The organism is Mesorhizobium sp. M1142, assembly GCF_040318565.1.
In the GTDB taxonomy this organism is placed as follows: Bacteria; Pseudomonadota; Alphaproteobacteria; order Rhizobiales; family Rhizobiaceae; genus Mesorhizobium.
Window position 1 is genome coordinate 223439 of sequence record NZ_JAMYMK010000003.1, and the last position, 53315, is coordinate 276753.

The 53315-nt window shown below is 62.1% G+C and carries 62 protein-coding genes, 1 tRNA gene and 2 pseudogenes (1 of these 65 cut by a window edge); 37 read left to right on the forward strand and 28 right to left on the reverse strand.

The genetic code is table 11. From position 1 onward, the window contains the following. The first annotated feature begins 14 nt into the window (after window positions 1–14). Window positions 15–422, forward strand: a complete 408-nt coding sequence (locus NKH42_RS07430) for a hypothetical protein (protein ID WP_352505003.1) — start codon at window positions 15–17, stop codon at window positions 420–422. Between the two features lie 18 nt (window positions 423–440). Then, a complete protein-coding gene (locus NKH42_RS07435; RefSeq protein WP_023678491.1) occupies window positions 441–1160 on the forward strand; it encodes a helix-turn-helix transcriptional regulator in 720 nt (239 codons plus the stop codon). 58 nt (window positions 1161–1218) lie between these two features. Here NKH42_RS07435 and NKH42_RS07440 read toward each other — a convergent pair whose 3' ends face one another. The 4 genes from NKH42_RS07440 to NKH42_RS07455 all read right to left on the reverse strand — a co-directional run bounded on the left by NKH42_RS07440 (window position 1219) and on the right by NKH42_RS07455 (window position 3551). Continuing rightward, window positions 1219–1914: a DUF1013 domain-containing protein gene (locus NKH42_RS07440; RefSeq protein WP_023678492.1), complete on the reverse strand. Its 696-nt coding sequence runs from the start codon at window positions 1912–1914 to the stop codon at window positions 1219–1221. Between the two features lie 353 nt (window positions 1915–2267). Further along, window positions 2268–2408, reverse strand: coding sequence for a DUF1127 domain-containing protein (locus tag NKH42_RS07445; RefSeq protein WP_352751194.1), 141 nt, complete (start codon window positions 2406–2408; stop codon window positions 2268–2270). Continuing rightward, a complete protein-coding gene (locus tag NKH42_RS07450) occupies window positions 2383–2541 on the reverse strand; it encodes a hypothetical protein (RefSeq protein WP_352751192.1) in 159 nt (52 codons plus the stop codon). The genes NKH42_RS07445 and NKH42_RS07450 overlap by 26 nt, the downstream gene beginning before the upstream one ends. After that, window positions 2541–3551, reverse strand: coding sequence for an NAD(P)H-quinone oxidoreductase (locus NKH42_RS07455; protein WP_352452476.1), 1011 nt, complete (start codon window positions 3549–3551; stop codon window positions 2541–2543). The genes NKH42_RS07450 and NKH42_RS07455 overlap by 1 nt, the downstream gene beginning before the upstream one ends. A 124-nt stretch (window positions 3552–3675) precedes the next feature. On the opposite strand from NKH42_RS07455, the gene NKH42_RS07460 reads away from it, so the two are divergent. The 3 genes from NKH42_RS07460 to NKH42_RS07470 all read left to right on the forward strand — a co-directional run bounded on the left by NKH42_RS07460 (window position 3676) and on the right by NKH42_RS07470 (window position 5533). Next, window positions 3676–3870: a DUF1192 domain-containing protein gene (locus tag NKH42_RS07460; protein WP_023678495.1), complete on the forward strand. Its 195-nt coding sequence runs from the start codon at window positions 3676–3678 to the stop codon at window positions 3868–3870. A gap of 96 nt (window positions 3871–3966) precedes the next feature. After that, the gene (locus NKH42_RS07465; protein ID WP_023678496.1) at window positions 3967–5214 is read left to right on the forward strand and encodes an MFS transporter; all 1248 of its coding nucleotides are present in this window, start codon (window positions 3967–3969) and stop codon (window positions 5212–5214) included. A 31-nt stretch (window positions 5215–5245) separates the two neighbouring features. Further along, on the forward strand, window positions 5246–5533 hold the full coding sequence (locus tag NKH42_RS07470; RefSeq protein WP_023678497.1) for an ArsR/SmtB family transcription factor: 288 nt from the start codon (window positions 5246–5248) through the stop codon (window positions 5531–5533). A 142-nt stretch (window positions 5534–5675) separates the two neighbouring features. On the opposite strand, the gene NKH42_RS07475 is transcribed toward NKH42_RS07470, so the two are convergent. Together NKH42_RS07475 and NKH42_RS07480 are read right to left on the reverse strand one after the other, a co-directional pair. Then, window positions 5676–6332: a glutathione S-transferase family protein gene (locus tag NKH42_RS07475; RefSeq protein ID WP_352505005.1), complete on the reverse strand. Its 657-nt coding sequence runs from the start codon at window positions 6330–6332 to the stop codon at window positions 5676–5678. Window positions 6333–6381: 49 nt separating this feature from the next. Continuing rightward, the gene (locus tag NKH42_RS07480; protein WP_352505006.1) at window positions 6382–7233 is read right to left on the reverse strand and encodes an alpha/beta fold hydrolase; all 852 of its coding nucleotides are present in this window, start codon (window positions 7231–7233) and stop codon (window positions 6382–6384) included. A gap of 96 nt (window positions 7234–7329) precedes the next feature. Here NKH42_RS07480 and NKH42_RS07485 point away from each other — a divergent pair, with 96 nt between their 5' ends. The 3 genes from NKH42_RS07485 to NKH42_RS07495 all read left to right on the forward strand — a co-directional run bounded on the left by NKH42_RS07485 (window position 7330) and on the right by NKH42_RS07495 (window position 8690). Beyond that, window positions 7330–7854 carry a winged helix-turn-helix transcriptional regulator gene (locus tag NKH42_RS07485; protein ID WP_352505007.1) on the forward strand — a complete coding sequence of 175 codons (525 nt, stop codon included), beginning with the start codon at window positions 7330–7332 and terminating at the stop codon, window positions 7852–7854. A 76-nt stretch (window positions 7855–7930) separates the two neighbouring features. Beyond that, complete coding sequence (locus tag NKH42_RS07490; protein ID WP_023678501.1) at window positions 7931–8161, forward strand: hypothetical protein; 231 nt, start codon at window positions 7931–7933, stop codon at window positions 8159–8161. A 97-nt stretch (window positions 8162–8258) separates the two neighbouring features. Next, complete coding sequence (locus NKH42_RS07495) at window positions 8259–8690, forward strand: GlcG/HbpS family heme-binding protein (RefSeq protein WP_352505008.1); 432 nt, start codon at window positions 8259–8261, stop codon at window positions 8688–8690. 10 nt (window positions 8691–8700) lie between these two features. Here NKH42_RS07495 and NKH42_RS07500 read toward each other — a convergent pair whose 3' ends face one another. The 3 genes from NKH42_RS07500 to NKH42_RS07510 form a co-directional block, all read right to left on the reverse strand. Then, window positions 8701–9105: a hypothetical protein gene (locus tag NKH42_RS07500; protein ID WP_352974022.1), complete on the reverse strand. Its 405-nt coding sequence runs from the start codon at window positions 9103–9105 to the stop codon at window positions 8701–8703. A 198-nt stretch (window positions 9106–9303) separates the two neighbouring features. After that, window positions 9304–9486, reverse strand: a complete 183-nt coding sequence (gene rpmF, locus NKH42_RS07505) for a 50S ribosomal protein L32 (RefSeq protein ID WP_006203806.1) — start codon at window positions 9484–9486, stop codon at window positions 9304–9306. A 139-nt stretch (window positions 9487–9625) separates the two neighbouring features. Continuing rightward, complete coding sequence (locus NKH42_RS07510) at window positions 9626–10384, reverse strand: biosynthetic peptidoglycan transglycosylase (RefSeq protein ID WP_352540340.1); 759 nt, start codon at window positions 10382–10384, stop codon at window positions 9626–9628. Between the two features lie 79 nt (window positions 10385–10463). Between NKH42_RS07510 and NKH42_RS07515 the strand changes: the two genes are divergently transcribed. Then, complete coding sequence (locus tag NKH42_RS07515) at window positions 10464–11381, forward strand: polyprenyl synthetase family protein (protein ID WP_352505009.1); 918 nt, start codon at window positions 10464–10466, stop codon at window positions 11379–11381. 172 nt (window positions 11382–11553) lie between these two features. Here NKH42_RS07515 and NKH42_RS07520 read toward each other — a convergent pair whose 3' ends face one another. The 3 genes from NKH42_RS07520 to tkt all read right to left on the reverse strand — a co-directional run bounded on the left by NKH42_RS07520 (window position 11554) and on the right by tkt (window position 16821). Then, window positions 11554–13443, reverse strand: coding sequence for a potassium/proton antiporter (locus NKH42_RS07520; protein ID WP_352505010.1), 1890 nt, complete (start codon window positions 13441–13443; stop codon window positions 11554–11556). A gap of 218 nt (window positions 13444–13661) precedes the next feature. Continuing rightward, entirely contained in the window at window positions 13662–14672 is a 1011-nt protein-coding gene (gene gap / locus NKH42_RS07525; protein ID WP_352505011.1) for a type I glyceraldehyde-3-phosphate dehydrogenase, read from the reverse strand. 157 nt (window positions 14673–14829) lie between these two features. Then, the gene (gene tkt / locus NKH42_RS07530; protein ID WP_352687295.1) at window positions 14830–16821 is read right to left on the reverse strand and encodes a transketolase; all 1992 of its coding nucleotides are present in this window, start codon (window positions 16819–16821) and stop codon (window positions 14830–14832) included. A gap of 260 nt (window positions 16822–17081) precedes the next feature. Between tkt and NKH42_RS07535 the strand changes: the two genes are divergently transcribed. From NKH42_RS07535 to NKH42_RS07550, 4 genes are all read left to right on the forward strand, one after another. Then, a complete protein-coding gene (locus NKH42_RS07535) occupies window positions 17082–17354 on the forward strand; it encodes a DUF4164 domain-containing protein (protein ID WP_006200774.1) in 273 nt (90 codons plus the stop codon). 4 nt (window positions 17355–17358) lie between these two features. After that, window positions 17359–17724 carry a cell division protein ZapA gene (locus NKH42_RS07540; protein ID WP_254816554.1) on the forward strand — a complete coding sequence of 122 codons (366 nt, stop codon included), beginning with the start codon at window positions 17359–17361 and terminating at the stop codon, window positions 17722–17724. 287 nt (window positions 17725–18011) lie between these two features. After that, complete coding sequence (locus NKH42_RS07545) at window positions 18012–18671, forward strand: peroxiredoxin (RefSeq protein ID WP_352476179.1); 660 nt, start codon at window positions 18012–18014, stop codon at window positions 18669–18671. Between the two features lie 152 nt (window positions 18672–18823). After that, a complete protein-coding gene (locus NKH42_RS07550) occupies window positions 18824–19696 on the forward strand; it encodes an MBL fold metallo-hydrolase (protein ID WP_352505013.1) in 873 nt (290 codons plus the stop codon). Window positions 19697–19896: 200 nt separating this feature from the next. Here NKH42_RS07550 and NKH42_RS07555 read toward each other — a convergent pair whose 3' ends face one another. The 3 genes from NKH42_RS07555 to NKH42_RS07565 form a co-directional block, all read right to left on the reverse strand. Continuing rightward, on the reverse strand, window positions 19897–20412 hold the full coding sequence (locus tag NKH42_RS07555) for a hypothetical protein (RefSeq protein ID WP_352687298.1): 516 nt from the start codon (window positions 20410–20412) through the stop codon (window positions 19897–19899). Window positions 20413–20766: 354 nt separating this feature from the next. Next, window positions 20767–21678 (reverse strand): RNA polymerase sigma factor RpoH, encoded by a 912-nt coding sequence (gene rpoH, locus NKH42_RS07560; protein ID WP_023678514.1) that lies wholly within the window; start codon window positions 21676–21678, stop codon window positions 20767–20769. Window positions 21679–21865: 187 nt separating this feature from the next. After that, window positions 21866–22906 carry an RluA family pseudouridine synthase gene (locus NKH42_RS07565; RefSeq protein WP_352505015.1) on the reverse strand — a complete coding sequence of 347 codons (1041 nt, stop codon included), beginning with the start codon at window positions 22904–22906 and terminating at the stop codon, window positions 21866–21868. A gap of 26 nt (window positions 22907–22932) precedes the next feature. Here NKH42_RS07565 and NKH42_RS07570 point away from each other — a divergent pair, with 26 nt between their 5' ends. The 3 genes from NKH42_RS07570 to NKH42_RS07580 all read left to right on the forward strand — a co-directional run bounded on the left by NKH42_RS07570 (window position 22933) and on the right by NKH42_RS07580 (window position 23885). Further along, window positions 22933–23316, forward strand: coding sequence for a fimbrial protein (locus NKH42_RS07570; RefSeq protein ID WP_352505016.1), 384 nt, complete (start codon window positions 22933–22935; stop codon window positions 23314–23316). Continuing rightward, the gene (locus tag NKH42_RS07575; RefSeq protein ID WP_352505017.1) at window positions 23313–23720 is read left to right on the forward strand and encodes a VOC family protein; all 408 of its coding nucleotides are present in this window, start codon (window positions 23313–23315) and stop codon (window positions 23718–23720) included. The genes NKH42_RS07570 and NKH42_RS07575 overlap by 4 nt, the downstream gene beginning before the upstream one ends. Before the next feature lie 90 nt (window positions 23721–23810). Continuing rightward, window positions 23811–23885 (forward strand) — tRNA-Glu (locus tag NKH42_RS07580). Window positions 23886–24397: 512 nt separating this feature from the next. Here NKH42_RS07580 and NKH42_RS07585 read toward each other — a convergent pair. Next, window positions 24398–25464: pseudogene (locus tag NKH42_RS07585) on the reverse strand (adenylate/guanylate cyclase domain-containing protein). A 109-nt stretch (window positions 25465–25573) separates the two neighbouring features. On the opposite strand from NKH42_RS07585, the gene NKH42_RS07590 reads away from it, so the two are divergent. The 4 genes from NKH42_RS07590 (at window position 25574) to tolA (ending at window position 28656) form a co-directional block, all read left to right on the forward strand. Then, window positions 25574–26014, forward strand: a complete 441-nt coding sequence (locus NKH42_RS07590; protein ID WP_254816562.1) for an SRPBCC family protein — start codon at window positions 25574–25576, stop codon at window positions 26012–26014. Window positions 26015–26419: 405 nt separating this feature from the next. Next, window positions 26420–27001, forward strand: a complete 582-nt coding sequence (locus tag NKH42_RS07595; RefSeq protein WP_352505019.1) for a VOC family protein — start codon at window positions 26420–26422, stop codon at window positions 26999–27001. 27 nt (window positions 27002–27028) lie between these two features. Then, complete coding sequence (locus tag NKH42_RS07600) at window positions 27029–27892, forward strand: glutathione S-transferase family protein (RefSeq protein WP_352505020.1); 864 nt, start codon at window positions 27029–27031, stop codon at window positions 27890–27892. Window positions 27893–28251: 359 nt separating this feature from the next. Beyond that, entirely contained in the window at window positions 28252–28656 is a 405-nt protein-coding gene (tolA, locus tag NKH42_RS07605; protein ID WP_254816565.1) for a cell envelope integrity protein TolA, read from the forward strand. Window positions 28657–28690: 34 nt separating this feature from the next. Here tolA and NKH42_RS07610 read toward each other — a convergent pair whose 3' ends face one another. Beyond that, window positions 28691–28906 (reverse strand): hypothetical protein, encoded by a 216-nt coding sequence (locus tag NKH42_RS07610; protein ID WP_254816566.1) that lies wholly within the window; start codon window positions 28904–28906, stop codon window positions 28691–28693. 326 nt (window positions 28907–29232) lie between these two features. Between NKH42_RS07610 and NKH42_RS07615 the strand changes: the two genes are divergently transcribed. Continuing rightward, window positions 29233–30204, forward strand: coding sequence for a DUF2865 domain-containing protein (locus NKH42_RS07615; protein ID WP_352505021.1), 972 nt, complete (start codon window positions 29233–29235; stop codon window positions 30202–30204). 84 nt (window positions 30205–30288) lie between these two features. On the opposite strand, the gene NKH42_RS07620 is transcribed toward NKH42_RS07615, so the two are convergent. Continuing rightward, window positions 30289–30642: a hypothetical protein gene (locus tag NKH42_RS07620; protein ID WP_254816568.1), complete on the reverse strand. Its 354-nt coding sequence runs from the start codon at window positions 30640–30642 to the stop codon at window positions 30289–30291. A 653-nt stretch (window positions 30643–31295) separates the two neighbouring features. On the opposite strand from NKH42_RS07620, the gene pstS reads away from it, so the two are divergent. Genes pstS through phoB form a run of 6 tightly spaced genes read left to right on the forward strand, consistent with a single transcriptional unit; the run spans window position 31296 to window position 36504 of the window. After that, the gene (gene pstS, locus NKH42_RS07625; RefSeq protein WP_352505022.1) at window positions 31296–32354 is read left to right on the forward strand and encodes a phosphate ABC transporter substrate-binding protein PstS; all 1059 of its coding nucleotides are present in this window, start codon (window positions 31296–31298) and stop codon (window positions 32352–32354) included. A gap of 59 nt (window positions 32355–32413) precedes the next feature. Continuing rightward, window positions 32414–33403, forward strand: coding sequence for a phosphate ABC transporter permease subunit PstC (gene pstC / locus NKH42_RS07630; protein WP_254816570.1), 990 nt, complete (start codon window positions 32414–32416; stop codon window positions 33401–33403). A 3-nt stretch (window positions 33404–33406) separates the two neighbouring features. After that, the gene (gene pstA / locus NKH42_RS07635; RefSeq protein ID WP_023720929.1) at window positions 33407–34258 is read left to right on the forward strand and encodes a phosphate ABC transporter permease PstA; all 852 of its coding nucleotides are present in this window, start codon (window positions 33407–33409) and stop codon (window positions 34256–34258) included. Next, window positions 34255–35058 (forward strand): phosphate ABC transporter ATP-binding protein PstB, encoded by an 804-nt coding sequence (gene pstB, locus NKH42_RS07640; RefSeq protein WP_254816571.1) that lies wholly within the window; start codon window positions 34255–34257, stop codon window positions 35056–35058. Before pstA ends, pstB begins: the two co-directional genes overlap by 4 nt. 32 nt (window positions 35059–35090) lie before the next feature. Further along, window positions 35091–35798 carry a phosphate signaling complex protein PhoU gene (gene phoU / locus NKH42_RS07645; protein WP_023678534.1) on the forward strand — a complete coding sequence of 236 codons (708 nt, stop codon included), beginning with the start codon at window positions 35091–35093 and terminating at the stop codon, window positions 35796–35798. 16 nt (window positions 35799–35814) lie between these two features. Beyond that, a complete protein-coding gene (gene phoB / locus NKH42_RS07650) occupies window positions 35815–36504 on the forward strand; it encodes a phosphate regulon transcriptional regulator PhoB (protein ID WP_031212149.1) in 690 nt (229 codons plus the stop codon). Window positions 36505–36513: 9 nt separating this feature from the next. Here the strand turns inward: phoB and NKH42_RS07655 are convergent, their stop codons facing one another. Then, window positions 36514–37758: an ROK family protein gene (locus NKH42_RS07655; RefSeq protein ID WP_352505023.1), complete on the reverse strand. Its 1245-nt coding sequence runs from the start codon at window positions 37756–37758 to the stop codon at window positions 36514–36516. A gap of 284 nt (window positions 37759–38042) precedes the next feature. Between NKH42_RS07655 and xylF the strand changes: the two genes are divergently transcribed. From xylF to NKH42_RS07675, 4 genes are all read left to right on the forward strand, one after another. Further along, window positions 38043–39083: a D-xylose ABC transporter substrate-binding protein gene (xylF, locus tag NKH42_RS07660; RefSeq protein WP_352505024.1), complete on the forward strand. Its 1041-nt coding sequence runs from the start codon at window positions 38043–38045 to the stop codon at window positions 39081–39083. A gap of 142 nt (window positions 39084–39225) precedes the next feature. Further along, window positions 39226–40590 carry a sugar ABC transporter permease gene (locus NKH42_RS07665; protein ID WP_352505025.1) on the forward strand — a complete coding sequence of 455 codons (1365 nt, stop codon included), beginning with the start codon at window positions 39226–39228 and terminating at the stop codon, window positions 40588–40590. A gap of 15 nt (window positions 40591–40605) precedes the next feature. Further along, window positions 40606–41406: an ATP-binding cassette domain-containing protein gene (locus NKH42_RS07670; RefSeq protein ID WP_254816576.1), complete on the forward strand. Its 801-nt coding sequence runs from the start codon at window positions 40606–40608 to the stop codon at window positions 41404–41406. A gap of 129 nt (window positions 41407–41535) precedes the next feature. Continuing rightward, complete coding sequence (locus tag NKH42_RS07675) at window positions 41536–43158, forward strand: CHASE domain-containing protein (RefSeq protein ID WP_352687319.1); 1623 nt, start codon at window positions 41536–41538, stop codon at window positions 43156–43158. Between the two features lie 97 nt (window positions 43159–43255). Here the strand turns inward: NKH42_RS07675 and NKH42_RS07680 are convergent, their stop codons facing one another. From NKH42_RS07680 to NKH42_RS07700, 6 genes and pseudogenes are all read right to left on the reverse strand, one after another. Then, on the reverse strand, window positions 43256–43501 hold the full coding sequence (locus tag NKH42_RS07680) for a YMGG-like glycine zipper-containing protein (RefSeq protein ID WP_006328050.1): 246 nt from the start codon (window positions 43499–43501) through the stop codon (window positions 43256–43258). Between the two features lie 82 nt (window positions 43502–43583). Then, window positions 43584–43776: pseudogene (locus NKH42_RS31215) on the reverse strand (hypothetical protein); the annotation flags it as partial. Window positions 43777–43831: 55 nt separating this feature from the next. Further along, window positions 43832–44002, reverse strand: a complete 171-nt coding sequence (locus NKH42_RS07685) for a hypothetical protein (RefSeq protein WP_352476202.1) — start codon at window positions 44000–44002, stop codon at window positions 43832–43834. 130 nt (window positions 44003–44132) lie between these two features. Then, entirely contained in the window at window positions 44133–45158 is a 1026-nt protein-coding gene (locus NKH42_RS07690; protein ID WP_352505028.1) for a sensor histidine kinase, read from the reverse strand. 190 nt (window positions 45159–45348) lie between these two features. Then, on the reverse strand, window positions 45349–45513 hold the full coding sequence (locus NKH42_RS07695) for a DUF1328 domain-containing protein (RefSeq protein ID WP_023678541.1): 165 nt from the start codon (window positions 45511–45513) through the stop codon (window positions 45349–45351). A gap of 238 nt (window positions 45514–45751) precedes the next feature. Then, window positions 45752–46546, reverse strand: coding sequence for a response regulator (locus NKH42_RS07700; RefSeq protein WP_352476204.1), 795 nt, complete (start codon window positions 46544–46546; stop codon window positions 45752–45754). A 215-nt stretch (window positions 46547–46761) separates the two neighbouring features. On the opposite strand from NKH42_RS07700, the gene NKH42_RS07705 reads away from it, so the two are divergent. Both NKH42_RS07705 and NKH42_RS07710 read left to right on the forward strand, forming a co-directional pair. Next, window positions 46762–46965, forward strand: a complete 204-nt coding sequence (locus tag NKH42_RS07705; protein WP_023678543.1) for a NepR family anti-sigma factor — start codon at window positions 46762–46764, stop codon at window positions 46963–46965. Window positions 46966–46968: 3 nt separating this feature from the next. Next, the gene (locus tag NKH42_RS07710; RefSeq protein WP_023678544.1) at window positions 46969–47520 is read left to right on the forward strand and encodes a sigma-70 family RNA polymerase sigma factor; all 552 of its coding nucleotides are present in this window, start codon (window positions 46969–46971) and stop codon (window positions 47518–47520) included. A gap of 29 nt (window positions 47521–47549) precedes the next feature. On the opposite strand, the gene NKH42_RS07715 is transcribed toward NKH42_RS07710, so the two are convergent. Next, the gene (locus NKH42_RS07715) at window positions 47550–47870 is read right to left on the reverse strand and encodes a response regulator (RefSeq protein ID WP_502896068.1); all 321 of its coding nucleotides are present in this window, start codon (window positions 47868–47870) and stop codon (window positions 47550–47552) included. Between the two features lie 283 nt (window positions 47871–48153). Here NKH42_RS07715 and NKH42_RS07720 point away from each other — a divergent pair, with 283 nt between their 5' ends. Continuing rightward, on the forward strand, window positions 48154–48480 hold the full coding sequence (locus tag NKH42_RS07720; protein ID WP_352505030.1) for an ElaB/YgaM/YqjD family protein: 327 nt from the start codon (window positions 48154–48156) through the stop codon (window positions 48478–48480). Window positions 48481–48490: 10 nt separating this feature from the next. Next, window positions 48491–48970 carry a hypothetical protein gene (locus tag NKH42_RS07725; RefSeq protein WP_352505031.1) on the forward strand — a complete coding sequence of 160 codons (480 nt, stop codon included), beginning with the start codon at window positions 48491–48493 and terminating at the stop codon, window positions 48968–48970. A gap of 56 nt (window positions 48971–49026) precedes the next feature. On the opposite strand, the gene NKH42_RS07730 is transcribed toward NKH42_RS07725, so the two are convergent. Then, window positions 49027–50553 carry a sensor histidine kinase gene (locus NKH42_RS07730; protein WP_352505032.1) on the reverse strand — a complete coding sequence of 509 codons (1527 nt, stop codon included), beginning with the start codon at window positions 50551–50553 and terminating at the stop codon, window positions 49027–49029. A 146-nt stretch (window positions 50554–50699) separates the two neighbouring features. Between NKH42_RS07730 and NKH42_RS07735 the strand changes: the two genes are divergently transcribed. Beyond that, window positions 50700–50873, forward strand: coding sequence for a hypothetical protein (locus NKH42_RS07735; RefSeq protein WP_292659198.1), 174 nt, complete (start codon window positions 50700–50702; stop codon window positions 50871–50873). 58 nt (window positions 50874–50931) lie between these two features. On the opposite strand, the gene NKH42_RS07740 is transcribed toward NKH42_RS07735, so the two are convergent. After that, window positions 50932–51852: a diacylglycerol/lipid kinase family protein gene (locus NKH42_RS07740; RefSeq protein WP_352704336.1), complete on the reverse strand. Its 921-nt coding sequence runs from the start codon at window positions 51850–51852 to the stop codon at window positions 50932–50934. Between the two features lie 254 nt (window positions 51853–52106). Here NKH42_RS07740 and NKH42_RS07745 point away from each other — a divergent pair, with 254 nt between their 5' ends. Further along, window positions 52107–53315: the 5' portion of a PRC-barrel domain-containing protein gene (locus NKH42_RS07745; protein WP_352704338.1), read on the forward strand. Its footprint extends 150 nt past the window's final position; 1209 of the gene's 1359 nt are visible here — the first part of the coding sequence; it begins with the start codon at window positions 52107–52109; the stop codon falls past the right edge of the window.

A 53315-nucleotide genomic window follows, 5' to 3' on the forward strand; every position in this document is an offset into this window, starting at 1 on the left:
CGAGAGGACGATCGATGAAAAGCTGGAACGACAGGCTGAACACGCCTGGCCTCAACGGCATAAGACCGTCGCCACGCACCATCGGCGACGTCGTCGAAGGCCAGCCGATGCTGGTTCCTACAGCTCGCCAGGTCCATGCATTCATCCGCTCCATCCCCGAAGGCATGGACGTGGATATCCGCGCTTTGCGCACCGCTCTCGCCATCGAGCACGATGCCGAGATGGCATGTCCGGTCACCATCGGCTATCATCTGCGCACCGTCGCCGAGGCCGCCAACGAGGATCTTGAGCGTGGTATGGCGCTGGGCGACGTTGCGCCGTTCTGGCGGGTGGTCGACGCAAGCACGCCGACAACGAAGAAACTGTCCTTCGGCGCGGCCTTCGTCGCCGCGCAGCGCAAGCGCGAAGGGCTGGAACGATAGACGCCGAGGGACCATACGATGCGCCGCGCCGACAGGCTCTTCCAGATCGTGCAGCATCTGCGTGGTGGTCGTCTGGTCACCGCCCAGAAGCTGGGCACGTGGCTCGAGGTTTCCGAGCGGACGATCTATCGCGACATCGCAGACCTGCAGTCGACCGGCGTGCCGATCGACGGCGAGGCCGGTGTCGGCTACATGATGAGGGAGGGTTTCGACCTTCCGCCGCTGATGTTCACGCGTGACGAGATCGTCGCGCTGGTCGCCGGCGCCCGCATGGTGCGCGCCTTTGGTGGCGCGGCCATGGCGCGAGCCGCCGACGAGGCGCTGGTCAAGATAGGCGCCGTGTTGCCCGACGCCGAAAAGGACCGCATCGCCCGTACCGAGATCCACACGCCGATGTGGGTGGTAAGCGATGCCGCCCGCGAAGCCATCGACCTGATCGAGCGGTCCATCGAGAAACGTCAGGTGCTGACCATCGACTATTCGGATGAGGCCGGCCGCAGCACCGCGCGCGACATCCGCCCGCTCGGCCTGTGGTTCTGGGGCAAGGTGTGGACCTTGGTCGCCTGGTGTGAGATGCGCGGCGATTTCCGCGCCTTCCGCATCGACCGCATCGCCTCGGTGGTCATCGCCGGCCGCACCTTCAAGCCGGAGCGCGGCAAGCAGCTCGCCGATTTCTATCGCGCGGTGGAGCGCAGCGAGGATTACGGCATGGCGCCGGACCGGGCGGCGCGAAGCTGACACGGAAGATCACAAAAAAGCCCGCTTGAAAGCGGGCTTTTTGTTTTGGATGCCAGACCTATTCCTCTTCGTCGGCGTCCTTGTCCTTCGACTTCAGCGCCGAAAGCTTGGCGAAGACGGCGTTGGCGTCAAGTTCGCGGTCCTCGTCCTTCGGCTTTTCGGGCGCCGGGACCAGCCGTTCGGTCAAGGCGGCCGGCAGCAGCGTATCGCCGACCGGCTGCGCCTGCTCGCGGCCGCGCGAGGCGCGGTTGATTTCCATATCGAGGTCGATCTGCGACGTCAGGCCGAGCGTCACCGGATCCATCGGCTGGAGATTGGCGGAGTTCCAGTGCTTTCTGTCGCGGATCTGGTCGATCGTCGACTTCGTTGTGCCGACAAGGCGGGCAATCTGCGCATCCTTGAGCTCGGGATGGTTGCGCACCAGCCAGAGGATGGCGTTGGGCCGGTCCTGGCGCTTCGACAGCGGCGTGTAGCGCGGACCCTTGCGTTTGGATTCCGGCACCCGCACCTTGGGATCGGAGAGCTTCAGCCGGTGGTTGGCGTCCTTCTCGGCGCGCGCGATCTCGTCGCGAGTGAGCTGGCCGGTCATGATCGGGTCCATGCCCTTGATGCCTTGCGCCGACTCGCCGTCGGCGATCGCCTTGACCTCAAGCGGATGCAGTCCGCAGAACTGCGCGATCTGCTCGAAGGAAAGCGCTGTGTTGTCAACCAGCCAGACGGCGGTCGCCTTTGGCATCAGCAGCGTATTGGCCATTACAAAAATCCTTCTCGTTCGCCCGCGTTCCCGCGCGGGCGGTGGTTTAGAGCCACCAAATGGGAAAATCGCGGTCTATATAACCGCTCGCTCGCCGTTTCGCAATGTTTTTGGCAGGCGCGCGTCAAGGACGGCACGGCAGCGCGACCAGCAGACCGCGAAGGGTCGGCAGATGACGCCATGCAGTCGAAAGCTTCAAAAAGACAAAGCCCGCCAGACCAAGGTCGGGCGGGCTCGGAACCGGCGACGGAAATCCGTCTGCTGCGGCTCTGGCTTCTAAAGCTTGATCCCGAACCGCGGCTCGGCGTTGCCGAAAAGCAGCGCCCGGTCTTCGGGCGGGATCGTGCTCGAGATCAAAGCCCTTTGCGGGCGATTCTCTCGATGTCGCCGCGGTTGATGCCGAGGTCGTTGAGCTGACGAACATTCAGCCGGTTCAGTTCGCGCACGGTTTCGTTGTACATGCGCCAGTTACGGAAAGCGCGGATCGGGTTCATGATAGTCCTCCATCGTTTTGATGCCGCGTAAATAGGCATCGGCGATGAAAAATTGAACAGACGCTTTTGCATGGCCGCAATGCGTTTGTTGCATTGCACCATTAAGCTTTCGTTCAGCCTGTTTGCGGGCCATCAGGCGACATCGAGCACAATCTTGCCGATGTGCTCACCCTCCTCCATCCGCTCATGCGCCCGCCACGCTTCCTTGAGCGGGAAGATCGTATCCATCACCGGCGCAACCTTGCGCGTGCCGAGCAGCGGCCAAACCTGCGCCTCCAGCGCAGCCGCAACTGCCGCCTTGAACTCCACGGTGCGTGGCCTGAGCAGCGATCCTGTGTGCACGAGCCGCTTGGCCATGATCTTGAAGAAATCGGCGCTCGCCACCGCCCCGCCCTGCGTCGCGATCTGGACGATGCGGCCTTCCATGGCTGCAGCCTCATAGTTTCGCGCCACATAGTCGCCGCCGACCATGTCGAGGATGACATTGGCACCCTTGCCGCCGGTTGCCTCCTTGACTGCGGCGACGAAGTCCTCCTCGCGGTAGTTGATCGCCCGGTCGGCGCCGAGCTTGAGGCAGGCGTCGCATTTCTCCTTGCTGCCGGCGGTGGTGACGACATAGGCGCCGAAAGCGGCAGCAAGCTGGATCGCCGTGGTGCCGATACCCGACGAGCCGCCATGCACGAGCAGGGTCTCGCCGCTCTTCAGGCCGCCGCGCTCGAAGACATTGTGCCAAACAGTGAAGTAGTTCTCCGGCAACGCCGCCGCTTCGGTGTAGGTAAAGCCGGCGGGCAGCGGCAGCACGCTGCCGGCGTGCACTCTGACATATTCGGCATAGCCGCCGCCCGCCGTCAGCGCACAGACCCGATCGCCGACGCGCCAGCGCGATATCTCATCACCAAGGGCAGCGACTTCGCCTGCTGCTTCCAGGCCCGGCAGATCCGACGCTCCCGGCGGTGGCGGATAGGCGCCCTTGCGCTGTTGCACGTCCGGCCGGTTGACGCCGGCGGCCCGCACCCGGATCAGGATCTCGCCGGGACCGGGAACCGGTACGTCGCGGGTTTCCGCTTTCAGCACCCGCGGCCCGCCCGGTTCCGATATGGCGATCGCCATCATCTTCGCCGGAATTTTCTGTGCGTTCGCCATGAATTTTCCCGTCGTGCTCCGCCGGTTTCTCGTGCCAGCTCTTGCCCGCCATTTGCATCCATACCCTTGCCCTATGTATGCTCATTGGCAAATCAGGCAAATGGGCAATCACGGAGGAGCGACGATGGCGATCTTCGACGACGAACCCAAGAAGAAAGCGCGCCCGCACGAGATCGGGCAGGATCTGTCGCTGCTTTCTGTCGATGAATTGTCCGAACGGATCGGCATCCTGCGCGACGAGATCGCCCGGCTGGAAGCCGAGCTCAAGACCAAGGGCTCGACCAAGTCGGCGGCAGAGGCGCTGTTTCGCCGTGGGTAGTTACTGCGGGTAATTCCAAAAGCTCGGGCACGCCGCCGAAAAGCCCGAATGCCGCTGTCTCCAGACTTGTGCCCTAAACCCCAGCCGGATTGAAAAATGTTCGCAAGCTACAGACCGATCCTCTCGCTGCTGCGCGGCACCGCGTTCCTGTTGGCGGCATCCGGACTGCACGGTCTGCTGTTGCCGCTGCGCGGCCAGGTGGAGGGCTTCTCGACGGCATCGCTCGGCCTGATGGGCACGGCTTGGGCCGGCGGCTTCGTCACCGGCTGCTTCTTTGCGCCACGCATCGTGCGCCGCGCCGGTCATGTCAGGGCTTTCGGCGCCTTTGCCGCATCGGGAGCGATCGTCGCACTGCTCACCGGCCTGATCATCGACGAATATACCTGGATCCTGCTGCGCGCCTTCACCGGCTTCACCATGGCCGGCGCCTTCATGGTCATCGAAAGCTGGCTCAACGAGAAGGCCACCAACGAAAACCGCGGCACCGTCTTCGGCCTCTACATGATGGTCACCTATGCCTCGATCATGGGCGGTCAGATGATCGTTGCCGGCGGCGATGTGAGATCGGCGTCGCTGTTCATGATCACCGGCATTCTGTTCTGCCTGTCGCTGATCCCGACGGCGGTCTCGACGGCGTCTCACCCCAAGCCGCTGCAGGACGTGTCGCTTGACGTCAAGGGGCTCTACGTCAATTCGCCGGTGTCGGCGATCGCTTGCGTGCTGATCGGCATCGCCAACGGCGCCTGGGGTACACTTGGTGCCGTCTATGGAGCGCGCATCGGCATCTCGACAGCCGAGATCGCGCTGATGATGAGCCTCGTGGTCATCGCCGGCGCTGCCATGCAGCTTCCGGCCGGGCGGCTCTCCGACACGACGGACCGTCGTTTCGTGCTGGCGGGCGCGGCCTTCGGCGCTGCGCTGTTTGCCATCGCCATCTTCCTGTTCGAACCGCGCTCCGGCGTCTTCGTCATCGTCTGCACCGCCGCCTACGGCGCCTTCGCCTACACGCTCTATTCGATCGCGGTGGCGCATGCCAATGACCATGCGCGATCGGAGGACTTCGTCAAAGTGTCGGGCGGCCTGCTGCTGCTTTATGGCTTCGGCACGATGATCGGTCCGCTGGTGGCCGCCGGCCTGATGGGCTGGATGCGCCCTGAGGGGCTGTTCCTGGCCACTGCGCTCGCGCATCTCAGCCTGGCTGGCTATACGCTGCTGCGCATCAGCCGTCGCGCGCCGGTGCCGATCGAAGGCCGCGATGCCTTCAAGACCCAGCCCGCCGATCGCTCGGTGACGCCGGAAGCGTTGCGGCTCGACCCGCGTAGAAAAGCTGAAGCCGACAGTTGAGATTCGAGGCGCTTTGCCCCACAAATAAGGCATGATGCTTTCCGACGCCTTCATGGCGATTGCCGATCCCAACCGGCGCCATCTCTTGGAAGAGCTCCGGCGCGGACCGAAGACCGTCAACGAATTGGCATCCGGCTTGCCGGTGTCCCGCCCGGCCGTTTCGCAGCACCTGAAGGTGCTGCTTGATGCGGGGTTGGTCAACGCCAAGCCGGAAGGCACCAGGCGCGTCTATACGGTCAGCAATGCCGGCTTCCTGAAGCTCAACATCTGGCTTGACCAGTTCTGGGATGCGGAGCAGCTCGGTTCACCCGGAAGCTGAGAGGCATCGTCAGCGCGTCGAGCAACTATGCAGCATCGGGCCTAGAGCAATTCCAGGAAAAGTGTGAAACGGTTTTCCGTGCGGAATTGCGCAAAAACAAAGAGACAGAGCGGTTCGGCGTTTCCGTGAACGATGAACTACTCTAGCCATTGTTGTAGGGGAAGAGCTTGAAATACGGCTGCGCTTCCTCGATCACACGGGCAACCGAGGGGCGTTGCAGCAACCGGTCGTGATAGCGCCTGACCGCAGGATATTCGTCTCCGAACGGCTCGACCTTGTTGGCGTAGAACAGCGCGGGGGCGGCAGCGCAGTCGGCCATGGTGAAGCTCGCACCCACCGCCCATGTCGTCGACTGCATGTCCTGTTCAATGATGGCGTAGGAGCTGCGCAGCTGGGCGCGGGCCTGCTCGACGCCGAACGGATCGGTCTTGCCCTCCGGCCGCAGCCGGTCACCAACGATCTTCTGCATCGGTTCCTGGACATAGAAGTCATAGAAGCGGTCGGCGAGCCGGGTCTGGCGAGCGAGATCGAGATCGGCGGGGATCAGTTCGACCGGCCCAGGATAATACGCGTTGAGATATTCGATGACGATCGTCGATTCCGGCACGGTCCGGTCCAGCGCTTCATCGCGCAGCACCGGCATCTTGCCGAGCGGCCACAATTTCAGAAACGCGGCGCGCGACTGTTCATTGCCGAGATCGACAACGACGGATGTGAATGGCGTGCCGTTCTCATAGAGCGCGATCAGCGGTTTCCAGCAGAAGGAGGCCAGTGGATGAAGGTGCATAATCAGGGACATTGTTTTTCGTTCCTTGGGTGGTCTGTCTCGCGGTGTCGGGGTCGGATAACTATCTGGCCTGGCTGTGGGCGACGATGGCATCGATGATCGCAGCCCAGTCGTCGGGATGCAGTTCGTGGCCACCGCCCTCGATCCGGAGCAGCCTTGCACCGGCGACCGCGTCGGCAAGAGCGGCGCCATGCTCGACTGGAAAGATGGGATCGTCGGTGCCGTGGATAACAAGGAGTGGGATTTTCATGTCGCGCAGCCGACCGGTCCAGTCCTCGCCGCTCCCATCTTCGCCACTTTTGAGCATGAAATGATTGGTCGCACTTAGAAAACCGCCGGACCGGTCATAATCCTGTTCGACGAAAGCCCGTGTTCGCTGCTCGTCGAAAGAGTGCGCCGCACCGGTGAGCGCATGCGCGTCCTTAACGATGAAATCGACCACTTGGCCCCGGTCCGACCAGTCGACCTTCGCGCCTTCGGCCGAATGTCTCCTATAGGCCTCGGTGGTTCCGCGCAGATGCGACGTATCGATGCCCAAGGGCGAGCTGCTGATCACCGTCAGCGAAGTGACACGCGACGGGTATTTCAACGCAACGAGCTGCGCGATCATGCCGCCCATCGACATGCCGACCATATGCGCCTTTCGGATTCCATGGTCGTCAAGGACGCTGATAGCATCGTCCGCCATGTCGTCGAATGTATAAGGCGGCTCGCCCGGCGCGTATTTGGTCGAACGGCCGGTATCGCGATTGTCATAGCGGATCACGAAGCAACCCTCGCCGGCCAGCTTCCGGCAAAACGCTTCGGGCCACCAAAGCATGGAAGCCATCGCGCCCATGATCAACAACACCGCCGGATGGGCCGGGTCGCCGAAGGTCTGCGATACGATTTCGGGGTGTCCGGCGCTTTTCATGGTTTTCCTCCGTGGGCTTCCGATCCGATTGCAAATTGCAATCAGTTGCACGATATTAAAACCGATACAATAATGCAACCGGTTTTGGAGATTCGCATGAACATCGATCGTCGGTCCGGATGCCCCATCAACCTGTCGCTCGAAGTGTTCGGCGACCGGTGGAGCCTGATCATCCTTCGCGACATCATCTTCGGCGGCAGACGCCACTTTCGCGAACTGCTCAACGGCTCGATGGAGGGCATCGCCTCCAACATCCTCGCCGACCGGCTGAAGCGGCTGATGGAGCTCGGCATGCTGACCAAGACGGGCGATCCCTCCCACAAGCAAAAGGCGATCTACAGCCTGACCGAAATGGCGATTACGCTGGTGCCGATCCTGGCCCATCTCGGCGCCTGGGGCCGCGTCTGGCTGCCGGTCAGCGACGAGCTCTCGATCCGTGCCGAGCTTCTGGAAAAAGGCGGCCCGCCGATGTGGGAGCAGTTCATGAACGAGTTACGCTACGAGCATCTGGGCACATCTCCCGCGCCAACTGGACCCGCTGTCCGCGCGATCTTGCAGGCCGGATACGATGCGGTGGTCGCCCGCAACGCGGAGCGAGTCGGCTGCGATCCGGCGCCATGACCAACTTATTTTCCCAATTGCGGGCTGGCTCTGCTATCAAGGGACTGAAGATAATTTACGGGATTGGATAACGCTCTTGGTCGAGAACTCTAAGGACACTGCCCGTGCGCGGGCCGATTTGCGTTTCAAGAAACAGGAAGAGGCAGCCACGGTGCGCCAGAAGGCGATGGCGGAATATGTCGCCGAGAGCGACGCGCGCCAAGCCAAAACCAACAAGCTGCGGGCGCTGCGCCTCGCCAAGGAAGCGGAAGACCTGGCCAATGCGCCTCCGGCGCCGGTGAAGAAGCCTCGCGCCAAGAAGAAATAAACCGGCGCTCCCTGGATCCCACTGCTTCCTTTCGTACGCGAAACAGTTTCACCGCGATCTGTTCTGCCGGTTGATAACTGGCGTTTAGGAGACGGCCATGACCGCACTGACGCTCGACAAAGCCCTTGAAATCATCGCCGCCGCCTTTGCCAAGGGTGCCGAGCTCAAGCTCAGGCCGCTTGGCGTCTCGGTGCTCGACGCCGGCGCCCATCTGGTCGCGTTCCAGCGTCAGGACGGCGCGTCGTTCCTGCGTCCGCAAATGTCGGCCGGCAAGGCCTATGGCGCGCTCGCTATCGGCATGGGCTCGCGCCGGGTGGAAGCCTTCGCCAAGGAGCGCCCGCATCTGATCGCCGGCGTCTCCGACGTGTCGGGCGGGCGCGTCCTGCCGGTCGTCGGCGGCGTGCTGATCCGCGACGAGGCCGGCACGATCATCGGCGCCGTCGGCATTTCCGGCGACACGTCCGACAATGACGAAACGGCAGCCATCGCCGGCATCGAGGCGGCTGGCTTTGGCGCCGACCCGGGCTGAGCCGGGATCCTTAATTCATATTGATGTCGCGGCTGGCCGACCGCATCGACACCGAAAAGCCGGCCAGCACGTCGATCAGCGCTATGACCATCAGTGTGAAGAAAACAGAATGGGCGGCGCCCTTCACCAGCAGGAACTCGACCAGATAGGCCACAAAGACGAAGGTCGACAAAAGGTGGTCCATGATCGAGGCATTTGTCGTACGCGTCGACTTCACTACTTCGACGAACAAGAAGATCAGTGCGATCAGCACGATGAGATCGCCCAGGGTCATCGAGAACACGCCACCCGACATCATCCGGACCGAAAACATTTCGGTCGCCCACGGATCGTCGTCGCCGCTACCGAATATTCCTAGAAGCCCGAGATTGTAGAGGATGAAAGGCACGATCAGCAGCGGGATGGCACCGAACATGTGGCGGCTCCGGTTGGACTGATCTTTGTAGAGTGCGCCCGGCGTTCGCCGTCAAGAATTTTCGTGCGACCGATAAACACGGACAAAGACGGCGTGAAACAACAATGTCAGGCCCGGCTGATACGATCAGTTGTCACAAACGCAAAAAGACCGGCCAATGGCCGGTCGCTTCGCAACCTGTAAACCGTCGAAGCTCTCTCAGCTTTCCTTCGGCTCCAGAACCTGGCGACCGCGATACATGCCGGTCTTCAGGTCGATATGGTGCGGACGGCGCATCTCGCCGGAGTTCTTGTCCTCGACATAGGTCGGGGCCTTCAGTGCGTCGGCGGAACGGCGCATGCCGCGCTTCGACGGAGAGGTTTTTCGTTTCGGAACGGCCATGGATATGCTCCACTACATGGTCAAAACGCCCCGGCGGCCCTCGTGAAAGGGCCACATCAGGGGCCGGAATCTGAGAAAGTCGGCTGCCTATACACGCCCGATGGCGTTTTGGCCAGCGTCGCCGTGTTTTTTTTTGACACTATCGCAGGCAACCGACATAGGCGCCGGCGCGGCCCGCGCGCCGCTCGATCAACGCGGCAAGCCGCCTCAGTCCCGGCCCGGGCTTCGCTGGATTGCGCACGATCGGGTTCGGCAACGTGACGGCAAGCAGCGCTGCCTGCCGGCGCGACAGCTGTTTTGCCGAGACGCCGAAATGATGCTGGGCGGCGGCCTCGATGCCGTAGATGCCCGGTCCCCATTCGGCGATGTTGAGGTAGATCTCCATGATCCGCCGTTTCGACAGCACCGCATCGAAATAGACGGCCAGCGGCAGTTCGACGACCTTACGGACCGAGCCCAACGGCCGCGACCATAGATAAAGGTTCTTTACCGTCTGCATGGTGATGGTCGAGGCGCCACGTGTCATCTCGCCGGCGAGCGCATCGTCGACGACGCCGCGCAACTCGCCCAGATCGACGCCGCGATGGAAACAGAACTGCCCGTCCTCCGACATGATGACCGAATATGCCAGCACCGGCGCGACATCGTCGATGGAAACCCAGCGCCGATCGTAGCCGGAAAACGTCGCCAGGTCCTTCAGCATCAATGTCGACACCGGATGCACGAATGACGGCAGGTACAGGAAGGTCAGCACCACCGGCACCAGCGCCAGCACGACAGCGACGGCGATGCCGCGCCGGACCCAGCGTTGAAGACCGATGCGGCTGCCGCGTCTCGGTCTTGCCATGTCCAACCCTTCGGTTTCGTGATCGACGATCGGTTCCGCCAAGCCACCCAGTCCGCGCTACTCCCTGCCCCCGGCATAATGGCGCTTGGCTTCTTGCGCAACGTCTGAGTGTCGGCTACCGCTCCCGACCATGACGAAAGACGACCAAATGGCGTTCGAAGCTGCACTTATTGCCCGGGCAGTTCCGCTCGAGGCGCTGCTGAGGCGGTTGCTCGACGGACGCACGCTTTCAGGCGAGGTCGCGCGGCCCGAACGCCTGATGGCGGCAATGCGACATGGCGTGCTGAACGGCGGCAAACGACTGCGTCCCTTCCTGGTTATGGAAAGTGCTGCACTGTTTTCAGCCGACGGCGAGGCGGCGCTGCGCGTGGCGGCGGCGCTCGAATGCGTGCACTGCTATTCGCTCATCCATGACGATCTGCCGGCCATGGACGACGACGATTTGCGCCGCGGCCAGCCGACCGTGCACAGGGCTTTCGATGAGGCGACCGCCATTCTTGCCGGCGACGCCTTGCTGACACTTGCCTTCGACATCCTTGCCGACGAGGCGACAATGCTGCCGGCCGAGCGCAGGGCAGCGCTGGTGCTGGCACTGGCCCGTGCCGCCGGGGCGGGAAGCATGGTCGGCGGCCAGATGCTCGATCTCGAGGCCGAACAAAGCCGGCCGGACGAGGCCGGCATCATCCGGCTTCAGGCGATGAAAACCGGTGCGCTGATCCGCTTTGCCTGCGAAGCGGGAGCCATGCTTGCCGGCGCGCCGTCGGGCGACCGCGAAAGGCTGGCCGAATTTGGTTCGGCGATCGGGCTTGCCTTTCAACTTGCCGACGATCTGCTCGACCTGACCGCCGACGCGCATCAGATGGGCAAGGCCACGGGCAAGGACGCCGCGGCCGGCAAGGCGACGCTGGTCGCGCTGCACGGACCGGGCTGGGCGCGGGACCAGCTCCAGGGCCTCGTCGACCAGGCTCATGCGCTGCTCGAGCCTTTTGGCGCACAAGCCGCGCTTCTGAAACAAGCGGCGCAGTTCGTAGCAGCCCGCAACAATTAAAAGCGCTCCCATGGCGCCGTACAGTCACGGAGAATTGCCGACTGTTCGGCCAGATGCCTTGGAGCAGCCGATCGGGACTCCGGCGATGTCGGACCATATGGCTCGCCACGCCAGTTGCCGAGCCATTCTTCAACCCTCGGCGGCAGGGTTCCGCGGCTAGCGTCGACAGCGGTCAGCCTTCGCCAGTTGCCTTTTCCGCCACGGGCTGCGGAACCGGTACCAGCTCGGCCTCCGCCTCGACCGCCTGCGCTTCGGCCGGCTTGCGCCGGTTGCGGATGAAGGCGGCGATGCGGTCGCGGATTTCGCCGGCGCTGAGGAACACCGGAACGCGCGCCACCGGCGCGGTCGGCTCGAAGGACAGGCCAAGGCCGGTGATCCTGCCCTTGTCGTCGACGTCGCGCACGATCAGCTCGATCGGACCGAGCAGCACGCGGTCGGCGTATTCGGCGTGGCCGCCGAGCCGCGTCGTGACCAGGTCGCCGATGCTGAGCTTGCGTTCCGCTTCGGTCAGGCCCGGCGCATAGGCGGTCTCCAGTTCCTCGGCGGAGCGTGACGGATCGACAGCGAAGGCGCCGAAGAAGTCGGCATCCTCGGGATCGACCACGGCACGGCTGGCGAACAGCTTGTCGAGCAGGCGCGGATAGCGGTCCGGCACGAAGATGTAGACGTGGTCACCGGCCGCCAGCCGGCCCATATCCTGGAAGCGCATCGAGCGTCCGTCGCGCAACACAAGCGATGGCCGCGCCCAGCGCGGAATGCGTTCGCCGCGCGCCACCGGGCTGCCGGGTGCCACGCGGTAGGCGAGAAGCTCATGATGGGCGGAGCCCGGCAGTTCCAATTCGACCTTGTCGAGCGGTCCCAGGCGGGCCGGCACGATAAGGCCGAGGCGGCGCGCCAGCGGCCCGACGGTCCATCCCTGGATGATCAGCGAGACCAGCACGATGATGAAGGCGGTGTTGAAGATGAGGCGGCCGTTCTCAAGGCCGCCGAGCAGCGGCGTGATGGCAAGCAGTATCGACACGGCGCCACGCAGGCCAACCCATGAGACAAAGGCGACTTCCGGGCGTGGCAGCCGGAACGGCACTAGGCACAGCCAGACCGCGATTGGCCGTGCCACAAATATCAGGAACAGGCCGAGCAGCACTGCCGGCATCAGGATCGCCGGAAATTGCGAAGGCGTCGCGAACAGGCCGAGGATCAGGAACATGATGATCTGCGCCAGCCACGACATGCCGTCCTGGAAGCGCTTGAGGATGGTGACGGCCCGGATATCGGAATTGCCGGCAATCAGGCCTGCGAGATAGACCGCCAGGAAGCCGGAGCCGCCGACGGCGCCGGCGGCAGCAAACACCATCAGCGACAGCGTCAGTACGAAGATCGGCAGCAGGCCGTGATCGAGATTGAGGCGATCGACAAGACGCACAATGGCCATGCCGCCGAGAATGCCGATGACCGCACCGAGGCCCATGTTGACCAGGAAACCGACGGCAAGATCGGTAACCAGCACCTTTGCCTCGGGGTGGATGTTGGCGGCGATGACCTCGACCAGCGTGATGGTCAGGAAGATGGCGATCGGGTCATTGGTGCCGGATTCCACCTCGAGCGTGGACCGCACGCGCTCGCGCAAATTGATCTCGCCGGCGCGCAGCAGGAAGAACACCGCCGCGGCGTCGGTCGAGGCGACGGCGGCACCGAGCAGGAAGGATTCCAGCCAGGTCAGGTCGAGCAGATAATAGGCGGCGGCGCCGAACAGGCCGGTGGTCAAAAGGACGCCGAATGTCGCGAGCGACAGCGCCGGCCCGGCCGCCTGCCGCAAGGCGTTGAGCGGCGTACCGAAGCCGGAATCGAAAAGGATGACCGCCAGCGCCAATGAGCCGGCAAAATAAGCAACTCGGGCGTTGTCGAAGTGGATGCCGAGACCGTCGGTTCCGGTAGCGAGGCCGATGCAGAGAAACAGCAGCAGGAGAGGGGCGCCGAAACGGAAGGCGATCAAGCTCGAAAACGCGGCGGCAACGACAAGTGCTGCTCCAACAAGCGTCACCAGATAGATACCATGCTCCATTCGTTGGTCGCCCCTAGTCGATATGCTCCGGCATCACGGGAGAGTGGGGCGAAGACATGGCCGCTGCAAGGCAGCAGCGTGGCTTTTTGCCCCACGCTGCCGATCGTCGAAAGTTTTGGCATCCCCGAGCAGCAGAGCGTGCGTTGGCGGTTCGTGCTGCAACGAAAAACGCCCGGACTGAGCCGGGCGTCTTCCAGGTCGAGAAGATGGTTCTGCGATCAGGCGATGGTCCTGCCGAAGGCGACGGCGGTATCGCCCATGCGGTTCGAGAAGCCCCACTCATTGTCGTACCACGACAGCACCGAAACGAAGTTGCCGTCCATGACCTTGGTCTGGTCGAGCGCCACGATCGAAGAATGCGGATCGTGGTTGAAGTCGATCGAAACATTGGGGTGACGGGTAACGGCGAGGATGCCCTTCAGCTTGCCATTTGAGGCAGCGATCACCGCGTCATTGATCTCCTGGACGGTGGTCGGCCGCTTGGCGATAAACTTGAAATCGACGAGCGAAACGTTCGGCGTCGGCACACGGATGGAGATGCCGTCGAGCTTGCCCTTGAGCTCGGGCAGTACCAAGCCGATGGCCTTGGCGGCACCGGTCGAGGTCGGAATCTGCGACAGCGCGGCAGCACGGGCGCGGTAGAGGTCCTTGTGCATGGTGTCCAGCGTCGGCTGGTCGCCGGTGTAGGAATGGATCGTCGTCATCATGCCCGTTTCGATGCCGACCGCCTCATTCAGCACGGCCGCCAGTGGCGCCAGGCAGTTGGTGGTGCAGGAGGCGTTCGAGATGACGATGTGGTCCTTGGTCAGCTTGTCGTGGTTGATGCCATAGACGACGGTGAGGTCGGCGCCCTCTGCCGGAGCGGAGACGAGAACGCGCTTGGCGCCGGCGGTCAGATGGGCGACGGCCTTGTCGCGGGCGGTGAAGATGCCGGTGCATTCGAGTGCGATGTCGATGCCGAGCTCCTTCCAGGGCAGTTGCGTCGGATCCTTGATCGCGGTGACCTTGAATTTTTCCTTGCCGACGATGATCTGGTCGCCGTCAACCGTCACCTCATGCGGAAAGCGGCCATGCACGCTGTCGAAGCGCAGCAGATGCGCGTTGGTCTCGACCGGGCCGAGATCGTTGACCGCGACGACATCGATATCCTTGCGGCCGGATTCATGGATGGCGCGCAGAATGTTGCGGCCGATGCGGCCAAATCCGTTGATGGCAACTCTGACGGTCATTGTTCTCTCCCTGGGAGCTGGAGGCCGAAGATCAAGTCCGCAGCTTCATAACGGCGGACGGGCAAAGAATCCAGCCGCCGAGGCTTGGATTTAAATCGATTAATGCTCCACCGCCCGGCAAAACCGCTATGCCAGCCCTTGCCGGGCGGGCTCACCTTCATTTGCCGTGCAGACGGGCTTCCGCCGCCTTCACCGTTGCTTCGGCGGTGATGCCGAAATGCGGGTAGAGCTGTTCGATGGTGCCGGAGGCGCCAAACCCGGTCATGCCGATGAAGATGCCGTCGGTGCCGATGAAGCGATCCCAGCCCTGGCGGATGCCGGCTTCGATGGCAATCTTGAGCGGCGCATTGCCGATCGTCCTGCTGCGATAGTCGGCGCTCTGCTTATCGAACAATTCGAAGCACGGCACCGAGACGACGCGGGTCGCATGGCCGTGCTTTTCCAACGCCTGGCGGGCGGCCAGCGCGATCTCGACCTCGGAGCCGGAAGCGAAGATCGTCACCGCGGCTTCACCGCTCGCGGCGGCAAGTTCATAGGCGCCGCGGCTGCTGAGGTTTTCCGCAACGAAGTCGTTGCGTACCGTCGGCAGGTTCTGCCGGGTCAGCGCCAATGTCGAAGGCGTCTTTTCCGACTCAATGGCCAACTGCCAGCATTCCGCGGTTTCGACCGCGTCGGCCGGGCGGAAGACATTGTGGTTCGGGATGGCGCGAAGTGCTGCCAGATGCTCGACCGGCTGATGGGTCGGGCCGTCTTCGCCAAGGCCGATCGAATCATGGGTCATGACGAAGATCGAGCGGATGCCCATCAGCGAAGCAAGCCGCATCGCCGGACGGGCATAATCGGAAAAGCACATGAAAGTGCCGCCATAGGCGATAATGCCGCCATGCAATGTCAGGCCGTTGAGCGCTGCCGCCATGCCGTGCTCACGAATGCCGTAGTGGACATAGCGCTGGCCATAATCGTCGGCGGTGATGTTCTTGGTCTGGCTGGTCTTGGTGTTGTTGGAGCCGGTCAAATCGGCCGAGCCGCCGATGGTTTCGGGCACTGCGCCGTTGATGACCTCCAGCGCCATTTCCGATGACTTACGGGTGGCGACCTTCGGCTTGTCGGCGGCGAGCTTCTTCTTGTAGTCGCCAATGACGGCGTCGAAGTTGGCCGGCAGCGTGCCACTGATGCGGCGTTCGAACTCTGCGCGCAATTTGGCGTCGGCCTTGGCAAGCCGGCTTTCCCAGTCGGTGCGCGCCTTGACGCCGGTCCGCCCGGCGGTACGCCATGCGTCGAGGATATCGGCCGGAACCTCGAAGGGCGGATAATCCCAGCCGAAGAATTTTCTGGCGCCAGCGATTTCCTCGGCGCCGAGCGGCGAGCCATGCGCCTTGTTGGTGCCGGCCTTGGTCGGCGCGCCGAAGCCGATCGTCGTCTTGCAGGCGATCATCGTCGGCTTGTCGGAGTGGCGGGCCGCTTCGATGGCATAGGCGATCGCTTCCGGGTCCTGGCCGTCGATATGGCTGGCATTCCAGCCGGACGCCTGGAAGCGGGCGACCTGATCGGTGTTATCGGCGAGCGACACCGGGCCATCGATCGAGATGTTGTTGTTGTCCCAGAAGACGATCAGCTTGTTCAGCTTCAGATGCCCGGCAAGCGCGATGGCTTCCTGGGATACGCCTTCCATCAGGCAGCCGTCGCCGGCCAGCACATAGGTGTAGTGGTCGACGAGATCTTTGCCGAAAGCGGCATTCATGATGCGCTCGCCGAGCGCGAAGCCGACCGAATTGGCAAGGCCCTGGCCGAGTGGGCCGGTCGTCGTCTCGATGCCGGCGGCATGGCCGTATTCCGGGTGGCCCGCCGTCCTCGACCCCAATTGGCGGAACTGCTTGATCTGGTCGATGGTGATGTCTTCGTAGCCGGTCAGATAGAGCAGCGAGTAAAGCAGCATCGAGCCGTGGCCGGCCGACAGGATAAAGCGGTCGCGGTCCGGCCAATGCGGGTTTTTCGGATCGTATTTGAGAAAGCGGGTGAACAGCACCGTGGCGATGTCGGCGCAGCCCATGGGCAGTCCGGGGTGGCCGGAATTTGCCTTCTCGACGGCGTCCATGGCGAGAAAACGGATCGCATTGGCCATCCGGTCATGTTGTTCGCGCGAGGTCATGCTTCCTCCAAAATGGGGGTTTGGGCCTTGGGAAAGCCCTTGAAAAGGGTGCGCGACACATAACAGGCGCGGCCTTTTAGTCAACAAATCGGTGTGCTTTTGCCGGTCTTGTGATGGCCATGCGCGACTTACATTAGCGTTAGCAGGGGACAGTCGCGACAGCTTTATTGACGTGCGGTTTACACGACGCGTAATGTTTCAGGGATAACGCGTTCTGAACGTGGATGATTCGGTGATGGGCAGGGCGCAGGACGAAAGCCATGACCGGGGAAACGACCCTCAAGGAAGTCATTGCCAGGCTGGGTAAGGCCATCGAAGGGCTGGAAAACGCCGTCGCGGCCAAGCTCGAGCACGAGCGGGACTATTCGGAAGCCGAGGCCGAAGTGCAGCGGATGAACGCCGACCGCTCGCGGCTGGCGCAGGAGCTCGACAATTCCGAAGCTCGCGCCGAACGGCTGGAAGATGCCAACAAAGAAGTGTCGCGAAGGCTGGTGACAGCCATGGAGACCATCCGCGCGGTACTGGACAGGTAGGCTAATGGCACAAGTCACGGTTTCCATCGACGGCAAGCAATATCGGATGGCCTGCGACGAGGGCCAGGAAGAGCATCTGATAGATCTTGCCGAGCGCTTCGACCGCTATGTCTCGCATCTGAAGGATTCTTTTGGCGAGATCGGCGACCAGCGGCTGACTGTGATGGCCGGCATCATGGTCATGGACGAGCTTTCGGAACTGCAAAAGCGCGTCAAGGGCATGGAAAGCGAAGTGCTGACGCTGCGCAAGACGCGCGACGATGCACTGACCAAGGCCGATAAGAACGATTCCGTGCTGACCGGGGCGCTCGGCGCGCTGGCCCAGCGCATGGAAGACCTGGCGACGACGCTGGCAGTGAACAAGGCGTAGCGCGTCGCGTCGCCTCATCGACCCGACGCCACTTAACGGCGGAATGGGCAGCATCTGAGCCGAACAATCGGCGGAAATGCCTGCGCGTTCAACCAACCTCCGGTGCTTTTTCGCCAGCGCGGAAATCACTGCTGTATTTCCCGCCTAAGTGACAAAAATTTTTTTGAGGCCGGCCACTATCCTAGCGTCAACAGCCACTTGAAGGATGACGCCGCAGTGTTAGAAATGCAAGCAACGCCGGTGGGGCGTTCAATGCCAGCGGCAAGCCAAACAGGTAGGGACACGCCATGAGCCTTCGCATCAACGACATCGCACCGGACTTCACCGCAGAGACCACGCAAGGACCGATCAGCTTCCATGAATGGATCGGCGACGGCTGGGCGGTATTGTTCAGCCATCCGAAGAACTTTACGCCGGTTTGCACGACCGAACTCGGCACGATGGCCGGGCTCGAAGGCGAGTTCAGGAAGCGCAACGTCAAGATCATCGGCATCTCGGTCGATCCCGTCGAAAGCCACGAAAAGTGGCAGAACGATATCAAGACCGCGACCGGCCATTCGCTGAACTACCCGCTGATCGGCGACAAGGATCTCAAGGTCGCCAAGCTTTATGAGATGCTGCCGGCGGGTGCCGGCGAGAGCTCGGAAGGCCGCACGCCGGCGGACAATGCCACGGTGCGTTCGGTCTACGTCATCGGGCCCGACAAGAAGATCAAGCTGGTTCTCACCTATCCGATGACGACGGGCCGCAACTTCGACGAAATCCTGCGCGCCATCGATTCCATGCAGCTGACCGCCAAACACCAGGTGGCGACGCCGGCGAACTGGAAGCAGGGCGAGGACGTCATCATCACCGCTGCCGTCTCCAATGAGGATGCCATCAAGCGCTTCGGTGCCTACGAGACGATCCTGCCATACCTCAGGAAGACCAAGCAGCCTTCCGCCTGAGCAGGCAGGGGCGGCACGGAGAAATTTTCGGTTTTCCCGACCCTATGAGCATGGGGTGCTTGACGGCGCCTGGTTGACGGACAACCATGCCTTTCATTTGCCGTGGCAGAGAAAATCCTTCCTGCCGTGGTGAGGGGCGAAGGAGGCTGGGATTGGACGCATTATCGGCCAGGTCGCAGGTCACCGGCTTCTATGACGAGCCGAGCGGGTCCGTCCAGTATGTGGTCGCCGACATGGCGACCCGCAAATGCGCCATCATCGATCCGGTGCTCGACTTCGACGAAAGGGCCGGTGCAACGGCAACGAAGAACGCCGACGCCCTGCTCGACTTCGTCAGGGAAAGCGGGCTGGAGGTCGAGTGGATCCTCGACACGCATCCGCATGCCGATCATTTCTCCGCCGCCCATTATTTGAGGGGGAGAACCGGAGCGCCGACGGCAATCGGCGAAAGGATCATCGACGTCCAGAAATTGTGGAAGGTGATCTACAACTGGCCGGAATTCTCCGCCGACGGTTCGCAATGGGATAGGCTATTCGCCGATGGCGCAACTTTTTCGGTCGGCGGCCTTCCGGCGAGAGTGCTGTTCTCGCCGGGCCACACACTGGCCTCGATCACTTACGTCATTGGCGACGCCGCCTTCATCCACGACACGTTGTTCATGCCGGACAGCGGCACCGCCAGGACAGACTTTCCGGGCGGCAGTGCCGAGCGGCTCTGGCGTTCGATCGAGGACATCCTGGCGCTGCCGGACGAGACACGTCTGTTCGTCGGTCACGACTACCAGCCGGGCGGTCGTGAAGCGCGCTGGGAAAGCACGGTCGCGGAGCAGAAAGCCGGCAACATCCATGTTGCCGGCGGCAAGACGGAAGCCGACTTCGTCGCGCTCCGCCAAGCCCGCGACAGGACGTTGCCGATGCCGCGGCTGATCCTGCACGCGCTGCAGGTGAACATGAACGGCGGACGCCTGCCGGAACCGGAATCCAACGGGCGGCGCTATCTGAAGTTTCCGCTCGATTGCCTGTGAGGAGATGGGTCGCTGGCACTACAGTGCCATCCAAACTTGGCGCCGCCCTCATCGTTCTGCGACGGTCATCCAAGTTATTGATCGTTATTGATCCTGATTCGATTTTTGCGATGTTTGAATCCGATAGGTCCATGCGGGAAGACGGTGGCGGCAGCCGGATGAGGAGCGGCGCAGAACGCCAGCTAGGTGTTTACTCAGCGTCAGGGTTTTGTTCGGCGGGCTAAATGTTCATACGTGCTTTGCCAAGGGTCGCCCTCGGAAGATCTTTCCTCGCCGATCCAATGGAAGTTGTTGGCAGTGATCTCTGTGAAACGCCAACGAGTTTTCAGACCGCGCGAGTCATCGCCGAGCTGGACAATGTCCTTACCCTCGGCTCGGCCGATCTGGCGCGAGTGATCCCGGTTGAGCGGGTCGTTCCATATGATGTGCCAGCCATCGATCCCAGGGTCGAAGATGCGCAGGGTCGTGCCGTACATCGTGGACGGCGCAGGGCGCCTGGGCCTGATCCAAACGTCCTGAATCGCGCGGCCTTCGAGCACCCAGCCAAAATGGCATTCGCCATCCCATTTCTGGATTGTGCCGTCGTCGAGGTAGTGGACCGAGTCCATTTCCCAGCTTCCAATTAGCCACCCATAGAGGGCCATGTCTTTCGCCCGATCGGCTGGGGGGCCTTCGGATCCAAGAGCGGTCAGAAACGGGGAAATCGTCATCGTCATACTGCCTTTCGTTTCCAACAGACGAGCTCCAACTGGCTGAGGCAGCCCGAGCGGCCCGTTATCAGCGGCCCGTTATCGCGCCACTTGCTGCGAGCGCCGGGTTGTGGAATGCGCCGGTCGGCGCCGGAATATCGACGCCACAGCTTGCAGCGTTACGGTTTTCAGGGCTTGGGGAAAATTGCGGTAATGCCGTTATCAATGCGATCGTCTGCGGACGCCATGGCGAGGCTACGGCAGTTACGGCGGCGGATCGGACATCCGCGAAGGCGCCGCCGGTCGAACGCGACGCCGCTTTGGAAAAAACGGCGGCGCCAGTTACCTGACGCCGCCGTTTTTTTGGTTCTCTTGGAGGCCTTATGCCGCCGGCTGCGCCTCAATCGTGCGCAACGCCTGCGTCTGGCGCTTGGCCGCGGCCTTGACCGCGTCCTGCACCTTCTCGAAGGCACGCACCTCGATCTGCCGCACCCGCTCGCGGCTGATATCGAACTCGGCCGACAGCTCTTCCAGCGTCAACGGCTCATCGGCGAGGCGGCGCGCCTCGAAGATGCGACGTTCGCGGTCGTTGAGCACGGCAAGAGCGCCGGACAGCATGCCGCGCCGGTTTTCCAGCTCGTCCTGCTCGATCAGCATCTCTTCCTGGCTTTCGTGGTCGTCGACCAGCCAGTCCTGCCATTCGCCGGACTCGCCTTCACTGGCCCGGATGGGCGCATTGAGCGAGGCGTCGCCCGACAGACGGCGGTTCATCGACACGACTTCCGCTTCCGAGACGTTCAGCCGGGTGGCAATCTCGGTGATCTGGTCGGGCTTCAAATCGCCTTCATCGAGCGCCTGGATCTTGCCCTTCACCTTGCGCAGGTTGAAGAACAGGCGCTTCTGGTTGGCGGTGGTGCCCATCTTGACCAGGCTCCACGAGCGCAGGATGTATTCCTGGATCGAGGCCTTGATCCACCACATCGCATAGGTGGCGAGACGGAAGCCGCGCTCCGGTTCGAATTTCTTGACGGCCTGCATCAGGCCGACATTGCCTTCCGAGATCACTTCGCCGATCGGCAGGCCGTAGCCGCGATAGCCCATGGCGATCTTGGCGACGAGCCGAAGGTGGCTGGTGACGAGCTTGTGCGCAGCCGTGGTGTCCTCATGCTCGGCGTAGCGCTTGGCGAGCATGTACTCTTCCTGCGGCTGAAGCATCGGAAAGCGGCGGATTTCTTCCAGGTAGCGGCTGAGACCGCCTTCGCCGGAAACGATACTGGGTAATGACTGGGCCATGATAGCGCCCCCTCTCTATTGGAGTGATGCCCCCGAAACGCGGCGGGCATGTGGCACGAATGCCAAAGGCACATTCGCGCCAACCGACATATATAGGAACAAAACCAGAAAGACAGGCATTTGTTCAACACGAAACAGTGTGTCACGCTGAAGTGAACAACGCCGGTCAGGTTTTCAGGTGGTTGGTTCAGAGCTTGCGGAAGCCGTCGACGAGTTCCTCCATGTCCCACGGTATCGGTGCTTCGAACCTCATCGTTAGATGGGTATCGGGATGGCGAAATGCAAGGAGGCGGGCGTGCAAAGCTTGTCGCGGAAACGCCTTTACCTTGCTCTTTAGCGGCTCGGGCAACCGATTGGCCTTGGTGCGGAAAGCCTGGCCGTATTCGGGGTCGCCAATCACCGGATGGCCGATATGGGCCATGTGGACGCGTATCTGGTGAGTGCGACCGGTTTCCAGCCGGCATTCGACTAGGCTCGCCGTGGCGAATTCCTGCTGCTGCTCGCCAAAGCGCTCGACGACGGTGAAATGCGTTATGGCATGGCGCGCATCGTCGCGGCCTTGCGGCACCACGGCACGGCGTACCCGGTCGGCGGCGCGGCCGAGCGGCGCGTCGACCGTCCCGGTCGGCCTTGCCGGTATGCCCCAGACCAACGCCAGATAGGCGCGCTCGAGATCGCCGGTCAGGCCGTGGTCGGCAAAGGCCTCCGACAACGCCTTGTGGGCGCGGTCGGTCTTGGCGACGACCATGACGCCGCTGGTCTCCTTGTCGAGGCGGTGGACGATGCCCGGCCGTCTCACGCCGCCGATGCCGGACAGGCTGTCGCCGCAATGATGGATCAGCGCGTTGACCAGCGTACCGGTCCAGTTGCCGGCGCCGGGATGTACGACCAGCCCGGCCGGCTTGTTGATGACGATTAGCGCGTTGTCCTCGTAGAGGACGTCCAGCGCAATATCTTCGCCTTGCGGCGCCGCCGGTTCAGGCTCCGGCATGTCGACCGACACGCTGTCACCTTGTGCCATCTTGCGCTTCGTCTCTTCGACCTGCCTTCCGCCGATCCTGACCGCGCCTTGCTTTATCAGCATCTGCACCCGGCTGCGCGACATGTCGGGGCCGAGCCTGGCCGCCAGCCATTGGTCGAGCCGCTGGCCGGCGGCATCGGCGCCCGCCTCCAGCACGATCGGTCCGGCCCCTATTAATTGTCTGACCTCTTCGTTATGAGCGCTCATCGAAAACAGTTCCGGAATCTGCTGCCATGGCCCGGCCGCTTGCCGACGAAGACGAGGAAAAGCCACTCGACCCCGAGGTCGAAAAGGTGCGGACGAAGCTCGTTCGCTTCGTCGCCATCAATCTCGGCCTGCTGTTCCTCGCCCTTATGGTGGTGATAGCAGCACTTGTCTACAAAGCGCGCAACGCGCCGCCTGCCGCCCCGCCGTTGACCAGTGACTTCCAGGTGCCGGCAGGCGAGCCGGTCAACGGCGACATCGTGCTGCCGGTCGGCGCCAGGGTGGTCAGCCAATCGCTCTCCGGCAATCACCTTTCGATCGACGCCGAGCTGCCCGACGGCAGCCGCGCCATCTTCGTCTATGACATTACCGAGCGCCGCATCGTCGGCCGTTTTTCGATCAGGAACAAATGACCGGTTTTGCCGAACACCGCAGCATTGCCACGGTCGCGCTTGTCGTCGCAAATTATGACGAGGCGATTTCCTGGTATGTCGACCGGCTGGGTTTTGTGCTCACCGAAGATATCGATCTCGGCGGCGGCAAACGCTGGGTCACGATCACGCCGGGCAAAGGGCAGGGCGCGCGGCTGCTTCTCGCCGAAGCATCCGGCGATGCGCAAAGGCACGCCGTCGGTAACCAGACCGGCGGGCGGGTCTTTTTGTTCCTCGAAACCGACGATTTTGCCCGCGACCATACGCTGATGCTCGAAAAAGGCGTCGAGTTCCGCGAAGCGCCACGCCATGAGGCTTATGGCACGGTCGCGGTCTTCGCCGACCTTTATGGAAATCTCTGGGACCTGATCGAGCCAAAACGATAGGCTTGCAGCGGATTTTTCGTCTGTGCGAGCAGTGGCCCTGAGCCTAGTTGCTTTTTCCCAGCCGTCAGCCTATATCGCCGGTTCTTGAACGCGCCCATCGTCTAGCGGTCAGGACACCGCCCTCTCACGGCGGGAACAGGGGTTCGATTCCCCTTGGGCGTACCAAGTCTCTCCAAGCTCTCGGCAAACCATCAATCCGATCCATCGCCTTAGGTCGCGGCGGATTTGGCTCATTGCCGCTTCTGACGCAGCGGAGCCGATTGCATTAGTATTGCATCATGGGTCTTGCGGCACAGAATTAGCGGCGCGCAGAACGTCGCGCTGAACAGGGCAGTCGATGCCACGCGGGGAGGAGCCAGATATAGAAACTACAATCGCCAGGCGTCCATCACGCTGGTCGGCACTGCCTGGAGCCGACCTGAGCTACAGCGGCCGGCGGCGGATCGTTTTGGCGAGCTCGGCGAAGGCGCCTCTCCCTTGAAGGGTGGATGCCGGGAATACTCGGCCCTTAGCACCGGCCAGCGAAGCTGCGCGCGACGCGCATGGCTGGGCTCTAAACGCGCCATACTCCAGTTGCAGTATCGTAGTTTCTTTGCCGTTCGAACTTCTCTCATGGTTTCGCACGATACCAAGATGTGCTGCGAACGACACATCCACGGCGCGCTCAACCATTCGATCTATTCCGGCAAGCCGAAAAGTGTTTGCGCGCCTGCTATTCCTCCGAGCGGATGACTGCCCATGGCGATCATCGGCTCGGTAGTTTCTGCTTCGAACACTGTCGACGCGAGCACCGTCCGTCCCAACGGCTTGCACAACCCTTCGATGCGGCTGACAAGATTTACAGCCTTGCCGATCGCGGTGAAGTCCAACTGCCGGCAGTGCCGATATTCCCCCAGAGTATCTCGCCGACATGCAGGCCAATGCCATATCCGAGCTCAGGGCCGCCATTGCGGCGCCGAGTTTGGTTGAGATGATCTATCCCGGCGCGCGTAGCCTTCACGGCTCGGACCGCAGCGTCACATGCGGCATTTGCATCGCGCTCGCCAATCGGGAAAATCGCGAGGACGCCATCACCTATAAACTTGAGAACCTCACCACCAAATGCGTGCACCGCGCCGGCGACGCAATCGAACCAGGCATCAAGTACCAATACGATCTCGTCTGCATCATAAACCTCGGATAGATCAGTGAAACCTCGAAGGTCCGCGCACAGAAGCGCAGCCCGTATCGTCTCTCCCTTTACTCGACGAGAATGACCGTTGAGTACATGTGCTGCACTGCGCTTTCCCAAATATGCTTCGAGCAATGCGCGTTTCGCGGACCGTTCTGCGAGTGCGGTCATCGGAGCCGCGGCAAACCGGGAGATTTGCCGCAGCAGCTCTGACTGCGCATCATCCGGAGTATGATCGAACGCCCACACCAAAGTCGGTGCGACACCGCCCGCTCGCTCGTCGAACACGATCGCCCGCGTCGTGCCAAGCCACTCCCGCAGCACGAGCCGGGGATCGGCATTCTGGCGGTCGGCGCCTATCCCCAAAGCCTCGACCACTTCACCCCCAGGCGCTCGCCAGAGCCAGATGCGGCGTGAAATGATCGGGTCGGGAGCATCCTGCGCCAGCGCGCCGGCGACGATCGGCAGGCCGTCTTCCATCAAATGCGTTGAGAGCTGCAATAGAAGTCGCCCACCGTCGTCAATATGCGCGGCGTCGTCCAGAAGGAATGAAAGCGAGTTTGCGAGAAGCATCGGTAGAAGGTCACTCGGCACCGGCTTATGCTTACGCCTCGAACATCTTCTTGCAACTCCCCATATTCGCTTGCACGGCATTCGATGCGGATGTGACCTGGAGTGAGCGATGGCGGAATCGGTTTACACAGAGATTGAGGTCGCGGCGCCACAAGCGACCGTGTTCGCGCTTTTGACGGATCCGGACCAGATCGTGCGATGGATCGGGACCGAAGCGAATTTGGATGCATCGCCGGGCGGTCTGTTCCTCGTCAATGTCGGTGGTCGCCATATGGCGCGCGGTGAGTTCACCGAGGTGATCCCGGTCCACCGTCTTGCCTACAGTTTTGGCTGGGAAGACAACGAGACCGTGCCGCCCGGCTCCAGCCATGTCGAGATCGACCTGATCGCGAGGGATGCGGGGACACTGATCCGCTTCACGCATAGCGGACTGCCGAACGCAAAGGAGCGTGACAGCCACCGAAGGGGATGGGAGCACTACCTCTCAAGGCTGAAGATCACTGCCGATGGGGGACATGTCGATCCCGATGTGCCGATGGAGAATATGTGATTTTCGTCTAAGGGGCCACGGATGCCGGTAATCCGAACCAGGCGCGGCATGCGTCAACGAGGCCCCTTTGACCGGCCGTCGCCAAACCGGCTGCTCGGGAACCCAGCGACCTGCGGGCTGCCGCACCATTACAGCTGCCGGCGACGGATCGTTTCGGCGAGCTCGGCGAAGGCGTCCGCGCTCTTGCGCCTGCGTGGAGTTCTTGAAACTCAGCGCTTCTGGCGCAACGCCTCGGATTGAACTAGCATCCGTTCATCAAAGCTCCGGCCGCACTCCTGCAGGATGCGGAATGCGGAGCGCAGGCGAGCGAGGCCGGGCGCGGTCACATGCCGGGCGCTGATCCAAGCGCGACTGGGCATCCGAACTTCCGTTCGGCGGCAAGACGGCGTGGCCGGGAGGAGTCAGATGCAGAAGCTGCAGTCACAAGGCGTTCATCACATCACGCTGGTCGGCGCCGGGCGTCAGACCTCGATCGATTTCTGGGAGGGCGTGCTCGGCATGCCTTTCATCTTCGAGCAGCCCAACCTCGACAAAGCCACCGAAAGCCATCTCTATTTCGATCCGGGCGATGGCCGGCTGATCACCGTCTTCACCGATGACAGCCGCACGCCGGAGAAACGGCGCACGCCGACCGATACGGGCTGCGTGCATCACATCGCGTTTGCGGTGTCGCGCGTCACCTTCCTGCAGGCGGTCGCCCGGCTCGACGAGCGCGGCATCAAGCACAGCGGCGTCAAGGATCGCGGCTTCATGGACTCGATCTATTTCGAGGATCCGCTCGGTCTGCTGATCGAGCTCGCCTCCTACCGCTTCGAGCCGCCGGCCGGCTTCAGCCATGCCGACGTGCTGATGGAGGCGCACAAGCTGCGTGTCGCGCGTGGCGACTACAACATCGCCGAGGTGCACCTTGCCGATGCGATCCAGGCGCTTGTCGAGCGTTCGCGCACGACCTTGTCGGAGGATCGCGCACCGAAAAATCCGTACTGACGGCACGCCGAACAAAGGGAGGATTTAATGGCAAAGACAGCAACCAAGAGTGCAAAGAAGCCCGCGGCCAAGGCAGCCAGGCCAGGAGCGAAGCCGGCGGCCGAAGCCGCCGCCAAGTCAGCGGCGAAAGTGGCAAAGCCGGCGACGAAGGTCTCCGCCAAAAAGGCCGCGAAGACCAAGGCGAAACCGGCGAAAAAGCCGGCGCTCACGCTCAGCATGCTGAAGCCGAGCGTCAACAATATGAGCGTTCGGGTGTTTGCACGCGCCGCCGGGCTCGACCATTCCGAGACCGACGTATGGGGCCTCACGCGCTCGCCCGAATACATGGCGCGAAACCCGGCCCATTTGACGCCGATGATCGAGGACAAGGGCCTGCCGAGAGGTGTCTTGTGGGAAAGCTGCGCCATTATGCAGTACCTCGCCAACAAGCACGGCCTGGAGAAACTATATCCCAAGGCGCCGGCCAAGCGGGCAATGATCGACAGCGCCATGTTCTACCTGATCGGCACGCTCTACCCCTATGTGGCGCGCGCCACCTATCCTGCACTGAATTTCCCGCAATATGCCGGCGAGGTCGGCCACAGCGACGCTCATCCCGACAAGAAGTCGGAAGCCCAGAAGGCCGCTATAAAAGCGATAGCCGAGCCGCTGGAGGTGTTTCACTCCTTCTTCAGGAACGGCAAGCCGTTCATTGGCGGCAAGGACCCGTCGATCGCCGACATCCGTCTGGCGGCGACGCTCGAGTTCCTCGCCGTCATCGACTACGCGTTGCCCCAATGGGCAAAAGACTATATGGCGGCAATCGAGAAGAAGCTCGGCAAGGCCTATGCCGAGCCGGCCGGCGACGTGCGCGGCTATATCGCCTATGTGAGATCGCAGGCCAACGCCTGAGGCACATGCCAATAGCGGTCGTCCGCACGTCTGCAGGAGCCGGTAATGAATTGGGGATTTTTTTAATCTCCCCTGTTTGCACGATGTGGGGAGCTTAAGGTTTCGTTAACCTAAACCCTTTCTACTGAATCCACTTCCAGCCCGCGACCACGGATGTACTGGCGCGGATGGGAAGCAAAGGTCGGCTGCGCGCCGGCCTTTTGCTTATTTCAGCCCCTGCCGAAGTTGCGCCAGACGGCGTTTCACGACGCCTGCATGGCTGATGAAACGCGTCGCCGCCATCTTGTCATCGCCGCTGTCGGCCCTACCATCGAAGTTCGTCCCGTCCTCGAGGGCGGTTCAAGGACAGAGGCCCTGCCATGAAAAGCATTGCTGGAATGATCGTGATTGCAGGCGCCATGCTGGTGGGCGCAACCGGTCAATCGAATGCAGCGACGCTCAACACCATGCCCGAGGTCGGGGCTGCCATCCAGGCGTGCTGGACCCCTCCGGCGAATGCCGGGAATTCCACCGTCACCCTGAGCTTCAGCTTCAGGCGCGATGGCACGCTGATCGGCCGGCCCAAGCCGACCGCCATCCGCGTCGCCGGCGAGGAGAAGGCGCGCCAAGCTTTTGTCGACGCGGCGGTCGCGGCCGTGGACCATTGCCTGCCGTTGAGCTTTTCACCGGCGCTGGCTCAAGGCATCCCGGGCAAGGTGTTCACTCTGCAATTCAACTCGCCCAAACAAGAACAGGCTGCACCGCGAGTGAAGGCTTCGCCTTGATCTTTTCCAAAAACCGGATTCCACTTTTCGGGATCTAGTGGCGGCTTCGTCTGGCCTCGACATGTCGCGCCAGTTCCGGCATCTCGAAGACATAGTCGCTCCAGGCCGATTCCGGAATCTGGCCGGCGAGATAGCACTCCAGCAAAAGCCTCTGCTCGTGATCGAGTGGCCTTGGTGCGCGTTCATGGTCCAGCCCAAGTGAATGGAACAGATTCCTGGTCAGCCCCGCGACAGTGAAGTGGATCGACATCTTCGGTCTCCTCCTTTGGCCGCTCAACGCCGAACCTGGGGCTAAGGTTTCAGCAACGGCCGGCCGGCAACGCCGGATTGATCGCGGTGCGGAACCAGCCGCGCGCTTCAAATTTCGCCGTGGCGGGCGTCGTTGCTGCCGGTTCGTCTCAATCTTGAAATAAAAATGTAATATTGAATTCACGCGAGTGGATTTACTACACTAGAACTGAAGTCTCCGATGGTGTTGTGGTCTACTTCAATTAGGTATAAATGATTTAGCCAGCACTTATCCATAGTCGACAAAGAAATCCTGTTCTCGGTGCAACAAGGACAATGGTCGTTCCAATGACACGCTTCTGGCTCCTCACGATTCTGATGCTGGTGTCGGCAATAGCCATTGCGCTCGGCACATCCTTCTCCTACGCGGATAGCTGCCGTGCTATCAGGAGCCAATTGCTTTCGGCGGGGCGCAGCGGCGGGACCAGCCCCGAGCTTGCCCGACTGCGCCGGCAACTCGCCGCGCTTCAAAAGCTGGAGAGACAACGCCGATGCACGGCGAAAACGGCCGGCTTCTTCTTCAACCCCTGCGCCGACCTGGTCGCCGGCAAGGCGGAGGTGCAACGCCAGATCGTCAGACTGTCGAATTCGGGCAGGGACACGTCCGGATTGAAGGCCAGGTTTGTCGCGCTGGGCTGCGCCGCCCCCGCTGCCAAGAAACAGCCGGCGCAGCAGCGCACAGCAGCCAAACCCCAATTCGCAGGCGCAACAATGGGCGGCAATCGGATGCTGTTTTGCGTTCGCTTGTCGGACGGATATTTCTTCCCCGCGCCAAGATCGCAGTTCGCCAAGAGCGACGATCTGAAGGAAACGGTCGATCAGTGCCGCTATATCTGCGACGATGCCGGCGTCGACCTCTACACGCTGAGCGACGCCACTCGCGAGACTGAAGAGATGGTCGCGCTCCAGTCGGGAAAACCCTATGTGGAGCTACCTGCCGCGTTCCGGTACCGCGACGACGCGAACTTCAAGGCCTGCGACGTCAAGCGCTATTATCGGCGCGTCGCCGAACTCAGGGCACGAACCGTGACACCGGCCAACATGACCAACGCCATCATTCCTTTGCCGACGGCAAAGCCGGATTTTGGCATCGTCGCGGAAATTCCTGAATCCGGGATCGAAACCGCCGGTGCCGTTCCTGCAGAGGCAAAAACGCCGGTTGCCGAGGTGCAAGGCGCTGCCCAGCATCAGTCGATCGAAAGGGCGATCGGCGCGCGGCCGGTGAGAGTGGTCGGGCCGGCCTTTTTCCCGGCGAACTGACCTAGGCGGGCGATGTTCCGAGACGGCGAACTTTTGACCGGATAGCCGCTTCGAGGCGTAGGGCCGTCGACCGACGTCGGCTGGTTATTCGCAGACCATGCGGGCACGTTTGCCGGGCTCGCTGACGTTCCTGCAAGTTAGCGCCTTCGTCGGCTCCGGCGACAGCACGGGTGGGTTGTTGGTGGCCCTCCTCCGTGGCGCTGCAACGGAAGCTGCATTCCTGCGCATCGCCGGCCTTTTCGTCGTTTGCGGCGCCACTGGAAAGACGTCGGTCTCCAGTTGCGACTGTTCGGCTTGCGCCTGCGGCGAAGGCCGGTCCCAGAACCGGCGAACATCGAGCGGCTTGGGAATGATCACGGTGCCGTCATAGCTGCGAGCGCAGCCGCTTCCCAGAGGCAGCGCCAGGCACAGGAAGACAGGCAGAATCCGTCGAGACATCAGCAATACCCCTGCAAGCTTATAACGCCGCTTCGGCCTAACCGACAACCGGCGGAATAGGGCGAAGGGAGTAGATACCGTGAAGTAGAAGTCGTCGCGCTTCCCGTCGAAGGCCTTGCTCGAAGATCGAGCGCCGAGTCGGGCGCGAATGGGGATCCAGCGCGAGTTAGAAACTTGCGATTCGTCAACGCTTCCAGCGTAAGGCCATGGTGCGATCGCACCATACCAAAGCCGCGCTCAGTGGCGACAATGGGATGTTCGAAGTTCCGCTCCTCCAGTTACGGGCGGGAGCAGCGACCGCCGGCAAGAAACAGGGTCAGATTTACCCCAACGGACCTGTTTCGGCGATGGCGCGGCCATGACACGTTCTGGCTGCATGCAACGCGCTCCCGTCCGGTTTTTTTCTTTTAAAGCCGGTGGCTGCGATCGCCGAGCCGACGATGCCGGCCGGAAATCACGCAAGCTGCTGATTCCAGCGGCAAACCGCGGCCCATGCCGACAAAGCCCGCGGCCGCTCCTTCTTAACCCGGCTGGACGACGTTACCGGAGCGACATGAAACTGTCATGCGACTGTAATAATCGGGGGCTATTGGCCTCAGCGGGCGCCGGAGGAATGGCGCCGAGAGACCATATTCCGAACAGGAGCAGGCCACATGAGACATTTCATCCGCTCGGCGGCCGTTGCGATTGCAATGGCGGCGACGACCACCCTCACTCTGTCCGCCGCGCTCGCCGCGGACATCTCCGGCGCCGGCGCCACCTTCCCCTACCCGATCTATGCGAAGTGGGCCGACACCTACAAGAAAGACACCGGCGTTGGCCTCAACTACCAGTCGATCGGTTCCGGCGGCGGTATCAAGCAGATCAAGGCCAAGACCGTTACCTTCGGCGCTTCGGATGCGCCGCTCAAGGGCGACGAGCTTGAAGCGTCCGGACTGGCTCAGTTCCCGATGGTGATGGGCGGCATCGTTCCGGTCGTCAATCTCGAAGGCATCAAGCCGGGCGAGTTGGTTCTCGACGGCCCGACGCTGGCCGACATCTTCCTCGGCAAGATCACGAGCTGGGATGACGAGGCGATCAAGAAGCTCAATCCCGACGTCAAGCTGCCTTCGCAAGCGATCGCGGTCGTTCACCGTTCCGATGGTTCGGGCACGACGTTCAACTTCACCTATTACCTCGGCGACGTCAGCGCGGACTGGAAAGAAAAGGTTGGCGTCGACAAGGCCGTGGAATGGCCGGTCGGCATCGGCGCCAAAGGCAATGAGGGCGTTGCCAACAACGTCTCCCAGACCGGCGGCGCGATCGGTTATGTCGAATACGCCTACGCCAAGCAGAACAAGCTCACCCACACCGACATGATCAACAAGGACGGCAAGAAGGTCGAGCCCACCGCAGCCGCGTTCTCGGCGGCAGCGGCCAATGCCGACTGGAGCTCGCAGCCGGGCTATGGGGTGATCCTCGCCAATGAGCCGGGCGCCGAGTCCTGGCCGATGACGGCGGCGACGTGGATCCTCCTGTATAAGAAGCCGGACGACGCCGCGACCACCGGCGAAGCGCTCAAATTCTTCGCCTGGGCGTATGACAAGGGCGACGAGATGGCCGGCGAGCTGGACTACGTTCCGATGCCCGACAAGGTGGTTGAGAGCGTCAAGGCCATGTGGGCCAAGGAAGTCGTCGGCGACGATGGCAAGCCGCTCTACTCGGCTATGTAATCTCCTCCAGGGAGGGCGTCGACGGCGCCCTCCCTGTTGCCTTTAATCGCGAGGACCCAATGACCATCGCTTCCGATGCCATGCCATCATCTGCAGCAGCCCGGGCCAGGGACGCTACGGTGCGGCGCTTCGCGCTCACAGATGCCATATTTCGCGGACTCACCCGCGCTTCCGCAATCCTTGTGCTGGTCATCCTCGGCGGTGTCGCGATCTCGCTGTTTGCCGGCTCATGGCAGGCGCTGTCGTCCTTCGGCTTTTCTTTCCTGACGACTGAGAGCTGGAATCCGGTCACGGAAAAATTTGGCGCACTGGCGCCGATCTACGGCACCCTGGTAACGGCGGCCATCGCCATCCTGATCGCGGTTCCGATCGGCATCGGCATTGCGATCTTTCTCACCGAGCTCTGCCCGCGCCCGCTCAGGCGCCCGATCGGCATAGCGGTCGAGCTATTGGCCGGCATTCCCTCGATCATCTATGGTATCTGGGGCCTGTTCGTGTTCGCGCCATTCCTGCAGACGACGATACAGCCCTTCATCATCAACATCTTCCACGGCGTGCCGGGACTATCCAGCCTTTTCGCCGGCCCTCCTTACGGCATCGGCCTTCTGACCTCGGCGCTGATCCTCGCCATAATGGTGTTGCCCTTCATCACCTCGATCACCAAGGATGTCTTCGATACGGTGCCGGCGGTGCTGAAGGAATCGGCCTACGGCATCGGTTGCACGACCTGGGAAGTGACCCGGCGCGTGGTCATTCCCTATACCCGCATCGGCATCATGGGCGGCGTCATGCTTGGCCTCGGCCGGGCACTCGGCGAAACCATGGCGGTGACTTTCGTCATCGGCAACGCGCATCGCATCAGTGCCTCCCTGTTCGCACCGGGCACGACGATTTCGGCGACCATCGCCAATGAATTTACCGAGGCCGACGGCGACCTCTACACCTCCTCGCTGGTCGCGCTCGGCCTGATCCTGTTCGTCATCACCTTCCTGATCCTTGCCGCCGCCCGCTATATGCTGATGCGGATCGACGCCCGTACGGGAGCCTGACCGATGTCGACATCCTCATCGCTCCACAGCCGCCGCAAAGCCAGGAATTCGGTGATGATGGCGCTTTGCGTCGTCGCCGCCGGCATCGGGCTTGCCTGGCTGGCGCTCATCCTCGGTGCGTTGGTCTATAAGGGCACAGCCGGGCTTTCGTTCGCGGTCTTCACCGAGATGACGCCACCACCGGGCGAGGCCGGCGGCCTGCTCAATGCCATCGCGGGCAGCCTGCTGATGACGATCATCGCCGTTGTCGTCGGCACGCCGATCGGCGTGCTGGCGGGAACCTACATGGCCGAGTATGGACGCTTTTCGCGCATCACCACCGTCGTCCGCTTCATCAACGACATCCTGTTGTCGGCGCCGTCGATCATCATCGGCTTGTTCGTCTATGAATTGATGGTGCGGCCAATGGGACATTTCTCGGCCATTGCCGGCGCCGTGGCGCTTGCCATCCTGGTCATTCCGGTGGTCGTGCGCACCACTGAAGACATGCTCAACCTGGTGCCGAACGCGTTGCGTGAAGCCGGTGCCGCGATCGGCGCGCCGCGCTGGGTGGTGATCCGTTCGGTCGCCTACCGCGCCGCATTGTCCGGCATCGTCACCGGCATATTGCTGGCGATAGCACGCATTTCCGGCGAGACGGCGCCGCTGCTCTTCACCGCGCTCAACAACCAGTTCTGGAGCAGCAATATCAACGCGCCGATGGCCAGCCTGCCGGTGACCATCTTCCAGTTCGCTCTCAGCCCTTACGAGGAATGGCAGCAACTGGCGTGGACCGGCGCACTCATAATCACCCTGACGGTTCTGGGCTTGAGCATCCTCGCCCGCAGCCTTACCGGACGCAGAGAGGACAGATGACACAGATGTTGTCCCCGGACATGACGATGACCGAAACGGTCACCGAGAAGACGAAGATCGAGGTCAAGAACCTCAACTTCTACTACGGCCAGAGCAAGGCGCTGAAGGACATCAGCCTGTCGCTGCCCGAGCGCAGCGTCACGGCCTTCATCGGCCCTTCGGGTTGCGGGAAATCGACGCTGCTGCGCGTCTTCAACCGCATCTACGAGCTCTACCCGAAACAGACCGCCGAGGGCCAGGTGCTGCTCGACGGCAAGAACATTCTCGACCGGTCGCAGGATCTCAACCTCCTCAGGACAAAGATCGGCATGGTATTCCAGAAGCCGACGCCGTTCCCGATGTCGATCTACGAGAACATAGCCTTCGGCGTCAGGCTCTACGAGAATCTCGGCAAGTCCGAGATGGACGGCCGCGTCGAGCAAGCGTTGAAGCGGGCCGCGCTGTGGAGCGAGGTCAAGGACAAGCTAAACGCCAGCGGCTTGAGCCTGTCCGGCGGCCAGCAGCAGCGGCTCTGCATTGCCCGCACCGTGGCAGTGAAGCCGGAAGTCATTCTGCTCGACGAACCGGCTTCGGCCCTCGACCCGCTGTCGACGGCCAAGATCGAGGAACTGATCGACGAGCTGCAAGCCGACTACACGATCGTCATCGTCACCCACAACATGCAGCAAGCGGCGCGCGTGTCGCGCCAGACCGCCTTCATGTATCTGGGTGAACTGGTCGAGTTCGACCGGACCGAGAAGATATTCACGTCGCCCCGCGAGAAGCGCACGCAGGACTACATCACTGGCCGCTTCGGCTGAGCCGTTCCGATCATGCATATGAGGACAGGACCATGGGCGAACACACAGTCGCTTCTTTCGACGAGGATCTCGAGCAGATCAGCAAGCTGATCCGCGACATGGCCGACCTCGCCGGTTCGATGGTCGGCGGGGCGACCAAGGCCCTGTTGAATTCCGATAACGTGCTGGCGCAACGCGTCGTCTCCGACGACGCCATCATGGATGCGCGTCAACGCGAACTGGACGATCGCGCCATCACCCTGATCGCCAAGCGCCAGCCAATGGCTCACGATCTGCGCCATGTCGTCGGAGCGATCCGCATGGCCGGCGACCTCGAACGCATCGGCGACCTTGCCAAGAATATCGCCAAGCGTGTGAGCGCGGTCGGCCTCAGCGCCACGCCGCGCGACCTATCGCATTCCATCGATGCGATGGCGCAGCTAGTGCTCATCCAGGTGCAGGGCGTCATCGAGGAGTATGCTGCAGGCGATGCGGCCGCCTTGGCCAAGCTGCGCGCCGCCGACGAGCGTATCGACGTCAAATACACGTCCGTGTTCCGCGAGCTGTTAACCTACATGATGGAAGATCCGCGCAACATCACTGCTTGCACGCATCTGCTGTTCTGCGCCAAGAATCTCGAGCGGATCGGCGACCATGTCACCAACATCGCCGAAAATGCGTATTATGTGCTGACCGGCGAACAATTGCCGGTCAATCGTCCGAAGCAGGACGAAACGACAATGTCCGCGCCGGTGACATGATGGGGGTGCCCAGCCGATGATCGCACCACGCATAATGGTGGTGGAGGACGAGGAGCCGTTGGGCGTGCTGCTCCGCTACAATCTCGAATCCGAAGGCTACCAGGTCGAGGTGGTGACACGCGGCGACGAAGCCGAGATCCGTTTGCAGGAGAATGTGCCCGACCTTCTGGTGCTCGACTGGATGATACCGGCGGTTTCCGGCATCGAGCTCTGCCGCCGGTTGCGCGTGCGCCCCGAAACCGAGCGGCTGCCGATCATCATGCTGACCGCGCGCGGCGAGGAGAGCGATCGGGTGCGCGGTCTTTCGACCGGCGCCGACGACTATCTCGTCAAACCGTTTTCGACGCCGGAATTCATGGCCAGGGTCAAGGCGCTGCTGCGGCGCGCCAAGCCGGAAGTGCTGTCCAGCGTGCTGAAGGTCGGCGACATCGTGCTCGATCGCGAATCGCACAGGGTCTATCGCAAGAAGAGCGAAATCAGGCTCGGGCCGACCGAATTCCGGTTGCTCGAGTTCATGATGCGGCATCCGGGCCGCGTCTTCTCGCGTAGCCAGTTGCTCGATAATGTCTGGGGCGAGACGATCTACATCGACGAACGCACCGTCGACGTCCATGTCGGGCGGCTGCGTAAAGCCGTCAATAACGGCCGCATGCCGGATGTCATCCGCACCATCCGCGGTGCCGGCTATGCGATCAGGGAAGATTGACCCGCCTGGTCAGGCGACGTTCTTTCTGACGCCGGGCCTCATTTGCGCGCCCGGCGCGAAAATCTCCTGGTCGACGAAGCTTAACGCCCGCATCGCGCAGCCTTCGCGGATCAGCGGCAATTCGTTCGGCTCGGTATCGAAGGAGATCGAGCCCGAGTGCTGGCCGCCGGCGGTCTGGGCGATGGCCTTGCGCAAGGCCGGCTCGATCAGATCGAAGGCGGCGGCACTGGCGCCGACCATCGCGACCGGTGCCGGATCGATCAGCGCGAACAGCGAGCCGAGACCGAAACCCAGCGCTTCGCCGGCCTTGCGGTAGGCCTCGCGTTCCGGCCCATCCTTCTCGCGCGCGCGGGCGGCCAGCGCGCGCATGTCGGCGTCGCTGACGTCGGCGATAGGTTCGCTGTCTTCGCTCATCTGCCTGGCGTTGCGCCAGATGGCATAGTTGCCGGCATAGGCTTCGATGCAGCCGCGCCGCCCGCAACGGCAGAGCGCTCCGCCCGGACGATGGATCATGTGGCCAAATTCGCCGCCCGAGGAATGCGTCCCGGTGAACAGTTCGCCCTTCAGCACAAGCCCCATACCGATGCCATGCGAAAGCAGGATGGCGATGAAGTCGTCGCGATAGCGATCCGGATCGCGCCAGCGCAAAGCCACCGCCATCATATTGCAGTCGTTCTCCACCGTGGCCGGGATACCGAATTCGTCTTCCAGCATGTCGGCAAAGGCGATGTCGGTCTGCGGCGTGATCGGCGACCACAGCATGGCGCGTGCAGGGGAGTCGGTAATGCCCTGAATCGCCAGGGCGATGCGGGCGACACTGCGGGCGTCAAGGTCTGGGTCCTCGAGCCGGCGCCGGACGATGGCCATGCATTCGCGGATCAGCTCGTCGCGCGGCATGGTCAGCGTGTCCAGCCGGCGCTGTTCCTCGGCGACCACCTGTCCCGCATAGTCGATAATGGCGGCCGACAGGAAATTCAGTGACAACACCACGGTCAGCACCGCCGCCGCTTCCGGGTTGAGGGCGAGGCCGACCTGCGGACGACCGCGTTTCAACGAAACGGCCTCACTTGCCTTGCTCTCGGCGAGGATGCCTTCCCGTATCAGGTCGGAGGAGATCGCCGATATGGTTGAATGACTGAGGCCGGTGGTGGCTGCGATCTCCGTACGCGACGGCTGGCCGGCCCGGCGCACCGCCGAGATCACCATCGCCCGGTTGCGCCGGCGCAAATCGTCGTGGCGGATTCCGACCGACATCGTTTTGCTTTCCTCCCGGTTGCCGCGGCCGCTCATGAACCGGAAGCCGTCGGTAATGTCCGACAAATAGTGTCGGATGCGGCAAATAGTGTCAGATGCAGGTGGCGCTGTCATCGTTTATTCCGACGCTCGAAAAAACTCGCACAGTCATCAAAATCCATCACAATCGATGTTGACAGCAGCCGGAGATCGGGCCAGTATTTTTTCGAGGCTCGAAAAAATTAGAGCTTCTAAGCTGGTCGTTGAGCAATTGGTCACGCCGTACGCGGCGCAGGGAGGATATGATGAAGAAATTCACGACCGCCATTCTGGCGGGTGTCGCCATGACGCTGGCGCTGGCGTCGGTGGCGCAGGCGAAAGACAAGGTCATCGGCGTTTCCTGGTCGAACTTCCAGGAAGAGCGCTGGAAGACCGACGAGGCCGCAATGAAGGCGGCCATCGAGGCCGCCGGCGACAAGTATATTTCCGCCGACGCACAGTCCAACCCCGGCAAGCAGCTCACCGACGTCGAGAGCCTGATCTCGCAGGGTGCCAATGCGCTGATCATCCTGGCACAGGATGCCTCGGCCATCGGGCCGGCCGTGCAGAAGGCACTGGACGAAGGCATCCCGGTCGTCGGCTATGACCGGCTGATCGAGAACAAGGACGTGTTCTATCTGACCTTCGACAACAAGGAAGTCGGCCGCATGCAGGCCCGCGAAGTCTTCAAGGTGAAGCCGGAAGGCAACTACGTCTTCATCAAGGGTTCGGGTTCCGATCCGAATGCCGATTTCCTGTTTGCCGGTTCGATGGAGGTGCTGAAGGAGGCCATCGACAGCGGCAAGATCAAGAATGTCGGCGAGGCCTATACGGACGGCTGGCTGCCGGCCAACGCTCAGAAGAACATGGAACAGTTCCTGACCGCCAACGACAACAAGGTCGATGCCGTGGTCGCGGCCAATGACGGCACCGCCGGTGGCGTCGTCGCCGCGCTGACGGCGCAAGGGCTGGCCGGATCGGTTCCGGTCTCGGGCCAGGACGGCGACCACGCCGCACTGAACCGCATCGCGCTTGGCACACAGACCGTGTCGGTGTGGAAGGACGCGCGCGAGCTCGGCAAGAACGCCGCCGAGATCGCCTCGCAGCTTGCCGACGGCAAGCAGATGACCGACATTGCCGGCGTGAAGGATTTCACCACGCCCGGCGGCAACACGGTCAAGTCGCTGTTCCTGACTCCGGTCGCCATCACCAAGGATAACCTCAACGTCGTCATCGACGCCGGCTGGATCAAGAAAGAAGAGGTCTGCGCCGGCGTGGCGGCTGGCACTGTTGCGGTCTGCAACTGAGCCGACGTTTCCGAGAAGTCCGAACGCCGCGGCCGCTCGCCGCGGCGTTTTTTCAAAAAGAATTGTTTTTCCGCTTCCGGCGGATAACTTCTAGGCTGCTTCCGGCATCCGCGGCAGACGGCAACCCGGCGGGAGAAACATGATGACCGACACGACTTCCAACACGCCGGTCGACAGCACGGCAGACCGGGCGCGGGAATCCGAGCTCGGCATCGTTGCCCGGTTTCTCAAGGCAACCGAGATCGACACCCGCATGCTCGGCATGGTCGGCGCGCTGTTGGTCATCTGGGTCGGCCTGCATGTCGTTTCCAGCGTACGGCTCGGCGTCAATCCGTTCGACTTCGACAGCCGGACCTTCCTGACGCCACGCAATCTCTGGAACCTCTCGGTGCAGACTTCCGCCGTGGCCATAATGGCCGCCGGAATGGTGCTGGTTATCGTCATGCGCAATATCGACCTGTCGGTCGGTTCCGCCGAAGGCCTGATCGGCGTGGTCATGGGCTTTGCGCAGGTGCATTTCCTGGTGCGAATGATCGGTCTACAACTCGGCAACCCCTGGATCTGGATCCTGGCGCTGGCCATTGGCCTGGCGCTCGGCCTTCTGATCGGAGCGTTCCAGGGATACATCATCGCTTACCTCGAGGTGCCGGCCTTCATCGTGACGCTGGGCGGCCTTCTGGTCTGGCGGGGTGCCGCATGGTGGGTCGCCAGCGGTCAGACGATTGCGCCGCTTGATGCCACTTTCCAGCTGATGGGCGGTGGGCCGGCGGGTTCGATCGGCGCGCGATGGAGCTGGATCGTCGGAATTATCGCGTGCCTGGCGGTTGTGTTCATGCTGCTCAACGGACGGGTGCAGCGCAAGCGGTTCCGCTTTCCGTTGCGCCCGATCTGGGCCGAGACGTTCCTCGGTGTCCTCACCTGCGCTGTCATCATGGGCGCCATATGGCTCGCCAATTCCTATCCTTGGCCGGTCGGCATCGTGAACAGATACGCGGCGGCCAACAATATAACAGTTCCCGAAGGCGGGCTGTTCATCGCCCATGGCATCGCCATACCCGTGCTGATGGCTGTGGCCGTCGGGCTGATCATGACCTTCATCACCAAGCGTACCCGTTTCGGCCGCTATGTCTTCGCCATCGGCGGCAATCCGGAAGCCGCCAACCTTGCCGGTATCAACACGCGTTGGGTGACCATGAAGGTGTTCATGATCATGGGCGTGCTGGCGACGATCGCCGCGGCGATCTCGTCAGCCAGGCAGAACTCGTCGACCAATGCGCTGGGCACGCTAGACGAACTGCTGGTCATCGCCGCCGCGGTCATCGGCGGCACGTCACTTGCAGGCGGCTCCGGCACGGTGCTCGGCGCCATGCTCGGCGCACTTTTGATGCAGTCGCTGCAATCCGGCATGGTGCTGCTCGGCATCGATTCACCGCTGCAGAGCATCGTCGTCGGCGCCGTGCTGGTGCTCGCGGTCTGGCTCGATACCGTCTATCGCAAACGCGTTTAGGGAGGAGGAACGATCATGGCCGACAAGACCGCTCCCACGGGCACGCCGCTGATCGACATGCGCAACATCTCGATCGCCTTCGGCGGCATTCGCGCCGTCGACGATGCCTCGGTCGATCTTTTCCCGGGCGAGGTGATGGCTTTGCTCGGCCACAACGGTGCCGGCAAATCGACGTTGATAAAAATCCTGTCCGGCGCCTATAAGCGCGATGCGGGCCAGATTTTCGTCAACGGCGAGGAGGCTTCGATCTCCAACCCCCGCGACGCCAAGAAGTACGGCATCGAGACGATCTATCAGACGCTTGCGCTGGCCGACAATGTCGATGCGGCCGCCAACCTTTTTCTCGGCCGCGAGCTGATGACCGGCTGGGGTACGCTCGACGACGTCGCCATGGAGGCCGAGGCGCGTAAGGTGATGGGCAGGCTCAATCCGCGTTTCCAACGCTTCAAGGAGCCGGTGGTAAAGCTGTCGGGCGGCCAGCGGCAGTCGGTGGCGATCGCCCGCGCCATCCTGTTCAATGCTCGCATCCTGATCATGGACGAGCCGACGGCGGCACTTGGGCCGCAAGAGACGGCGCAGGTCGGCGAACTGGTCAAGCAGCTCAAGGCCGACGGCATCGGCATCTTCCTGATCAGCCATGATATTCACGACGTGTTCGAGCTTGCCGACCGTGTCTGCGTCATGAAGAACGGTCGGGTTGTCGGCACGGCGCGCACAACCGACGTCACCCAGGACGAAGTGCTCGGTATGATCATCCTCGGCAAGTGCCCACCCGGCGCCATTCCGGGGCCGGGCGCGCTGAAGATCGCCGCATGAACGAGAATTAGCCGGCTAATCACAAGCCGCCAAAATGTGCCAGTCGTCACCATGCTTTGGCCTGGGCATTGTGTTGGCGTCGGGACTTGCCCATAAAGATGCCGAACCGTCCACGGGACGTATCTGCAATTGAAGAAGCTGTTTCCGACCGTCGCTTTTATCGCCGTCGCGCTGATCAGCCTGACGATGGCGGGCTTTGCCTATTTTGCCACCCAGGAGGCGGCCCGCATTAAATTCGAGGCGACGGCGGACGACGCGCTTAACCGGATCGAAAGCCGCATCGACCTGGACCTGTCGCTGCTGCGCGCAACGCGAGCGCTGTTCGACGCGCGCAATGGCGGTATCTCGCAAGGCGAGTTCAAGGCTTTCTTCAACGCGCTCGACATCGACAATAATTTCGCCGGTCTGCGCGGCATCGGTTTCCTCCGCCTGGCGAAAACTGGCAACGAGGCGGCGGTCGAGCGCGACATCCTGCACGATCACGGCGCAAGCCACCCGATCTACCCCGACACGAACTTACCGTGGCGTACGCCCATCGTGCTGTTCGAACCGCTGGATCCGTCCAACAAATCCAGCATCGGCTACGACATGTTCACCGGGCCGGCGCGGCGCGAGGCGATCGAAAAGGCGATGGCCGACGACCAGCAGCACGCCAGCGGGCTCGTGCAGCTCGGCAAGGATACGGGTGCCGCGCAGACCTTTACCGGGTTCCTCGTCTTCGTCCGGCTCAATGTCGAAACCGCGCCGGACGCCGTGAACGCGACGAGATCCTCGACTGCCGGCCTCCTTTATGCGGCCTTCCGCGCCCGTGACCTGTTCCAGGCTGCGCTCAGTCGGGCACCATTGCTGCCGGTTAACACCGAGATCTATGACGGCACGGTGGACAGCGACAACCTGCTGTTCCAATCGGAAACGCCGCCTGTTTCGAGCCTCGGCGACAGGCTGCTGGTCACCCGCAAGATCACCGTCGCCGGCCGGCCGTGGGTCGTCCTGTTCAGGCCGACAAGTGCTTTCTCGCAACCTTCCTCGCGCGCCATCCCGGTGATGCTCGGATTGTTCGGACTGCTGCTTGCGGGCGCCATCGCGCTGGTGGCCCGCTATCAGGAGCGGGCCTATGAGGCGATCTCGCTGCTTCACGAAACGACCGAAAAGAGCCTGCTGGAAAAAGACCTGATGCTGCAGGAGATGAAGCATCGCATCAAGAACTCGATCACGCGGGTGCTGGCAATCGCGCGCCAGACAGCATCGCACACTACCGACGTCCAGGAATTCTCGGCTTCTTTCTCGGCCCGGCTGCAGGCGATGGCGGCTTCCCAGGACATGCTGACGCGCTCACGCTGGCAGAAAGCCGATCTCGGCGACCTGCTGCGCATCGAGCTAGGCCAGGTGTTCGGCAGTGAGCTTCCTGAAGGGCTGCTGTCGGGACCGCAGGTTCTTCTCGATGAAAAGACGACGCAGGCACTCGGCCTCGTCTTTCACGAACTGGCGACTAACGCGCTGAAGCATGGCGAAGCCGGCAATTCAGTCGGTGCGCTGAAGGTCGACTGGTCGCTCGAAGGCCGTAGCGGCGCCCGGACATTGGCCCTCAACTGGCGCGAGGCCGGTCAGAAGAAGCTCGCGACACCGGCAAAGAGCGGTTTTGGCACCAGACTGATCGATCTCAACATCACACGCGAATTGCGTGGCACAATCAGGCGCGATTTTCGCGAAGATGGTTTGAACGTGGAAATCAGGGTTCCGCTGCCGGCCTGAAACGCCTCTCGCGGGCCGCGTCGCAACAGCGCTTCAAAGGGCAAACGCGAAGACAGGTGGCCTGCCTCCGCGTTTGCTATTCGCCTGGAGCTCGAAACTAGTTGCAGCGAGCTGTGTAAATCCGGCCGTGACGATCTCTGTATTGGCAGTAGCCATTTTGCAGACGGCGAACCAGCAGACCGCCAATCGCACCAGCGCCAGCGCCGATCAAAGCGCCCTTGCCGCCGCCGACAGCGCCACCAATGAGCGCGCCGCCCACAGTGCCGATACCCACGTTCTCTTCCGTGGTGGTGCAGCCGCTGACCGCAACCACGGCAACCATGGCAATAATCATCTTCCGCATGAAGTCATCCTCACTTTTGTCCTCACTTTAATAAGCTCCAGCCGCCATTTAGCATGAAAGTACGGCCTTTGCCCGCACGATTTCATTGTTGATTAAGATAGTCTTTTTCGGGGCGTGCGCCGTTCGATGCTACCACGAACCCGGAAATCTCCAAGGACGCATCGAGCGTGCCGTCGGGACGCACGTTCATAGTCGTCCTCGAGCGCCGGATCGACGGCAAGGCATTTGGCGACGAGATGTTGGGCTTGGCCTTGCAGGTCGGTGACCGCGAATGGGCACGGCCAGTACTCGGGCAGTGGTTTCAAAGCGATCAAGCAGAGGCGAACTCGATCAGATCAACTGGGACGCTGCGGTCAGGACGATCGCGGCCATAAGCGCGACGGCGGCGAAGCGGAGGGGCGAAGCACGAGGCGCGGGCGCTGCGGACGCTTCGGGATCCTGAAAACCGCCCATCGAGACACGAGCGGCCTGTTCCAGTCTGTTCAAGTCGGCAGCCGTCAAGGCCCATTCCTTTCATTTTGTGCCAAACTCAATCGATGGATCGACACGTCGGACAGGATCGGACTTTATGGTGAACAGTCGGTTAAAGTTGGCGATGCGCAGAACCCTTCTCGCGGCGGCCGCCGTTCGTTCAATCCGTCTCGAAATTGCCGTGAGGAACAAGAAGGCGGTATTCGAGGCGGTTCCCGGTGATCTCAAGTGTCGCCGTTCCATTCAACGATGTGGGTACGACGCGTTCAAGCGCGACGCTGCCAAAACGCTTCTCGCTGCGCTGATTGTCGTTGGCTCCGATCGCTTCTGCCCATGTCAGCGACAGCGCAGGCTCGCCAGCGGAAGCTGCCGTCAGATCGGCCGTCACCTCGACGAAACCGTCGCTGCGCGACAGCGCGCCATAGCTGACCGAATTGACGGCGAGCTCATGCATGGCCAAGCCGATGTGCAAGGCGGCATTGGGGTTGAGATATGGATTTGCGCCGCGGAAACGCAGGCTGTGTAAAGGGTCCGCGCCGTACCTGCCGACCTGACCGGAAACCAGCTCGCGCAGCGCTGCGCCCCGCCAGTTGGATGACGTGACTAGGTCCTGCGAGGAGGCCAGCGACTGCAATCGGCCACGGAAACGCGTCAGGAAATCATCAATGCTGCCGGAATAACGGCCTGTCTGGGTGGCGATGCTCTGGATGATGGCCAAAAGGTTCTTGGAGCGATGACTGACTTCACGCAGCAGCGCCTTCAGCGTCTGCTCCCGGCGTTTCTGCTCGGTTGTTTCGACCATGGTGGTCACGACGCCCTGCACCGCGCCGGTGTCGCTGCGGTCGGCGTCGATCCACACCTGAAACCAGCGGGCGCCATCATCGGCCGGCACGCTGAGTTCGAGATGTTGAGGATTGCCGGAGACGATGACGTCGTGCTTGGCGGCGCCGATACGCTCTGCCTGCGCCGGTGGCAAGATGCCGTTGTTGTCGGAGGCATCGGAATTCCATGGTGCGCGCATGTTGCGCGCCCACACAGTTTTCATCTCGCGATCCTGGTATAGAACGGAAATCCCGGTATTGTGCAGTGCATGGAGAAGGACCCGGCCAAGCTGCATTCCGGGATGCAAAGCGATGATCTCATCACTCCGGCCGCGGTCTTTCATTTTTCCGACTCTGGAACGCATCGGTCAATTTTGCTCAACCCACGTCAGGCTGAACGGCTCACGGAAAAATGGGTTCCAAAAGGAGGAGCTGCGGATCAAGCCCTAAAAGCGGTCCGCCGAGCGGCATCCCGTTGGAGGACACTGCCCGGCGGTGGCTGGAAACCGTTTGAGGGGTGCGGCTTCCAGTGTTCGCTTGAATGGCCGCTGGCATTCACGCCCGTCTGATCAGGCCGGCAATTAGCGATATGATCAGGAAGGCGAGAAAGATGAAGAACAATATCTGCGCTATGCCGGCCGAAGTGCCAGCGATGCCGCCGAAACCAAGCGCACCGGCGATGATCGCCACGACTAGAAATACGAGCGCCCAGTAAAGCATGATCCATCTCCTTCCAATGCTGCGGTGAAAACGTGATTCGCCTCCGTTTGTTCCACCATTTCCCGAAAAAGACGATGCTGAAAATCGTTACGGCCCGAATTGCTGCGATGTGTGCGAAAAGGTCCTCGTCAGGTTCGGCAGCAGTTGGCTGCGTATGTTAAGCCGGCGTCACGCCCCCTCGGGTCCAAGAAGAGTGGCTATCCCACACCCTGGCGGCGGCAACTCGGCCGCCCGCTGTTCATGCCGCGGCTTTCGCGTGCCGGTCAAAGAACAGGGCCTGGCTGATAAGAGCCTTGACCATATCCGGGTTGAACGGCTTGGTGACGAGGAAAGCCGGTTCCGGCCGCTCGCCGGTGAGCAGGCGCTCGGGAAAGGCGGTGATGAAGATCACCGGCACCGAGGTGGACGACAGGATCTCATTGACGGCCGCGATGCCCGAACTGCCGTCGGCAAGCTGAATATCGGCAAGCACCATCTTTGGCCGCGTCTTGCCGAACATCGCCACCGCCTCGGCGTGGGTGCGCGCCGTTCCGACGACGCGGTGGCCGAGGCTTTCGACCATTTCCTCGATATCCATGGCGATCAGCGGCTCATCCTCGATGATCAGCACATCGGTTGCCACCTGGCGGGAGATCTCGTTGCTCGCCTGCGCGAGAAGTTCGGAGAATTCCTGTTCGTCGACGTCGAGAATCTCCGCCGCCTCGTCTTCGCTGAAGCCTTCAACCGCGACCAGCAGAAAGGCTTGGCGGGGACGAGGCGCAATTGCATTCAGATTGGCCGCGGCACGCTGTTCCCATGCCGACTGGGCATGCTCCTGCGGAACGCGAATGGCCACTGAGGTGAAGAGCTTGGCAAAGACCTTGTAGAGCGCGATGCGGTCGTTCGATGCGTTCGGAAAGATGTCGACATCGGCAATGATGGCCTCGAGCATTGCGGCGACCAGCGCGTCGCCGCTCTCCTGCGATCCGGATACAGCGCGCGAGAAGCGACGCAGGAACGGCAGGTGCGGAGCGATGGTTGCTGATAGGCTCATATTGGACGTCTCCCTCATATGACGTGATGCATGTTACAGCTAAAAACGGTTCGCAGGGCCCAAAGGTGAAAACGCAGGTTCTGCGAAAAAGTTCCGATCATGCGGAACTAAGTATATGGGCTGGCGTTTAAGGGCGGGTTGGGCAACCAGACGAGGCTGCCGCTTGCCTTGCGTTATGTGTTGAAGGGCGGCTTAAGGCTGGGACAAAAGGGCGAATGAAGAACATGACGAAAGCTACCATGGGTGGCGTTGGCAACGGGCGCCGGGCTGCTTCCCGCGACCCGCTTGGGCCGAACTCGGAAATCGGCCGCAAACTCAAACAATACTACGACGAGCTGGTCTCCGACAATGTGCCGGATCGCTTCGCCCAACTGCTCAGCCAGTTGGAAAAGGCCGAACCTGTACAAAAGAAGGACTGAGGCATGGCGGCCGTCTCCCAGGGCTTCAAGACCGACTTGCTCGGCTCGATCCCGAGCCTGCGGGCTTTTGCCGTGTCGCTGACGCAAAACGCCGACAAGGCCGACGACCTGGTGCAGGAAACATTGGTCAAGGCCTGGGACAAGCATGAAAGCTTCCAGCCCGGCACCAATCTGAAGGCATGGCTGTTCACGATCTTGCGCAACGAATTCTATTCGCAGATGCGCAAGCGCGGCCGCGAGGTGCAGGACAGCGATGGCGTCATGACGGCCAGGCTTGCCGTTCACCCGGCCCAGCACGGCCAGCTTGACCTCGAGGACTTTCGCGGCGCGCTCGAATTGCTGCCAGAAGACCAGCGCGAAGCCATTATCCTCATCGGCGCGTCCGGCTTCTCCTACGAGGAAGCGGCCGAGATCTGCGGCTGCGCCGTCGGAACGATCAAGAGCCGCGTCAGCCGCGCCCGCACACGGCTGCAGGAAATCCTGAAGATCTCCGGTGAAGACGAGTATGGCCCGGACGCAATTTCGGCTCAGGTAACCGGGTCGACGGCTGCGTGAGGCGCGGCGTGTTCGAACCGCTCCGCGCCTCAGCGGAGAGGCGTTCGCCTGCAGGCCGCCGCCACTGCCTCGAGGAGATCGTCTCCCGAATAGGGCTTGGTGACCAGCCTGACGCCGGGAAAGGATTTCTTGATCTCATCGGTATCCGAATAGCCCGAGGCGAAGACGAACGGGATGCCCGCTTCACGCAGCCGCGAAGCAAATTGGAGCGTCGAAACGCCGCTCAGCATGAGGTCGACGATGGCGACATCGAACTGCGCGGCAACGTCTTGCTGTTCGATCTCAGTCAGATCACGGGCGATGACCACATTGAGCGCGCCGTAGTCGCGGCAAAGCTGCTCGATATCCATGGCAATCAGGAACTCATCTTCCAGGATAAGAATCCGCAAACCGTCAAGTGATGCGCGCACGCAGCAATATCTCCTTAAATGCGTATCGTGAAACGAGGGAAGTCATGATCGTTATTTGGCATGCTGTCATTTAAAAAAGACGTGCCGGCGCGGATGCGTCGGCCTCGGCCCATGCAAGGCATTTGCAACGCGCGCTGCCGGAGATAGGGTTAGAAGAGGTTCGCGCCGGAACCTTGGGGTCTGTCGGGCGTTTCGACCGAGCAAAATCATGGAGAGTGAAGCAATGGCGACTGCCGCAGGTAAGGCCGGGAACGAAGCCCGCACGAATTCCGATATTGAGGCCGACATCGCACAATTGAAGGCCGACATCGATCAACTTACCAAGCTGTTGGCCAAAACTGGCGAACATGGCTACGGGGCAGCGCGGCGAGCCGCCGCCGAAGGCGTCGAGCAGTTGCGAACCCAAGGCGAGGCAGCTTTCGATAGCTTGCGCGCCAACGCCAGGGACATCGAGGCGCAGATGATAGCGCATATGCGCGAAAAACCGGTGACTTCGCTGGCGATCGCCGCAGGCGTCGGATTCCTCTTCGCGCTTCTCGCGCGCCGCTAGTTCTGCACGCATGGGAATGCTTGCATCGCTGATCTCGGGCCTTGCCTCGGGCGAAACCATTGCGGCGGTGCAACGCGTGCGCGTCGCTGCGATTGTCTATTCGGTCGCAGCGCTCGCGGCGCTGTGCGGCCTCGGGTTCCTCGTCGGGGCGGCCTATATCTGGGCGGCGGCCCGCTATGGGCCGATGGCAGCTTGCCTGAGCTTCGGGATCGGCTTTCTGGCAATCGCCGGTCTCATCCTGCTCGTCTACCGGATGTCGGCCGGCTCGCGCGCCAGGCGCCGGGCGAAGCGACGCAACGCCGACATGAAGGCTATCGGCATCACTGCGGCACTCGCCGTGCTGCCGGCGCTGCTCAAGGGCAAAGGTGGCCTGGCGAAGGGCGGGTTGGGCGCCATTCTCGGCCCGGCGATAGCACTCGCTGCCTACGCCATCTACCGCGAGAATGTGAAGCGCGGCTCGGATAATCCGGATACCGGCAAACCCGAATAGTTCGGAGGGGATAGTTCAGGGCAAACGGTTCTGGCGCCGGTCGCAAAATGCCGGCGTTACAAATCTTCGAGCGGAATCGATATTTCCGCGACCACGCCATCCGGCCGGAATTCATGGGTCACCTCGCTGGAAATGACCTTGGCCAGGCTGCGGCGGATCAGGATCGAGCCGAAGCCATGGCGTTCGGGCGGCGCAACCCGCGGGCCGCCGCTTTCGCGCCAGGCCAGCAACAGACGCCGTGCACCCTTCCTGCCTTGTACCTTCCAATCGAGATCGACCTTTCCGGAAGAAACCGAGAGCGACCCGTATTGCAGTGCGTTGCTTGCCAGTTCATGCAGGATCAGCCCGAGTCCGACTGCCTGGTCGGGTGAGAGCAAGACATCGGCGCCGGAGATCGCCATCCGCGATTGTCCGGCGGCTTGGAACGGCTTTACCTCGATCTGCACCAGCTCGCGGATGCCGATGCCGCGCCACTCGCGGTCCGACAGCAGGCTGTGCGCAACGCCCAGTGCCTGCAGCCTGGCGCTGAAGGCGCCGAGGAATTCGCTTGGCTGGCGGGCATGGCGAACGGTCTGCGTGGCCAGCGCCTGTACAGTTGCCAACGTGTTCTTGACGCGATGATTGAGCTCGCGCAGCAACAGCCGTTGGCGTTCGTCGCCTAGCTTGCGTTCAGTGATGTCGTAATTGACGCCGAAGATCAGCGTCGGCTTGCCCTCGCCGTCGCGCTCTATGACGCGGCCGCGCGTTGCGACCCATCGTGGCGGATCGAGGCCTCTGACACGGTATTCGCCAAAATAGTCATCGCTGCCGGTCAGCGCGTCGCGAAAGCGTGTTTCGGTCTGGTGAACGTCGCGCGGGTCGATGGCGGTCAGGATGTCGCGCGCCCTCAGCCTGTTCGACTTCGGCAGGTTGAACAATTCGGGCAGCAGGACGTCGCAGTCGATCATGTCGCTGCGGATATCCCATGCCCAGCTGGCAAGCGAAGCCGCGTCGAGCGCGATAGCGCGCCGCTTTTCCTCTCGAACCAATGCGGCCTTGGCGATCGCCGCGCTGCGGGTTGCATCCTTCAGCGTGAACAGGCTGGCGGCGAGTCCAGCCAGCGCCGACAACTGGTCGAGCTGGACAGAGGAGGGATGCGCGTGCGGCTTCCGGTCGAGCACGCACAGCGTGCCGATCAGCGCGCCGTCGATCATGATCGGCACGCCTGCGTAAAAGCGGATATGATGCTCGCCGGTGACCAGCGGATTGGCTTTGAACCGCGGATCGGCCGCCGCGTCGGCCACCACCATCGGCACGTTGCCGGCTGCGATGGCATAGGCACAGAACGATGTCTCGGTCGCGGTTTCGGTCTGGTCGAGGCCGATACAGGACTTGAACCACTGCCGCTCGGCGTCGAGCAGCGTGATCAGTGCGACAGGCGTTTGCATCGCCGAAGCGGCAAGACCGCCAATGCGATCGAAATCAGGGTCGGCAGCCCTGTCCAGCGCGTCGAGGCCGTGCAGCACGGCAAGACGGTCCGCGGCGCCCACCACACGGCGAATATCGGCCGGCAGACCCGGCGTGTTCTGGCTATTGTCGTCCACTATGCCCCCAGTGGCCGGCTCCGCTGATTGATCAGGCCAACCGGCCCGTTTGCCGCCTTGCAGAGCCGGAACTTTCGCTGCGGGGGACCGTTACCAGCCAACGCCCCGCCAGTTACGCCTGCCGGCGCCAAATATGGAGCCAGACAATGCCAAAAACCATTCCTGAAAACAAAGCCCGTCAAGGGCGGCGGGGTCGGCATGTCCTTCGTATCCTGATCGCCGCGCTGCTGCTGGCCTTTATCGCCTGGGGCGTCGCCGAAATCTACGGCTGGATGATCGAGACGCCGAAGACCGAACAGGGCAACACGCCCAGCGGCTAGGTTCTCCCCATCGCTCGTGCCAGCTCGCATCACGCAGCCCCACATCAGGCATCCCACGTCAGGCAACCTTTGCCTCGGCGGCGCGCGCCGGGACGAGAACATTCAACGCGCGCGGATGGATTTCGACGGTCGTCTCGCGATCGAGCTTTACCAGTTCGCCGTCCATGACGGCCTGAACTTTCCTGTTCGTCGAATGGATTTTCAAAACGGCGCGGTTTGCCTGATGGATTTCGACATGTTCGTTGCCGCGCCATTTCCCACGGGCGACGTCAAAGAGGAACCTGATCAATTCGCCGCGCCGCCGTGCTACGGTGACATAGATGCCCAGCACGCCGCCTGCCGGATCATCGGCATAGGGCAGGTGGCCCTCGCCAAACAGATTGTTGGTGATGCCGATACCGGTGATCCGGGTTTTGATCTCGGCCTCGCCGATCGTCAGCGTTACGTTCATCGCCGGCGGGTTGTTGATCGTTGCCCAAGCGGCTCGCACCGAGGCACGCATTTTCCCCAGCCGCGAGCCGAATTCCATCTTCTGGCGCAGTTGCACCATCCTGGCATGCATGCCGATCGAGAATTGATGCACGAAAGGCCGGCCGTTGGCTGTTGCAATGTCAATCGCCATCACCTCGCCGTCGGCAAACGATTTCAGCGCCGCATCGAGGGTCTGCGGAATGCCGAGGCCGCGCGCAAAAAGGTTCATTGTGCCAGCCGGCAGAATTGCCAGTGCCTTCTCCCCATTCATCAAACGGGCTGCCGCGGCCGAAATGGTGCCGTCGCCGCCGCCGGCCAGCACGGCGTCGATGCCGCGCCTGGAAGCTACGCCGTCCAGTGTGGCGACGATATCCTTGCCGGCAACGATTTCGATATCGATCGAGTGGCCGGCAGTCTCAAGCGTGCTGCGCATCCGACTGGCGAAGGCCTCAAGATCGATGGTGCGCAGGGTGCCGCCGTCCTTGTTCAGCACCGCTGCAAACCGCATGGCCGTTCCATTTTTTCCAGCACCTATCCGGCCGGGACGGGGTCCCAGCCGGGAGTGGAACGGCGCGGCCGAGAAAATGTTCCTTTCGACCAGCGCAGTGAATCCGAGAACCATTGACATCGTACCGGGTGCACCACGGCTTTTTTCGGAACAACAGTGTGGTCACAACGTTGTGAACATGCAGAAGACGCTGCGCCCGCAGTGACGCCAGGCGGGCAGGGCGTGCACGAAATCACCGACGAGGAGACACTAAGATGATCCGCACCCTTTTAACCACGACAGCAGTCGCAACATTGATTGCGACGGGTGCCTTTGCGCAGTCGGCGACGACCCCGGCGCCGGCGCAGCCACCCGCAGTAGAGAACCCCGCTCCAGCCGCTCCGGTGCAACGGGCCGAGGGCAGCCTTGCTACCAACATCATCGGCGAATCCGTCTATAACGGCACCGGCGCCGATGCCCAGAATATCGGCAACGTCAGCGACATCGTCTTCGACGAGCGCGGCAAGGTAAAATCCGTCGTCATCGGCGTCGGCGGATTCCTGGGCATCGGAACCAAGAATGTCGCCTTCGACTACGGCAAGATGCAATGGGCAGAAAAGAACGGCGACCGCTGGCTGATAGCTCAGACGACGAAGGATGAGTTGACGGCTCAGCCGGATTTCGACCGGAAGCCTTACGATCCGCCTCCGCCGCCAGCTTCGGCCGATAATGCGGCACCCGCCGCCCCTTCGGCTTCCACCAGCGCGCAAAATACAACGCCAGCGCCTGCCGCGCCGGCTGAGCCAGTGAAGCGCGCCGAAGGCAATCTCGCCACCAATATCATCGGCGAGACCGTCTATAACGGCACCGGCGACGACGCCCAAAACATCGGTGACGTAAACGACATCGTCATCAACAAGGAAGCCAAAGCGCAATCGCTGATCATCGGCGTCGGCGGCTTCCTCGGCATCGGCGAAAAGAACGTCGCCTATGATTTCGACAAGGCGCAGTGGGCCGAGAGGAACGGCGATCGCTGGCTGGTCGCGCAAACCACCAAGGAAGAGCTGCAGGCGCAGCCGGACTTCAACCGCAAGGCCTATGATCCGGCGCCGGCATCCACTGCTTCGAACGATGCCAATGCGCCTGCCACCGTCACGCCTACCGTGATGGCCAGCAACACCGCGTCGACCAACAACACTGCGACGACCAATAACGCTGACCAGGCCGGCAAGACGGCTCAAAACGCCCCAGCGCCCGCAACGGCCGACCAGACCAAAACCGGGTCGATCGACAAGTCGACGTTGACTGAAATGCCGATCGGCCAGATCCGGGCCGAGGATCTGGTTGGAACGACCGTTTACGGCGCCAACGATGTCAACGTCGGCGAGATCGGCGATATCGTGCTGGGCGCCGATAAAAAGGTCGATGCAGTCATTATCGATGTCGGCGGGTTCCTCGGTGTCGGCGAGAAGGAGGTGGCGGTC

Coding starts and splice junctions, on each gene's coding strand:
- NKH42_RS07430 (WP_352505003.1), top strand. CDS start 15: ATGAAAAGCTGGAACGACAGGCTGAACACGCCTGGCCTCAACGGCATA.
- NKH42_RS07435 (WP_023678491.1), top strand. CDS start 441: ATGCGCCGCGCCGACAGGCTCTTCCAGATCGTGCAGCATCTGCGTGGT.
- NKH42_RS07440 (WP_023678492.1), bottom strand. CDS start 1,914: ATGGCCAATACGCTGCTGATGCCAAAGGCGACCGCCGTCTGGCTGGTT.
- NKH42_RS07445 (WP_352751194.1), bottom strand. CDS start 2,408: ATGAACCCGATCCGCGCTTTCCGTAACTGGCGCATGTACAACGAAACC.
- NKH42_RS07450 (WP_352751192.1), bottom strand. CDS start 2,541: ATGGCCCGCAAACAGGCTGAACGAAAGCTTAATGGTGCAATGCAACAA.
- NKH42_RS07455 (WP_352452476.1), bottom strand. CDS start 3,551: ATGGCGAACGCACAGAAAATTCCGGCGAAGATGATGGCGATCGCCATA.
- NKH42_RS07460 (WP_023678495.1), top strand. CDS start 3,676: ATGGCGATCTTCGACGACGAACCCAAGAAGAAAGCGCGCCCGCACGAG.
- NKH42_RS07465 (WP_023678496.1), top strand. CDS start 3,967: ATGTTCGCAAGCTACAGACCGATCCTCTCGCTGCTGCGCGGCACCGCG.
- NKH42_RS07470 (WP_023678497.1), top strand. CDS start 5,246: ATGATGCTTTCCGACGCCTTCATGGCGATTGCCGATCCCAACCGGCGC.
- NKH42_RS07475 (WP_352505005.1), bottom strand. CDS start 6,332: ATGTCCCTGATTATGCACCTTCATCCACTGGCCTCCTTCTGCTGGAAA.
- NKH42_RS07480 (WP_352505006.1), bottom strand. CDS start 7,233: ATGAAAAGCGCCGGACACCCCGAAATCGTATCGCAGACCTTCGGCGAC.
- NKH42_RS07485 (WP_352505007.1), top strand. CDS start 7,330: ATGAACATCGATCGTCGGTCCGGATGCCCCATCAACCTGTCGCTCGAA.
- NKH42_RS07495 (WP_352505008.1), top strand. CDS start 8,259: ATGACCGCACTGACGCTCGACAAAGCCCTTGAAATCATCGCCGCCGCC.
- NKH42_RS07500 (WP_352974022.1), bottom strand. CDS start 9,105: ATGTTCGGTGCCATCCCGCTGCTGATCGTGCCTTTCATCCTCTACAAT.
- rpmF (WP_006203806.1), bottom strand. CDS start 9,486: ATGGCCGTTCCGAAACGAAAAACCTCTCCGTCGAAGCGCGGCATGCGC.
- NKH42_RS07515 (WP_352505009.1), top strand. CDS start 10,464: ATGACGAAAGACGACCAAATGGCGTTCGAAGCTGCACTTATTGCCCGG.
- NKH42_RS07520 (WP_352505010.1), bottom strand. CDS start 13,443: ATGGAGCATGGTATCTATCTGGTGACGCTTGTTGGAGCAGCACTTGTC.
- gap (WP_352505011.1), bottom strand. CDS start 14,672: ATGACCGTCAGAGTTGCCATCAACGGATTTGGCCGCATCGGCCGCAAC.
- tkt (WP_352687295.1), bottom strand. CDS start 16,821: ATGACCTCGCGCGAACAACATGACCGGATGGCCAATGCGATCCGTTTT.
- NKH42_RS07535 (WP_006200774.1), top strand. CDS start 17,082: ATGACCGGGGAAACGACCCTCAAGGAAGTCATTGCCAGGCTGGGTAAG.
- NKH42_RS07540 (WP_254816554.1), top strand. CDS start 17,359: ATGGCACAAGTCACGGTTTCCATCGACGGCAAGCAATATCGGATGGCC.
- NKH42_RS07545 (WP_352476179.1), top strand. CDS start 18,012: ATGAGCCTTCGCATCAACGACATCGCACCGGACTTCACCGCAGAGACC.
- NKH42_RS07555 (WP_352687298.1), bottom strand. CDS start 20,412: ATGACGATGACGATTTCCCCGTTTCTGACCGCTCTTGGATCCGAAGGC.
- rpoH (WP_023678514.1), bottom strand. CDS start 21,678: ATGGCCCAGTCATTACCCAGTATCGTTTCCGGCGAAGGCGGTCTCAGC.
- NKH42_RS07565 (WP_352505015.1), bottom strand. CDS start 22,906: ATGAGCGCTCATAACGAAGAGGTCAGACAATTAATAGGGGCCGGACCG.
- NKH42_RS07570 (WP_352505016.1), top strand. CDS start 22,933: ATGGCCCGGCCGCTTGCCGACGAAGACGAGGAAAAGCCACTCGACCCC.
- NKH42_RS07575 (WP_352505017.1), top strand. CDS start 23,313: ATGACCGGTTTTGCCGAACACCGCAGCATTGCCACGGTCGCGCTTGTC.
- NKH42_RS07590 (WP_254816562.1), top strand. CDS start 25,574: ATGGCGGAATCGGTTTACACAGAGATTGAGGTCGCGGCGCCACAAGCG.
- NKH42_RS07595 (WP_352505019.1), top strand. CDS start 26,420: ATGCAGAAGCTGCAGTCACAAGGCGTTCATCACATCACGCTGGTCGGC.
- NKH42_RS07600 (WP_352505020.1), top strand. CDS start 27,029: ATGGCAAAGACAGCAACCAAGAGTGCAAAGAAGCCCGCGGCCAAGGCA.
- tolA (WP_254816565.1), top strand. CDS start 28,252: ATGAAAAGCATTGCTGGAATGATCGTGATTGCAGGCGCCATGCTGGTG.
- NKH42_RS07610 (WP_254816566.1), bottom strand. CDS start 28,906: ATGTCGATCCACTTCACTGTCGCGGGGCTGACCAGGAATCTGTTCCAT.
- NKH42_RS07615 (WP_352505021.1), top strand. CDS start 29,233: ATGACACGCTTCTGGCTCCTCACGATTCTGATGCTGGTGTCGGCAATA.
- NKH42_RS07620 (WP_254816568.1), bottom strand. CDS start 30,642: ATGTCTCGACGGATTCTGCCTGTCTTCCTGTGCCTGGCGCTGCCTCTG.
- pstS (WP_352505022.1), top strand. CDS start 31,296: ATGAGACATTTCATCCGCTCGGCGGCCGTTGCGATTGCAATGGCGGCG.
- pstC (WP_254816570.1), top strand. CDS start 32,414: ATGACCATCGCTTCCGATGCCATGCCATCATCTGCAGCAGCCCGGGCC.
- pstA (WP_023720929.1), top strand. CDS start 33,407: ATGTCGACATCCTCATCGCTCCACAGCCGCCGCAAAGCCAGGAATTCG.
- pstB (WP_254816571.1), top strand. CDS start 34,255: ATGACACAGATGTTGTCCCCGGACATGACGATGACCGAAACGGTCACC.
- phoU (WP_023678534.1), top strand. CDS start 35,091: ATGGGCGAACACACAGTCGCTTCTTTCGACGAGGATCTCGAGCAGATC.
- phoB (WP_031212149.1), top strand. CDS start 35,815: ATGATCGCACCACGCATAATGGTGGTGGAGGACGAGGAGCCGTTGGGC.
- NKH42_RS07655 (WP_352505023.1), bottom strand. CDS start 37,758: ATGTCGGTCGGAATCCGCCACGACGATTTGCGCCGGCGCAACCGGGCG.
- xylF (WP_352505024.1), top strand. CDS start 38,043: ATGAAGAAATTCACGACCGCCATTCTGGCGGGTGTCGCCATGACGCTG.
- NKH42_RS07665 (WP_352505025.1), top strand. CDS start 39,226: ATGACCGACACGACTTCCAACACGCCGGTCGACAGCACGGCAGACCGG.
- NKH42_RS07670 (WP_254816576.1), top strand. CDS start 40,606: ATGGCCGACAAGACCGCTCCCACGGGCACGCCGCTGATCGACATGCGC.
- NKH42_RS07680 (WP_006328050.1), bottom strand. CDS start 43,501: ATGCGGAAGATGATTATTGCCATGGTTGCCGTGGTTGCGGTCAGCGGC.
- NKH42_RS07690 (WP_352505028.1), bottom strand. CDS start 45,158: ATGCGTTCCAGAGTCGGAAAAATGAAAGACCGCGGCCGGAGTGATGAG.
- NKH42_RS07695 (WP_023678541.1), bottom strand. CDS start 45,513: ATGCTTTACTGGGCGCTCGTATTTCTAGTCGTGGCGATCATCGCCGGT.
- NKH42_RS07700 (WP_352476204.1), bottom strand. CDS start 46,546: ATGAGCCTATCAGCAACCATCGCTCCGCACCTGCCGTTCCTGCGTCGC.
- NKH42_RS07705 (WP_023678543.1), top strand. CDS start 46,762: ATGAAGAACATGACGAAAGCTACCATGGGTGGCGTTGGCAACGGGCGC.
- NKH42_RS07710 (WP_023678544.1), top strand. CDS start 46,969: ATGGCGGCCGTCTCCCAGGGCTTCAAGACCGACTTGCTCGGCTCGATC.
- NKH42_RS07715 (WP_502896068.1), bottom strand. CDS start 47,870: ATGGATATCGAGCAGCTTTGCCGCGACTACGGCGCGCTCAATGTGGTC.
- NKH42_RS07720 (WP_352505030.1), top strand. CDS start 48,154: ATGGCGACTGCCGCAGGTAAGGCCGGGAACGAAGCCCGCACGAATTCC.
- NKH42_RS07725 (WP_352505031.1), top strand. CDS start 48,491: ATGGGAATGCTTGCATCGCTGATCTCGGGCCTTGCCTCGGGCGAAACC.
- NKH42_RS07735 (WP_292659198.1), top strand. CDS start 50,700: ATGCCAAAAACCATTCCTGAAAACAAAGCCCGTCAAGGGCGGCGGGGT.
- NKH42_RS07740 (WP_352704336.1), bottom strand. CDS start 51,852: ATGCGGTTTGCAGCGGTGCTGAACAAGGACGGCGGCACCCTGCGCACC.